General features: G+C 71.1%; 56 protein-coding genes. 32 read left to right on the top strand and 24 right to left on the bottom strand.

Annotation, left to right across the window (positions count from 1 at the left end; translation table 11 throughout):
- Window positions 1-231 precede the first annotated feature (231 nt).
- Window positions 232-1,392, top strand: coding sequence for an alkaline phosphatase PhoX (locus ACFVT5_RS20920; RefSeq protein ID WP_389889763.1), 1,161 nt, complete (start codon window positions 232-234; stop codon window positions 1,390-1,392).
- A 380-nt stretch (window positions 1,393-1,772) separates the two neighbouring features.
- Here ACFVT5_RS20920 and ACFVT5_RS20915 read toward each other — a convergent pair whose 3' ends face one another.
- The 5 genes from ACFVT5_RS20915 to ACFVT5_RS20895 all read right to left on the bottom strand — a co-directional run bounded on the left by ACFVT5_RS20915 (window position 1,773) and on the right by ACFVT5_RS20895 (window position 4,207).
- A complete protein-coding gene (locus ACFVT5_RS20915; protein ID WP_389889760.1) occupies window positions 1,773-2,549 on the bottom strand; it encodes a hypothetical protein in 777 nt (258 codons plus the stop codon).
- A 171-nt stretch (window positions 2,550-2,720) separates the two neighbouring features.
- Window positions 2,721-2,930 (bottom strand): DUF397 domain-containing protein, encoded by a 210-nt coding sequence (locus tag ACFVT5_RS20910; RefSeq protein WP_389889757.1) that lies wholly within the window; start codon window positions 2,928-2,930, stop codon window positions 2,721-2,723.
- Between the two features lie 15 nt (window positions 2,931-2,945).
- The gene (locus tag ACFVT5_RS20905) at window positions 2,946-3,155 is read right to left on the bottom strand and encodes a DUF397 domain-containing protein (protein ID WP_389889754.1); all 210 of its coding nucleotides are present in this window, start codon (window positions 3,153-3,155) and stop codon (window positions 2,946-2,948) included.
- Window positions 3,156-3,170: 15 nt separating this feature from the next.
- Window positions 3,171-3,380, bottom strand: coding sequence for a DUF397 domain-containing protein (locus ACFVT5_RS20900; protein ID WP_389889752.1), 210 nt, complete (start codon window positions 3,378-3,380; stop codon window positions 3,171-3,173).
- Window positions 3,377-4,207, bottom strand: coding sequence for a helix-turn-helix domain-containing protein (locus tag ACFVT5_RS20895; RefSeq protein ID WP_389889749.1), 831 nt, complete (start codon window positions 4,205-4,207; stop codon window positions 3,377-3,379). Before ACFVT5_RS20895 ends, ACFVT5_RS20900 begins: the two co-directional genes overlap by 4 nt.
- 100 nt (window positions 4,208-4,307) lie before the next feature.
- Here ACFVT5_RS20895 and ACFVT5_RS20890 point away from each other — a divergent pair, with 100 nt between their 5' ends.
- From ACFVT5_RS20890 to ACFVT5_RS20875, 4 genes are read left to right on the top strand one after another with little or no spacing between them, the layout of a single operon-like run.
- Window positions 4,308-4,535, top strand: coding sequence for a hypothetical protein (locus ACFVT5_RS20890; RefSeq protein WP_389889746.1), 228 nt, complete (start codon window positions 4,308-4,310; stop codon window positions 4,533-4,535).
- The gene (locus tag ACFVT5_RS20885) at window positions 4,532-4,786 is read left to right on the top strand and encodes a hypothetical protein (protein WP_389889743.1); all 255 of its coding nucleotides are present in this window, start codon (window positions 4,532-4,534) and stop codon (window positions 4,784-4,786) included. The genes ACFVT5_RS20890 and ACFVT5_RS20885 overlap by 4 nt, the downstream gene beginning before the upstream one ends.
- The gene (locus ACFVT5_RS20880; RefSeq protein ID WP_389889740.1) at window positions 4,783-5,565 is read left to right on the top strand and encodes a hypothetical protein; all 783 of its coding nucleotides are present in this window, start codon (window positions 4,783-4,785) and stop codon (window positions 5,563-5,565) included. The genes ACFVT5_RS20885 and ACFVT5_RS20880 overlap by 4 nt, the downstream gene beginning before the upstream one ends.
- A 41-nt stretch (window positions 5,566-5,606) precedes the next feature.
- Complete coding sequence (locus ACFVT5_RS20875; protein WP_389889737.1) at window positions 5,607-6,176, top strand: SMI1/KNR4 family protein; 570 nt, start codon at window positions 5,607-5,609, stop codon at window positions 6,174-6,176.
- 36 nt (window positions 6,177-6,212) lie between these two features.
- On the opposite strand, the gene ACFVT5_RS20870 is transcribed toward ACFVT5_RS20875, so the two are convergent.
- Complete coding sequence (locus ACFVT5_RS20870) at window positions 6,213-7,229, bottom strand: LacI family DNA-binding transcriptional regulator (RefSeq protein ID WP_389889734.1); 1,017 nt, start codon at window positions 7,227-7,229, stop codon at window positions 6,213-6,215.
- Between the two features lie 173 nt (window positions 7,230-7,402).
- Here ACFVT5_RS20870 and ACFVT5_RS20865 point away from each other — a divergent pair, with 173 nt between their 5' ends.
- Both ACFVT5_RS20865 and tal read left to right on the top strand, forming a co-directional pair.
- Entirely contained in the window at window positions 7,403-8,068 is a 666-nt protein-coding gene (locus ACFVT5_RS20865; RefSeq protein WP_389889731.1) for a nucleoside/nucleotide kinase family protein, read from the top strand.
- A complete protein-coding gene (gene tal / locus ACFVT5_RS20860; protein WP_389889728.1) occupies window positions 8,065-9,171 on the top strand; it encodes a transaldolase in 1,107 nt (368 codons plus the stop codon). The genes ACFVT5_RS20865 and tal overlap by 4 nt, the downstream gene beginning before the upstream one ends.
- A gap of 30 nt (window positions 9,172-9,201) precedes the next feature.
- Here tal and ACFVT5_RS20855 read toward each other — a convergent pair whose 3' ends face one another.
- Complete coding sequence (locus ACFVT5_RS20855; protein WP_389889725.1) at window positions 9,202-10,017, bottom strand: inositol monophosphatase family protein; 816 nt, start codon at window positions 10,015-10,017, stop codon at window positions 9,202-9,204.
- 74 nt (window positions 10,018-10,091) lie between these two features.
- On the opposite strand from ACFVT5_RS20855, the gene ACFVT5_RS20850 reads away from it, so the two are divergent.
- Entirely contained in the window at window positions 10,092-10,955 is an 864-nt protein-coding gene (locus tag ACFVT5_RS20850; RefSeq protein ID WP_389889723.1) for a hypothetical protein, read from the top strand.
- A gap of 111 nt (window positions 10,956-11,066) precedes the next feature.
- Here ACFVT5_RS20850 and ACFVT5_RS20845 read toward each other — a convergent pair whose 3' ends face one another.
- The 7 genes from ACFVT5_RS20845 to ACFVT5_RS20815 all read right to left on the bottom strand — a co-directional run bounded on the left by ACFVT5_RS20845 (window position 11,067) and on the right by ACFVT5_RS20815 (window position 16,098).
- Window positions 11,067-12,053, bottom strand: coding sequence for an aldo/keto reductase (locus ACFVT5_RS20845; RefSeq protein WP_389889720.1), 987 nt, complete (start codon window positions 12,051-12,053; stop codon window positions 11,067-11,069).
- 102 nt (window positions 12,054-12,155) lie between these two features.
- A complete protein-coding gene (locus ACFVT5_RS20840; RefSeq protein ID WP_389889717.1) occupies window positions 12,156-13,046 on the bottom strand; it encodes an alpha/beta fold hydrolase in 891 nt (296 codons plus the stop codon).
- A gap of 150 nt (window positions 13,047-13,196) precedes the next feature.
- Entirely contained in the window at window positions 13,197-13,445 is a 249-nt protein-coding gene (locus ACFVT5_RS20835) for a hypothetical protein (protein WP_389889715.1), read from the bottom strand.
- Window positions 13,446-13,469: 24 nt separating this feature from the next.
- Complete coding sequence (locus tag ACFVT5_RS20830) at window positions 13,470-14,135, bottom strand: SDR family NAD(P)-dependent oxidoreductase (RefSeq protein WP_389889712.1); 666 nt, start codon at window positions 14,133-14,135, stop codon at window positions 13,470-13,472.
- 79 nt (window positions 14,136-14,214) lie between these two features.
- Window positions 14,215-14,592: a DUF2255 family protein gene (locus ACFVT5_RS20825; protein ID WP_389889710.1), complete on the bottom strand. Its 378-nt coding sequence runs from the start codon at window positions 14,590-14,592 to the stop codon at window positions 14,215-14,217.
- A gap of 120 nt (window positions 14,593-14,712) precedes the next feature.
- Complete coding sequence (locus ACFVT5_RS20820; protein ID WP_389889707.1) at window positions 14,713-15,513, bottom strand: aminoglycoside N(3)-acetyltransferase; 801 nt, start codon at window positions 15,511-15,513, stop codon at window positions 14,713-14,715.
- 156 nt (window positions 15,514-15,669) lie between these two features.
- Window positions 15,670-16,098: a DUF5959 family protein gene (locus tag ACFVT5_RS20815; RefSeq protein ID WP_389889704.1), complete on the bottom strand. Its 429-nt coding sequence runs from the start codon at window positions 16,096-16,098 to the stop codon at window positions 15,670-15,672.
- A gap of 276 nt (window positions 16,099-16,374) precedes the next feature.
- Between ACFVT5_RS20815 and ftsW the strand changes: the two genes are divergently transcribed.
- Complete coding sequence (gene ftsW, locus ACFVT5_RS20810) at window positions 16,375-17,592, top strand: putative lipid II flippase FtsW (RefSeq protein ID WP_389889701.1); 1,218 nt, start codon at window positions 16,375-16,377, stop codon at window positions 17,590-17,592.
- 19 nt (window positions 17,593-17,611) lie between these two features.
- Here the strand turns inward: ftsW and ACFVT5_RS20805 are convergent, their stop codons facing one another.
- The 4 genes from ACFVT5_RS20805 to ACFVT5_RS20790 all read right to left on the bottom strand — a co-directional run bounded on the left by ACFVT5_RS20805 (window position 17,612) and on the right by ACFVT5_RS20790 (window position 21,006).
- Window positions 17,612-18,580, bottom strand: a complete 969-nt coding sequence (locus ACFVT5_RS20805; RefSeq protein WP_389889698.1) for a hypothetical protein — start codon at window positions 18,578-18,580, stop codon at window positions 17,612-17,614.
- 177 nt (window positions 18,581-18,757) lie between these two features.
- Window positions 18,758-19,381, bottom strand: coding sequence for a fasciclin domain-containing protein (locus ACFVT5_RS20800; protein ID WP_389889695.1), 624 nt, complete (start codon window positions 19,379-19,381; stop codon window positions 18,758-18,760).
- A gap of 348 nt (window positions 19,382-19,729) precedes the next feature.
- Window positions 19,730-20,623, bottom strand: coding sequence for a M48 family metalloprotease (locus tag ACFVT5_RS20795; protein WP_389889692.1), 894 nt, complete (start codon window positions 20,621-20,623; stop codon window positions 19,730-19,732).
- Window positions 20,620-21,006, bottom strand: coding sequence for a BlaI/MecI/CopY family transcriptional regulator (locus tag ACFVT5_RS20790; RefSeq protein ID WP_389889689.1), 387 nt, complete (start codon window positions 21,004-21,006; stop codon window positions 20,620-20,622). Before ACFVT5_RS20790 ends, ACFVT5_RS20795 begins: the two co-directional genes overlap by 4 nt.
- A 157-nt stretch (window positions 21,007-21,163) precedes the next feature.
- Here ACFVT5_RS20790 and ACFVT5_RS20785 point away from each other — a divergent pair, with 157 nt between their 5' ends.
- Window positions 21,164-22,114 carry a YbhN family protein gene (locus ACFVT5_RS20785; RefSeq protein ID WP_389890713.1) on the top strand — a complete coding sequence of 317 codons (951 nt, stop codon included), beginning with the start codon at window positions 21,164-21,166 and terminating at the stop codon, window positions 22,112-22,114.
- Window positions 22,115-22,179: 65 nt separating this feature from the next.
- Here ACFVT5_RS20785 and ACFVT5_RS20780 read toward each other — a convergent pair whose 3' ends face one another.
- Window positions 22,180-22,710 (bottom strand): hypothetical protein, encoded by a 531-nt coding sequence (locus ACFVT5_RS20780; RefSeq protein ID WP_389889686.1) that lies wholly within the window; start codon window positions 22,708-22,710, stop codon window positions 22,180-22,182.
- 216 nt (window positions 22,711-22,926) lie between these two features.
- Between ACFVT5_RS20780 and ACFVT5_RS20775 the strand changes: the two genes are divergently transcribed.
- The 10 genes from ACFVT5_RS20775 (at window position 22,927) to ACFVT5_RS20730 (ending at window position 35,435) form a co-directional block, all read left to right on the top strand.
- On the top strand, window positions 22,927-23,964 hold the full coding sequence (locus ACFVT5_RS20775) for a LacI family DNA-binding transcriptional regulator (protein ID WP_389889684.1): 1,038 nt from the start codon (window positions 22,927-22,929) through the stop codon (window positions 23,962-23,964).
- Between the two features lie 180 nt (window positions 23,965-24,144).
- A complete protein-coding gene (locus tag ACFVT5_RS20770; protein ID WP_389889681.1) occupies window positions 24,145-25,218 on the top strand; it encodes a substrate-binding domain-containing protein in 1,074 nt (357 codons plus the stop codon).
- 74 nt (window positions 25,219-25,292) lie between these two features.
- A complete protein-coding gene (locus ACFVT5_RS20765; protein ID WP_389889679.1) occupies window positions 25,293-26,780 on the top strand; it encodes a sugar ABC transporter ATP-binding protein in 1,488 nt (495 codons plus the stop codon).
- 16 nt (window positions 26,781-26,796) lie between these two features.
- Window positions 26,797-27,795, top strand: coding sequence for an ABC transporter permease (locus tag ACFVT5_RS20760; protein ID WP_389889677.1), 999 nt, complete (start codon window positions 26,797-26,799; stop codon window positions 27,793-27,795).
- Window positions 27,795-28,544, top strand: coding sequence for an enoyl-CoA hydratase/isomerase family protein (locus tag ACFVT5_RS20755; RefSeq protein WP_389889674.1), 750 nt, complete (start codon window positions 27,795-27,797; stop codon window positions 28,542-28,544). The genes ACFVT5_RS20760 and ACFVT5_RS20755 overlap by 1 nt, the downstream gene beginning before the upstream one ends.
- A gap of 7 nt (window positions 28,545-28,551) precedes the next feature.
- Window positions 28,552-30,111, top strand: coding sequence for an aldehyde dehydrogenase family protein (locus ACFVT5_RS20750; RefSeq protein WP_389889671.1), 1,560 nt, complete (start codon window positions 28,552-28,554; stop codon window positions 30,109-30,111).
- Complete coding sequence (locus ACFVT5_RS20745; protein WP_389889668.1) at window positions 30,108-30,920, top strand: SDR family NAD(P)-dependent oxidoreductase; 813 nt, start codon at window positions 30,108-30,110, stop codon at window positions 30,918-30,920. The genes ACFVT5_RS20750 and ACFVT5_RS20745 overlap by 4 nt, the downstream gene beginning before the upstream one ends.
- Window positions 30,920-32,554, top strand: coding sequence for an acyl CoA:acetate/3-ketoacid CoA transferase (locus tag ACFVT5_RS20740; RefSeq protein WP_389889665.1), 1,635 nt, complete (start codon window positions 30,920-30,922; stop codon window positions 32,552-32,554). The genes ACFVT5_RS20745 and ACFVT5_RS20740 overlap by 1 nt, the downstream gene beginning before the upstream one ends.
- A complete protein-coding gene (locus tag ACFVT5_RS20735; protein ID WP_389889662.1) occupies window positions 32,551-33,753 on the top strand; it encodes a DUF993 family protein in 1,203 nt (400 codons plus the stop codon). Before ACFVT5_RS20740 ends, ACFVT5_RS20735 begins: the two co-directional genes overlap by 4 nt.
- A gap of 77 nt (window positions 33,754-33,830) precedes the next feature.
- Window positions 33,831-35,435 carry a GMC family oxidoreductase gene (locus tag ACFVT5_RS20730; protein ID WP_389889659.1) on the top strand — a complete coding sequence of 535 codons (1,605 nt, stop codon included), beginning with the start codon at window positions 33,831-33,833 and terminating at the stop codon, window positions 35,433-35,435.
- 43 nt (window positions 35,436-35,478) lie between these two features.
- Here ACFVT5_RS20730 and ACFVT5_RS20725 read toward each other — a convergent pair whose 3' ends face one another.
- Entirely contained in the window at window positions 35,479-36,240 is a 762-nt protein-coding gene (locus ACFVT5_RS20725; RefSeq protein WP_389889656.1) for a CDP-alcohol phosphatidyltransferase family protein, read from the bottom strand.
- A 148-nt stretch (window positions 36,241-36,388) separates the two neighbouring features.
- On the opposite strand from ACFVT5_RS20725, the gene ACFVT5_RS20720 reads away from it, so the two are divergent.
- The 5 genes from ACFVT5_RS20720 (at window position 36,389) to ACFVT5_RS20700 (ending at window position 40,779) form a co-directional block, all read left to right on the top strand.
- Window positions 36,389-37,369, top strand: coding sequence for a zinc-binding alcohol dehydrogenase (locus ACFVT5_RS20720; RefSeq protein WP_389889653.1), 981 nt, complete (start codon window positions 36,389-36,391; stop codon window positions 37,367-37,369).
- 68 nt (window positions 37,370-37,437) lie between these two features.
- The gene (locus ACFVT5_RS20715; RefSeq protein ID WP_389889650.1) at window positions 37,438-37,836 is read left to right on the top strand and encodes a 6-pyruvoyl tetrahydropterin synthase family protein; all 399 of its coding nucleotides are present in this window, start codon (window positions 37,438-37,440) and stop codon (window positions 37,834-37,836) included.
- Complete coding sequence (locus ACFVT5_RS20710) at window positions 37,833-38,969, top strand: glycosyltransferase family 4 protein (RefSeq protein ID WP_389889647.1); 1,137 nt, start codon at window positions 37,833-37,835, stop codon at window positions 38,967-38,969. Before ACFVT5_RS20715 ends, ACFVT5_RS20710 begins: the two co-directional genes overlap by 4 nt.
- Entirely contained in the window at window positions 38,897-39,805 is a 909-nt protein-coding gene (locus tag ACFVT5_RS20705) for a methyltransferase domain-containing protein (RefSeq protein ID WP_389889644.1), read from the top strand. The genes ACFVT5_RS20710 and ACFVT5_RS20705 overlap by 73 nt, the downstream gene beginning before the upstream one ends.
- Window positions 39,802-40,779 (top strand): lysylphosphatidylglycerol synthase transmembrane domain-containing protein, encoded by a 978-nt coding sequence (locus ACFVT5_RS20700; protein ID WP_389889641.1) that lies wholly within the window; start codon window positions 39,802-39,804, stop codon window positions 40,777-40,779. The genes ACFVT5_RS20705 and ACFVT5_RS20700 overlap by 4 nt, the downstream gene beginning before the upstream one ends.
- Window positions 40,780-40,829: 50 nt before the next feature.
- On the opposite strand, the gene ACFVT5_RS20695 is transcribed toward ACFVT5_RS20700, so the two are convergent.
- Together ACFVT5_RS20695 and ACFVT5_RS20690 are read right to left on the bottom strand one after the other, a co-directional pair.
- Entirely contained in the window at window positions 40,830-41,648 is an 819-nt protein-coding gene (locus ACFVT5_RS20695; protein ID WP_389889638.1) for a RibD family protein, read from the bottom strand.
- Window positions 41,645-42,376 carry a creatininase family protein gene (locus tag ACFVT5_RS20690; protein ID WP_389889635.1) on the bottom strand — a complete coding sequence of 244 codons (732 nt, stop codon included), beginning with the start codon at window positions 42,374-42,376 and terminating at the stop codon, window positions 41,645-41,647. The genes ACFVT5_RS20695 and ACFVT5_RS20690 overlap by 4 nt, the downstream gene beginning before the upstream one ends.
- A gap of 189 nt (window positions 42,377-42,565) precedes the next feature.
- On the opposite strand from ACFVT5_RS20690, the gene ribA reads away from it, so the two are divergent.
- The 3 genes from ribA to ACFVT5_RS20675 all read left to right on the top strand — a co-directional run bounded on the left by ribA (window position 42,566) and on the right by ACFVT5_RS20675 (window position 48,796).
- The gene (ribA, locus tag ACFVT5_RS20685; protein WP_389889632.1) at window positions 42,566-43,327 is read left to right on the top strand and encodes a GTP cyclohydrolase II; all 762 of its coding nucleotides are present in this window, start codon (window positions 42,566-42,568) and stop codon (window positions 43,325-43,327) included.
- 100 nt (window positions 43,328-43,427) lie between these two features.
- Window positions 43,428-47,411 carry a Pls/PosA family non-ribosomal peptide synthetase gene (locus ACFVT5_RS20680; RefSeq protein WP_389889629.1) on the top strand — a complete coding sequence of 1,328 codons (3,984 nt, stop codon included), beginning with the start codon at window positions 43,428-43,430 and terminating at the stop codon, window positions 47,409-47,411.
- A 50-nt stretch (window positions 47,412-47,461) separates the two neighbouring features.
- Window positions 47,462-48,796, top strand: coding sequence for a M1 family metallopeptidase (locus ACFVT5_RS20675; protein ID WP_389889626.1), 1,335 nt, complete (start codon window positions 47,462-47,464; stop codon window positions 48,794-48,796).
- Between the two features lie 7 nt (window positions 48,797-48,803).
- On the opposite strand, the gene ACFVT5_RS20670 is transcribed toward ACFVT5_RS20675, so the two are convergent.
- Window positions 48,804-50,867, bottom strand: a complete 2,064-nt coding sequence (locus tag ACFVT5_RS20670) for an alpha-galactosidase (protein ID WP_389889623.1) — start codon at window positions 50,865-50,867, stop codon at window positions 48,804-48,806.
- Window positions 50,868-51,013: 146 nt separating this feature from the next.
- Here ACFVT5_RS20670 and ACFVT5_RS20665 point away from each other — a divergent pair, with 146 nt between their 5' ends.
- The 4 genes from ACFVT5_RS20665 to ACFVT5_RS20650 all read left to right on the top strand — a co-directional run bounded on the left by ACFVT5_RS20665 (window position 51,014) and on the right by ACFVT5_RS20650 (window position 55,511).
- On the top strand, window positions 51,014-52,174 hold the full coding sequence (locus ACFVT5_RS20665) for an ROK family protein (protein ID WP_389889620.1): 1,161 nt from the start codon (window positions 51,014-51,016) through the stop codon (window positions 52,172-52,174).
- Between the two features lie 184 nt (window positions 52,175-52,358).
- Complete coding sequence (locus ACFVT5_RS20660) at window positions 52,359-53,636, top strand: ABC transporter substrate-binding protein (RefSeq protein ID WP_389889617.1); 1,278 nt, start codon at window positions 52,359-52,361, stop codon at window positions 53,634-53,636.
- Between the two features lie 4 nt (window positions 53,637-53,640).
- Entirely contained in the window at window positions 53,641-54,636 is a 996-nt protein-coding gene (locus ACFVT5_RS20655; RefSeq protein ID WP_389889614.1) for a carbohydrate ABC transporter permease, read from the top strand.
- Complete coding sequence (locus ACFVT5_RS20650) at window positions 54,633-55,511, top strand: carbohydrate ABC transporter permease (protein WP_389889611.1); 879 nt, start codon at window positions 54,633-54,635, stop codon at window positions 55,509-55,511. The genes ACFVT5_RS20655 and ACFVT5_RS20650 overlap by 4 nt, the downstream gene beginning before the upstream one ends.
- Window positions 55,512-55,555: 44 nt before the next feature.
- Here ACFVT5_RS20650 and ACFVT5_RS20645 read toward each other — a convergent pair whose 3' ends face one another.
- Complete coding sequence (locus ACFVT5_RS20645; RefSeq protein ID WP_389889608.1) at window positions 55,556-55,873, bottom strand: DUF6087 family protein; 318 nt, start codon at window positions 55,871-55,873, stop codon at window positions 55,556-55,558.
- Window positions 55,874-55,916 lie beyond the last annotated feature (43 nt).

The following is a 55,916-nucleotide window of genomic DNA, read 5'->3' as shown; positions in this document are numbered from 1 at the left end:
CCGAGGCGAGGGTGTCTTCGATGTGTGTGCGGTCTCACCAGTGAGACCTACCCGGCCGGCGCACGGCTCGGTCCGCTCACCTCGGAGACCGACCGCTCACGCTTTACGTTTCGTTGAATTCCCTTTGCCATTCGTTGAAGGGGTGTACATGCCTCACTCATAACGTGCGGAGCGCGCGACTCCGCTGCCGATCGGCAGCGGAGCAGTCACGAATCATTCGTGGAGTGACCCGTGGAACGTCGCACTTTCCTGCGCGGAGCCGTCATCGGCACCTCGGCCGTCGCCTTCGGCGGTACCCTCATGCCCTCCGCCGTCTACGCGGCCCCGGCCCAGAACGGCCTCGGCCCGTACGGTGCACTGGCCGCGGCCGACGCCAACGGCATCCAGCTGCCCAAGGGGTTCAGCAGCCGGGTCATCGCCCGGTCCGGCCAGAAGGTCTCCGGCACCTCGTACACCTGGCACAACGCTCCCGACGGCGGCGCCTGCTTCGCCGACGGCACGGGCTGGATCTACGTCTCCAACTCGGAGATCAGCCCCGGCGGCGGCGTGAGCGCCGTCAAGTTCAACTCCTCGGGCACCACCACCGGCGCCTACCGCATCCTGTCCAACACCAGGCAGAACTGCGCGGGCGGCGCCACCCCGTGGAACACCTGGCTGTCCTGTGAGGAGGTCAGCCTCGGCTACGTGTACGAGACCGACCCGTGGGGTGTGAACGCCGCCGTCCGCCGCGACGCGATGGGCAAGTTCAAGCACGAGGCCGCCGCCGCCGACCCGGTGCGCAAGGTGATCTACCTGACCGAGGACGAGACCAACGGCTGCCTCTACCGGTTCATTCCGACCACCTGGGGCAACCTGTCCTCCGGCACGTTGCAGGTGCTGGTAGCCGGCACCGCGACCTCCGGGTCGTTCAGCTGGGCGACCGTGCCTGACCCGGACGGCTCGCCGACACTGACCCGCGACCAGGTCTCCGGCGCGAAGCGGTTCAACGGCGGCGAGGGCTGCCACTACGCCAACGACACCGTCTGGTTTACCACCAAGGGCGACAATCGGGTCTGGCGGGTCAACCTGGCGAACAGCACCTACGAACTCGCCTACGACGACAACCTGGTCAACCCGGGCCCAGCCCCGCTCACCGGCGTCGACAACGTCACCGGCTCCTCGTCCGGTGACCTGTACGTCGCCGAGGACGGCGGCAACATGGAGATCTGCATCATCACGCCGGACAGCATCGTCGCGCCATTCCTGCGCATCACGGGCCAGTCGGCCTCGGAGATCACCGGACCCGCCTTCTCCCCCGACGGCAAGCGACTGTACTTCTCCAGCCAGCGGGGTACGACCGGCAGTTCCTCGGGTGGCATCACCTACGAGGTCACCGGCCCGTTCCGCGCGTAGCCACGCACTGATTGGAGGGCCCGGAGACTGACAGCCCCGACAGCTCCGGGCCCTCCCCCGTGCCCACGCCCCTGGAGCGCCACCCGCCAACGTTGCCGCGATGGGAGAGCGGTGACCGCCAGCAGAATGACAGCGACGGTGACGGTCATCGGCCCACGGTGGCGGCGTTGGCCGGATTCACGGCCACAGCCTTGAAAAACGTGTAGGAGAAGGTCCCGTTCGCCTGTGCGGTGCGGTGCGGATCCGTCATCCCGCGATCCCAGTGGGCCGCGGTCGCCGCGGCCGGCGCCGAGGAAGCGGCGGGTCAGCTGCTGTTCCTCGGAGCCGAGTCCGCGGTAGCGGCGCCCCGATGCCCACAGCGGTTGCCGGGGCCGCCCGGGTCAGCGCGGCAGGAGTCGTTCGACTCCTTCGCCGTGCGGCAGCTGGGTGATGTTCTCCACGAGGCCGCCGAGGTCGTCGGCCGGTCCGGTGGCTGCGACGTGGATCGCGTCGTCGCCCAAGGGGTGGAAGACGGCGGCGTCGACTCTGATCTGGTGGGGTTTGTCGGTGTAGTGGGCGTGGACTGAGCAGGCGGTCTGGCAGTTGCCTTTGAGCTGGGCGAGGACGCCGCGCTCGACGCCCAGCAGCCGGGCGGTGGCGGGGTCGTTGATGGCGTCGAGGAGGTGAGCGGCGATGGTGTCGCGGCTGCGCTGCTCGACGACGAGCGTGCCCGCACCGGTGGCCGGGGCCAGCACCGAGGCTGGGATCAGCTGTGTGGCGCGGTCCGCCTGGGACACCGGGCACAGTCCGGCATAGGAGACCACGAGGGCGTCGAGGGGCTTGTCGCCTTCGCCGGCGTCGAGGCGGGCGAGTCTGGGGATCAGGTTGCCGTGCACCGGCTGGATGGTGATGTGGGGGTAGCGGGTGCGGAGTTGGGCGATGCGGCGCGGCGCGCTGGTGCCGAGGATGCTTCCGGGTGGAAGGTCGTCCAGGGTGGCGCCGGACTGTCCGGCGGGAAGGACGAGGGCGTCCCGGGCGTCTTCGCGAGGCAGGACGGCGCCGATGGTGGTGTCGATGCCGCGCTCGTGAGGCCCGGGGAGGTCTTTGGCGCACGAGACGGTGACATCGACGCGTGCGGCGGCCAGCGCCCAGTAGTCATTGACACGGCCCTTGTCCACGCATGTCCGAGGAATGCCAGTACCGCTGTTGGAGTATTTCCGCGTAGGGGCAAATGCCGGCGGATGCGGTCCACCTGGCCAAACCGGCGGGTAGAGCCCACGGCCGGTCCGTCTGTGCCGTCGTGCCCCGCCATGCCTGCCGTTTCGGAGGTGTGGCGGGGGCTTCGGCGGTCAGGCGGGGTCGAACTCTCCCGCTTTGACTCCCGACACGAATGACGTGAACGCGGGGGTAGGGAGGTTCAGGACCGGGCCGGCCGGGTTCTTGGAGTCGCGGACCGGGACCATGCCGTGGGAGGTGGCGAGGTTGGCGGCGACCTCGATGCACTGGCCGCCGTTGTCGCTGTGGGAGGACTTGGACCAGTGGGGGGATTCGGTCGTCATGGGGTGCCCCTTCGGTTAGACGGAGTGGAACTCTCCTGCCTTGATGCCCGATACGAAGGTGGTGAACGCGTCGGCGGGGAGGTTCAGGACGGGGCCGGCCGGGTTCTTGGAGTCGCGGACCGGGACCATGCCGTGGGAGGTGGCGAGGTTGGCGGCGATCTCGACGCAGTTGCCGCCGTTGTCGCTGTGGGAGGACTTGAACCAACGGGGGGATTCGGTCGTCATGGGGTGCCCCTTCGGTCAGGCGGTGTCGAACTCTCCCGCCTTGATGCCCGATACGAAGCAGGTGAACGCATCGGCGGGGACGTTCACGACCGGGCCGGTCGGGTTCTTGGAGTCGCGGAGGGGGACCACGCCGTGGGAGGCGGCGAGGTTGGCGGCGACCTCGATGCACTGACCGCCGTTCTCGCTGTACGAGGACTTGAACCAACGGGGGGATTCGGTCGTCACGGTTTGCCCTTTCGTAACTGGCTAATCATGCCAATGGACGCCGCTCGGGGCAGCGCTTCGGCCTGTAGTTGATGGTAGTCCGTCAGAAGGGACACTACCGATGCGCTGTCCCGTTCAAGGTGGCCTCGGTTGGCGGATTCGGCGTACGACATCAGCGAGCGATCCGGCATCGTGAGCACGGTCACCGGCAGCGTCATCGGACGACGAACCCCGATGTCGAACGGGGCGACTTGAAGCACGGTGTTCGGCAGTTCGGCGAACTCGATGAGCCGCGCGAACTGAGCGTCCATGAGGGCCTGATCCCCGATGGGGCGGCGAAGGCAGCTTTCATCGAGCACGACGAAGACCAGCGGGGGTGGCGTTCGCGTGAGCGACGCCTGACGCTGCGCGACGAGCGCAATCCGCTCGTCAGCTTGCTCCCGCGTTGCAACGCCCCTCTTCACGGCGCTGTCTCCGAGAGCTGATGCGTACTCGTGTGTCTGGAGCAGGCCAGGGATGACGCCGACTTCGTAGAGCCTGATCTCTACCGCGCGCCGCTCATGAGCGAGGTACTCCGGGAACCCCTCAAGCAACACCTTGTACCTGACGGCCTCGCTCTGACGCTTGAACCGATCGCCGGTTCCAAACGCCCTGTCAGCGCTCGCCGAAAAGCGTTGAGTTGGAGTACGCCGACCAGTTTCGACGGCGGAAATATGCGCCCCTGAACACCCTATGCGCTCCGCCAGCTCGTCCTGCGTCCAGCCGCGCTCATCCCTCAAGCTGCGAAGACGTGCCCCGAACGCCGCACTCGGCGAACTCTCGGGCTCCAGGTCCTTTCGATTCACCATCTGGCACCTTACTTGCCTGTCACTCTCAGTAAGTTGAAGACAACCCCACCGTACGTCACGCTGAATGCTCTTGGTAGTGGAACCGCTACGGAGAGGAACAATGGTGTCCGAAAAGAACCCTCCGACCCCCGGCACGCTCATGGTCGACGCGCAGAACCGGATCGGTGAGTTCCGGGGTGAGTGGTGCGGACTATGGTCCCTGCGCCCTGTAACTGGCGGTAGGGAATGGACCGTTGACCCACAGAGTGTGCGGCCGGCAAGTCCCGAACAGCGCTTACGCGCGGAGAACTCCCGGCTGAACGCCCGGAGTCGAGGTGAGTACCTGTGACCACCCTCGGCTTCGTCCGCTGGACATTACGGCCGGATCTTGACCCCGACGCCCCCCAACTCACCTACGCCTACCGGTGTCTCACCCTCAACACCGACGACACCGCATGCAACGACAAGTCACCCACCAGCACCGACCCGACCGAACCCCAGACCTGGGCCTTCACCCACCTCCGTATCCACCCCGACCACACCAGCTACGCCGAAGTCATCGAACGACCGTGGGTGATGTGGCGCGAGGGGCCCGTATGAACTGCCCGTCCGAACAGCCGAGTTACCGGTGCGAGGTACACGCCGAAGGACCCGTCTACGGCACCGGACTCACCGCCCACCACATCCTCGGCACCCACGACACCATCTCCCCGATACTCGCTGTCCGTTGGCTCACCAGTCAGGCGCTGCGGATCGCCGATCGGCTCGACCCCGACCCGAACCGTTCCCCCTGGGTGCGCAAGGCCATGCGCAAGACGTCCGTGCCGGAGCCCGACAGCCCCACCCAACTCCGCGTATGGGTCGGCAACCCCGCCAAACAACAGGCCGCCCGCGACCGCATCAAGTCCGGGTACCCCCTGCTCCTCCTCGTCCCGGACACCGACTGCGCCTACACCCTGTCCATCCGTCCACCCCACCCGCCAGGATCAGCCATGCGCCAATGCGAAGCCACCACCCCTCTACCTCCCCTGGGTCTCCTGTTCGCGATCCTCGCCGGACAGGGCCGCGTACTCGGCAACGACCTCGAATACGCGCCCACCCACGTCCGCTGCGAACTCGGTACCCGGCACCAGGGCGAACACGCCGACCACGTATGGGACTGGGACCACCAACCCACCCACGCCTTATGGGCCCGCTGGGACATCGGGGGCACCCTCCGGTACGAGTCCCTGCACTGGTGCGAAACCCCCGGCGGCCCGGAGGGCGACGCGTGCACCCTCTACCGGGACCACGCCCGCCGCCACTCCTGGGCCGTACACGACCCCGAAACGGACGCCCTGCTCCGGGAGGCCAGGAAGTCACGACCAGACAGCACATGACCGCGCGGGGCGTTGTCGCGGCGGGGTGGTATCCATGCCGCGTGAACATCTACCAGGCTGAACACGCTGACCCCGCTGAACTGGCCGCACTCCGTGAGGCGTTCGGCGTCGATGACGGCGGCGAGTCGGCCCTCGGCTGGGAGGCGGTACACGCCTTCGAGGCAGCGCACGGGGTCGTGCTGCCCGAGCCGTATCGGACCTTCGTCGCCGAGATATCGGACGGTTCGTATTCCGGGCCGCCCGAGTACGGGCTGCTGTCCTTGGCGGAGCTGCCGGACGGCTGGGGTGGCGAGGAGCGGGAGCGCGACCTGAGCAAGCCGTTCCCGCTGGCCGAGGCGTGGATGTGGGAGGAAGACCCGGAACCGGCCGAGGACGCCGACGAGGTCCTTGACCGGGTCTACCACCACGGCTCGATCGTGCTCGGCACCGACGGATGCGCCATGGACTGGCATCTCGTCGTCACCGGCCCCCACCGAGGGCACGTCTGGATGATCACCGACGTCGGCGCTGTCCCCTTCGGCGCGCAGTTCGGGTTCACCACCGCCGAGCCCGGGTTTGCCGGCTGGGTCCGGCACTGGTCTGCGAACAAGCCCTGGTACGACGCCGGGTGACCCCACCTCGCCGAGACGTAGCGCGGTCAAGCGCGGTCAAGTACCGCCAACCCCCACCCCCACGCACCCGCACGACCGCCGATGCATCAAACGCGGCTCCAAGCGCTCGGTACGCGGCGCCGCCCCCGGATCCTCGAAGCGGTCAAGGAGCATCCGGATGGCCCGCTCGCCGAGTTCCGCGCAGGGCTGGGCGAACGCCGTCAGCGGCGGGGCGAACAGGTCGGCGCCCGGCAGGTCGTCGTACGACACCAGGGCCATGTCCTGGGGAATCGACACACCGGCATCGCGAAGCGCCCGCATGCTGCCGATCACCATCGAGTTGTTGCCGATGATGAGGGCGGTCGGCGGTGTGGGCCTGGCGAGCAGGTGCTGCGTCGCCACACGGCCGCCGGCGATGTCGGAGTGCCCGTCCGCGATGAGGGACGTGTCGTACGGCAGCCCGGCACGCTCCAGACCGATGTGGTAACCGATCAAGCGTTCCTCCGTGGTGACGAGTCCCGCAAGGCCGGTGACCATGCCGATACGGCGATGGCCCAGCTCGGCGAGATGCCGTACCAGCGTGGCGGTGCTCTCCTCGTTCTCCGGGCCGATCTGGTCGAAGCGGTCGTCCACCAGGCGGTCCACCAGCACCGTGGGGACCTTGGCGGCTGCCAGGTGCTCCAGTGTGCGCGCGGGGTCGGTCGACGGTGCCAGGACGACTCCGTCGACACGGCGCTGGAGCAGGCTGTGGACCACCTGGAACTCCAGGTCGGGTTCGTCGTGCGAGTCGGCGAACAACAGGGTGCGTCCCGCGCGTCCCGCCGCGCTGTCGACCCCGCCGAGTACCTCCGCGAAGAAGGGGTTGGTGATCGCGGAGACCACCACACCGATGGAGTCCGTACTCGATGTGGCCAGGGAACGGGCGAGCGTGTTGTGTGTGTAGCCGGTCCGCGCGATCGCCTGCTCCACCCGCTCCTTGGTCTCCGCGCGCACCTGCCGCGTGCCGTTCACCACGTAGGAGACGGTGGCGATGGACACGCCCGCGACACGCGCCACCTGCGCCATGGTCGTCATCGGCTGCCTCCTCATGGAATCGGCTGCCTGCCCGTGACATCGGCCGGTCTGCCCGTGCCATCCGCCGCCTCGCCGTGATCGCGGCCGAGCGTACCAATGAGTGAACGTTAACCGCTTAGATTCTGTGCGCCAAGGTCTTGCTAAGCGCTTAACTTCGGCCTAGCGTGACCGGCATGCGGTTCCCCGACATCCTCGAACGCGCCCGGAGCCTCACGCCCCCGGGCCGGCGGTCGATCCTGGGCATCGCCGGGCCGCCGGGTTCCGGGAAGTCCACCCTCGCCGCCCGCGTGGCCACCGCGCTGGGGCCGAGCCTCGCGGTCATGGTGCCCATGGACGGTTTCCACCTGGCGAACGAGGAGCTACGACGCCTCGACCGCCGACACCGGAAGGGCGCGCCCGACACCTTCGACGCACAGGGCTACGTAGCGCTGCTGCGGCGGCTGCGTGACCGGACCGAGAGCTGTGTGTACGCGCCCAAGTTCCACCGCGAGATCGAGGAAGCCGTCGCCGGTGCCATCCCGGTCCCGGCCGAGGTGCCCTTGGTCATCACCGAGGGCAACTACCTCCTGCTGGACGACGGCCCCTGGGGCGAGGTCGCGCCACTGCTCGACGAGTCCTGGTACCTCGCCCCTGCCGAAGAGGCCCGGCTGACCTGGCTCATCCAACGGCACGTGGCGTACGGCAAACCTCCCGCGGAGGCCCGTACCTGGTCCCTCGGCACGGACCAGCGCAACGCCGACCTGGTCGCCGCCACCCGGAACCGGGCCGACCTTGTGTTCCCACCCCCGCCCCTCGACCACGCATCCGCACCGACCGACAGGAGAACCGACCCCTCATGACCGACGCACTCAAGCGCCTCTCCGAGGAAGGCGTCGCGATCTGGCTGGACGACCTGTCGCGCCAGCGGATCACGTCCGGCAACCTCGCCGAACTGATCGACCAGCAGCACGTCGTGGGCGTCACCACCAACCCGACCATCTTCCAGAAGGCGATCTCCGGAGGTGAGGGTTACGGCGAGCAGATCTCCGACCTCGCCACGCGCAAGGTGACCGTCGAGGAAGCGCTGCGCATGATCACCGCGGCGGACGTACGGGACGCCGCCGACATCCTGCGCCCGGTGTTCGACGCGACCGGCGGCCAGGACGGCCGGGTGTCGATCGAGGTCGACCCGCGCCTGGCCCACAACACGGCGGCGACCATCGCCGAGGCCAAGCAGCTCGCCTGGCTGGTCGACCGGCCCAACACCCTCATCAAGATCCCGGCGACCCGGGCGGGCCTGCCCGCGATCACCGAGGTCATCGGGCTGGGCATCAGCGTCAACGTCACGCTGATCTTCTCGCTGGACCGGTACCGCGAGGTCATGGACGCGTATCTGAGGGGCCTGGAGAAGGTGGGGGAGCGCGGCCTTGATCTGTCGGGCATCCACTCGGTGGCGTCCTTCTTCGTGTCCTGCGTGGACGCCGAGATCGACAGCCGGCTCGACACGCTCGGAACCCCCGAGGCCACGACGCTGCGCGGCAGGGCGGGTGTCGCCAACGCGCGGCTCGCCTTCCAGGCGTACGAACAGGTCTTTGGGTCCGACGAACGATGGGCCGCCCTCGACCAGGCGGGCGCCAACAAGCAACGTCCGCTGTGGGCTTCGACCGGCGTGAAGGACCCGGCGTACAAAGACACCCTGTACGTCGAGGAGTTGGTGGCCCCGAACACGGTGAACACCATGCCGGAGGCCACGTTGCACGCCACCGATGACCACGGGGCGATACGCGGCGACACGGTCACCGCTACGTACGAGCAGGCCCGTGCCGACCTCGACGCGCTGGAGAAACTCGGGATCTCCTACGACGACGTGGTGCGGCTTCTGGAGGACGAGGGCGTCGAGAAGTTCGAGGCGTCCTGGAGTGACCTGCTCGTATCGGTCGCCGCCGCACTGCGACACACGTAGGTCAGCGGGCACTGGTGCCGGTTCGCTTTTCTATCCCCCGGCCACCCGGACCGGCCCGTTCTGGATCATCGACATCAGCAATCCGTGGGTTTCGGGGTCGGCTGAGGCGATCAGGCCGTGGGTCGTGGGGCCGAGGGGGGCGCCGTTGATTCCGGTGAGGACGCAGCCGGCGGCTCGGCAGAGGGCGATGCCCGCGGCGAAGTGCACGTTGCCGGACAGGTCGCCGCCGTCGGTGACGTACGCGGCGCGTTTGCCCGCCGCCACCCAGGCCAGCGCCAGCGTCGTGGACACGACCCGTGGCCGGAACCGCGCGACGAACCTGGGGTCGGCCAGCAGGTCGACGGCCCGGAAGCCGGGTGCGTTCGGGAACGGTGGGTCCAGGTTGACGTCGACCAGGTGGGTGGCGGACGTCGGCGCCAACCGGAGGTCGGCCCCCTCGTTCCGTACCCAGGCGGTCTCGCCGTCCGTGTGGAAGACCTCGCCGCTGAACGGGTCGGCCACCGCCGCCGCCCCGTCGCGCAGCGCCACATTGACGGCCACCAGCATGTTGCCGACGGCGTAGTTCAACGTGCCGCACAGGGGATCCACCAGCCACTGGCGTGCGGCATCGGCGGCTCCCCGCTGCCCGCCCTCCTCACCGAGCACCGCGTCATCGGGCCGAGCCGCGCGGATGACGTCGAGGATCGCCTTCTCGGCCGCGACATCGGCGGCGGTGGCGAAGTCCCCGCCCCCCTTGTCGATACGGGTGAGCCGCCGCCCGTACATCTCGCGGACCACATCGGCGCCGGCGAGTGCCGCGGCTGTCGCCACTTGGGCATCGTCATGGTTCGCGTATGAGTTGATCACGCGGTGCAGGATACGGGCCGCACGGTTCTCAGGAGTTCCTCAGGGCCCGACGCCCAGACGGACAGCGTCCTCACATGAACGACCGGAAGGCTCTGCGTAGCTACCCGAGCGAGAGGATCGCCATCATGAACGACTACGACCCGACGCAGGTACACCGGCCCAGCGCACGGCGGTTGTTGAGGAAGCGAAAGGCCGGATGGATCGTGGCCACCGGGGTGACGCTCGCGGTGGCCGGGGTCACCACGGGCGGCACGTCATCGGCGGCGGATCGCTCGGCCACGACCACGACCGTAGCCGCCGCGACGACCAAGACCACGGGCACACCCGCGCCCACATCTACGGCCACACCCACCACCTCACCGACCGCGACCCCCACCGGCCCCGCCGGCGGCGGACCCGTGGCCGAGCCGTCGGAGGGCGGAGCCACCGGCATCGTCCAGACCACGTCCACGTCGGGCTTCACCTTGACGACGGCGACGGGTGTGCTGTTGACCGTCGACAAGTCCGCCACCACGACCTACCTGAAGGGAACCCACCGCGCCTCGGCGAGCGCCGTGAAGAAGGGCGCGAGCGTCCTTGTCCTGGGCACGGTCGACGGACCCACCATCGCGGCCACGCGGGTCGTCGTCCAACCCGGCGGCGACGGCGGAGCCGCGGCCGCCGAGGCGGCCGGGGTGATCCCCTTCCAGCAGGGGACGCCGTCACCGGCGAAGTCCGTCGGTCAGATCCCGGCGGACTACACCGAGGGCGAGGGGACGATCGTCAGCGGGACGGCGGCGGACAAGGCGACGAAGGCCGCGCAGGCCCGCGTCCCCGGCGGCGTCGTGAACCGTGTGGTGCGGCTGAGCAGCGGCGTGTACGAGGTCCACAACGTCAGCGTCAACTGGCCCCACCACGTCTTCGTCAGCAAGGACTTCAAGGTCCTCGGCTACGAGTAGCCCTTACGCGTAGCCCTCGCCGCGAAACTCGACGGAACGCCGGTGCCGGTCCCCGTGCCGGTCCCGGTGTTCCGTGGGGCGGATGCCAAGACACACGCCCCCTGGACACGCTCAGCTCGCGGCGTTCAGCCGGGCGTGCTGGTCCTCCGTCAGTTCCAGGTCGACCGCCGCCAGGCTCTCCTTCAGTTGGGGTAGCGATGAGGCGCCGACCAGGGGGATCACGGGGCGTCGGCCGCCGATCTGCCAGGCCAGTACCACCTGGTTCACGCTCGCGCCGGTCTCCCCGGCGATATCGCGGAGCACCGCCAGGCGCGCGGGCGTTCCCGGGTGGTCGTAGTCGTCCGGCACGCGTTTGTCCGGGTTGGAGTAGGCGCCCTGGAGCAGCGGGGAGTACGCGACGAGGGTGAGGCCGGGCTCCTCGCGCAGATAGCTGAACAGTTCGGCTCCGGCGTGGCCCAGGCTGCCTTCCTGGAAGAGCGGCGAGGGAACGTCGGTACGCGGGCGCAGCAGGCTGTGCTGGTACTGAAGGACCTCGTAGCCGGGAAGTCCGGCCGCCGCGGCCAGGGCACGGGCCCGCTCCACCCGCCAGGTCGCGTGGTTGCTCACCCCGAGCAGCCCCACCGTGCGCTCCGCGACGAGTTCCGCGAAGCCCTCGACGGTCTCGCGCAGCGGCACGGTGCGGTCCTCGATGTGCGCGTACAGCACGTCCAGGCGGTCCGTACCGAGGCGCTCCCGGCTGCGTTCGGCGGCCTCGCGGATCACCTTCGCCGACAGGCCCTCGGGGTTGTCGACGTAGCCGGTGCCCGGTGCGAGCGGTCGCGCCCCCAGCTTGGTGGCGATGACGATCTCGTCGCCGACACCGCGGCTGCGCCGCCAGCGGCCGAGCAGTTCCTCGCTCTGTCCGCCCTGCCCGCCGTCCGTCCAGAACGCGTAGTTGTCGGAGGTGTCGATGAAGGTGCCGCCCTCCTCGACGTAGTGGTCGAGGAGGGCGAACGAGGTCCGCTCGTCCGTCGTGGAGCCGAACAGCATGGCGCCGAGCGACAGCACGCTGACCTCGCGTCGGGTACGGGGGTCGGTGCCGATGGTGCGGTACTTCATGGTGCTCCCTCTGTCACGGCCCGGCTCTTCCGGGGCGGTGAAGGGTGAGTATGGAACCTCGCGTGCGCTCGAACGCAAGGCGTCATCAGGGTTGGTGCCGACTCACAACCCCGTGTCCCGCGCCGGGAGTTGCCCCAGGAACGTGGCCAGGGTCGCCGAGAACCACACCGCGTCATCGAGCCACGGGTAGTGTCCGGCCCCGGGCTGGACGACGACTTCGGCAGCGGCGAACAGGGCCGCGAACTCGGCCGCCGTACGCGGCGGCGCACCCGGGTCGACCTCTCCGGCGAGCAGCAGCACCGGCGAGGTGAACCCGGCGAGGGCGGCGCGGGTTGCGTCCGGTGCGAACGCGCCGTCCGCGCAGAAGCCGGCCACCACGTCCATGTTCATCCGCGCGTCCCCCTCGGCCTGGTGAGCCTGGGCCGCCTCGTCCCAACGCCCGTACGAGAAGGGTGAGATGGCCTTCCAGTCGTCGTCGGTGGCCCGGCCCGCGACGATCGTCTCCAGGGCCGCGTACGCCGCCGGGAACCACGGTTCGCCCTCGCGCGACCGGGCCGTTTCGCACCGTAGGTCGCCGCTGATCGAGAGACCGACCGCGCGGACGCTCGGCGTGATCAGCGCCAGTCCGCTAACGCGTTCCGGGTGGCGTACCGCGTACTGCGTGGCCAGATTCGCCCCGGCACAGTGCGCGACCAGGTCCATCCGGTCGAGGCCGAGGTGCGCGCGGAGTGCCTCCACGTCGTCCACGAGTCGGTCGCAGCGGTAGGACGCGGGGTCCGATGGGGTCGCGGAACCGCCGGTGCCCCGGAGGTCGAGCCTGACCAACTGCCGGTGTTCGGACAGACCGCCGAGGTCGCCGAGATACGCGGAGTCGGTCGGGCCCCCGGGCAGACACACCACGGGCGCGCCCTCGCCGAGCAGGTGGTACGCGAGTTGGGTTCCGTCAGGGGCGAAGAACGTGTGCGTGGACGTCTTCACTGAGTCGAAGTGCATGAGTACATGGCCTTTCGCGGGATGCCTGAGGGCACTCCCGGGGCCATCTACGTCAGATGAACCGCACAACCAAGGGGGAGGAGAGCACCCAGCCTGATACAGCGTTGATGGGTCTCACCTCCTAGGTCGGTCACCGGCACGGCGACGCTATCAGGTCTGGAGGAACACGTCGAAGGTGCGCGGTGCGCGACCCGTCAACTCCCTTACCGCAGGCGTCACATGGGACATGGTGCCGGACGCCATGTCCGCGTAGAGCCAGAGCAGGTCGGCCACGAACCAGTCGGGCAGTCCCTGTGCCCGTAGGCCATCGGCCGCCTCCTGGGGAGGGACATCGCGGAAGGGGACACCGAGCTTCTCGGCGATCTCCGCGTGCGTCAGTGCCTCAGGACCGGTGACCACTGAAACCCGGACCCATGCCGGGGCTCACCCGTCCAGGTCGTCCGCGAAGTGGCGGAAGTCGGATCGGTCCCGGTGGAGGGTCCACAGGGTCTCGGCGAGTACGGTCGGGTCCTTCCTCGGATGGCCGGGGACGATGGCGCCCGGGATGATGAGCTGGGCGACGTGGACGTCGTCGTCCGCCAGGGCGTCGTGCAGCATCCGGGCGTAGGCGCTCTCGGCGGCGAACGCGACCGATGTGCCCGCGCGGTCGGGGTGCGGCTGGACCGCGGAGCCGCCGTTGACGAACAGGAACGTACCGCGGCCAAGGGACCGCATGCCCGGCAGCACCTGGTCAACGGCCGTCACAGGACCGTAGAGCGAGAACTCGATCGGTCCCCGGAGATCGTCCGCCGTGGTCCGCAGCACCGGCTTCATGAAGTCCGGGTGCGGGACGGGGCTGTACTGAAGGACCTCGATCGGGCCCAGCGCCGCGGTCGCGGCGTTCAGGGCCCAGGAGAGGGCCGCCGGGTCGCGTACGTCGGCGGCGAACCCGCGCGCGCTCAACCCCTCCTCGTCGAGGGCGGTGGCGAGCGCGTCGACGTGTGCCTGGGTGCGGGAGATGAGGGCGACATCGAAGCCCTCGCTGCCGAACCGCCGTGCCACGGCGGCCCCGAGTCCGCCGCCCGCTCCGATGATGGCGATGGTCGTCACTGGCGGTCCGTCCCTCTGCTCTCGTGGCCGGCTGTTCTCGTCGTCAGCCCGTACTCGGCGTCGGCCTGTCCTTGTCCGGTCAGCGCGGTACGAGCTTCAGGGTCGCGGACCGCGCGGTGTCCGCCACGACGGGGTCGACGTACGCGTTGCTGTAGCCGCGGTACTTGGCACGGTAGGCGGTGTCGAGACGATCGTTGAGGTTCGTGTCGCCCTCCTCGACCAGGGACACGTCCTTGGTCACCCCGCCCGAGCGGATCTGCCCCTCGTGCCGCGCCGTGGCGTGACGGAACCAGGCACCGCCGCGCCCCCGGACCGCGCGCACGTACAGATCGTCACCGTCCCGTACCACCCAGATCGTCGTCGGGTCGTGCCGCGTGCCGTCTTCGCGCAGGGGAACGATGTCCAACTCGTCCGTGCTCTCGATCCGGCTCAGTTCGTCGGGTGTCCATGTCGTCATCGACGCGTCTCCTTCGTGGTAGCGACCGTACGGCTCGGATGAAGGCTCCTTACCGTGCTCGGCGGCTTCCGTATCGGCCCGGAGCGGCGGAGGGGCCATACGGACGCGGGTCCGGCACCGTCATGTGGGTGGCCGGTGTTCCGGTAGCCAGGTCTCGGCGTACGCGACGGCCTCGGGGAGCGAGAAGAGGCGGGATGCCGCCGCGCCCACCGTGCCCCGTACCACGGGGCGTTCGGCCTGGAAGGCGGCGCCCAGGTCGTCGAAGCGGTCCGCGGAGATCGCGGTGTCGCGCACCGTGCTCCAGCGGCGGCCCGTCGGGGTCATGAGCGCGAAGGAGTTGTCGACCCGGGGTGCGGGGATCCGGTACTCGGCCAGATGGAACGCCGTGCAGGAGTCGAACCCCGCGCCCAGCAGCAGGACGCGCGCACCGGCCTCCTCCAGACGGGCGAGCGGGCTGCGCTCGCCGAGCCGGCAGTCCGGCGCGTGGCCGTCCACGATCGCGGTGGCGCGCGCGCCGACGGCCGTGAAGGAGGTCTGCGGATGGGCGCTGCGGACGGCGCCCGGCCAGGTGCGGACGGTCTCCGGGACCACGCCGACTCCGAAGGCGGGGGTGGTCCGCGCGTCGTAGGCGGGCATCGACGCGCGGATGTCCGCCCACCATGCCTCGGGTACGGGCGGGTTGCCCCAGTGCGCCGGATCGGAGTTGTCGCCGGAGTGCGTCGGCACCACCAGCGTGCCGTCGTCGCCCAGGACATCGAGCAGCGCCCTGACGACGACGCCCGCGCCACCGCACACCCAGCCGAGTGAGCTGAGCGAGGTGTGTACGAGAAGGGTCTCGCCGGTGCGTAGACCCAGCGCACGGAGGTCGGAGACGAGTGATTCGTGTGTGCACAGGGGTCCGGTCGGAGGCGTGATCGACATACCGGCCGAGTCTGTACGGGCCGGGCCCCCGCACACCACCGGATTTCGCCGGCCGCCCCGGGGCTGGCCACCCAGAGCCCAGAGCCCAGAGCGCAGAGCGCAGAGCCCAGAGCCCAGAGCCGGGCGCCCAGAGCCCGGCGCCCGACCCTCACGGTCTCAATCGTCCGCCGGTGGCCGCGCGGCGCCGCGGACCTGGTCCAGGAAGGCGCGGTGTTCCTCGATCCAGCCCGTTGCCAGGTCGAGCGTGACCTCGACCGTGGTCAGCGAACTCATCCGGTCGGCGACCGACACCCGCAACCGGTCCTCGCTGTCGGTGCGTTCCAGCAGCCGCACATGGATCTCGGTGGCCCGCTGGTCCTTCCGCCAGGACGCGTCCCGGCCCTGTTCCACCGCGTCCAGGACCTCGGCCCAGGCGTCCAGGTCCTCGGAGAAGACGTACGTGCCCTGCCGACCGGAGACAAAGCCCGTCTCCAGCTCGATCCGGCCCGGCAGGGTCGCCCCTCGCGTCAGCGGCCCCAGCTCCTCCACCCGGACCCTGACCCCGCCGCCGTCGTACCGGCTCTCCAGCCGTATCAAGTCGTGCATGTTCCCCGCCCCCGTGCGTCCGTCACCGGGCCCACCGGTGCGAGCCCACGCGGCACGCTATCTCCCCGCCCTGACAATCCGACGCGGCAGGCGGCAGGCGGCAGGCGGCAGGCGGCAGGCGGTAGGCGGAGGCACAGGGCGACAGGGCGCGTCGCGATAGTTGTTCATGTGCGCAATTATTAAAGTGTCGATGTGGAGACACGAGAACGTGAACGTGCACAGACACGAGAGCGCGTACGGCGGCCCCGACACCAGGTACGAGACCTTCGGCTCCGTGTGCGGCGCGGGATCGCCGACGGGCGAGGGGTGTGGGACCGGCCGCTCAGCGCGTACTACCTCATCGCCGGAAGCTGTCTGCTGATCACCGGGCTCGGTCTGGTCATGGTGTACTCCGCGTCGCAGGTCCAGGCACTCCGCCACGGTCTCCCGTCGACGTTCTACCTGCGCAAACAACTCCTCGCGGCCGGCATCGGCGGATTCCTGCTCCTGTGCGCGTCCCGCGTCCCGGTGCGGCTGCACCGCAGGCTCGCGTATCCGCTGCTCGCCGGAACCATGGCGCTGCTGGTGCTCACCCAGGTGCCGGGGCTCGGGCGGACCGTCAACGGCAGCACCAACTGGCTGTCACTCGGCGGGCCGTTCCTGCTCCAGCCCAGCGAGTTCGGCAAACTCGCGCTCCTCGTGTGGGGCGCGGACCTGCTGGCCCGCAAGGAACGGCACCGGCTGCTCGGCCAGTGGAAACACCTGCTGGTCCCGCTGGTACCGGGCGCGCTGCTGCTGCTCGGACTGGTGCTGCTCGGTGGCGACATGGGCACCGCGATGATCCTCACGGCCGTCCTGTTCGGTCTGCTGTGGCTCGCCGGGGCGCCGCCGAGGCTGTTCGGGGCGACCCTGGTCGCGGCCGGTCTGCTCAGTGCGGTACTGATCGCGACCAGCGCCCACCGGATGTCCCGGCTCGCCTGTCTCGGCGCGACGGATCCCGGCCCGGGGGACCGCTGTTGGCAGGGCGTGCACAGTCTGTACGCGCTGTCCACGGGCGGGATCTTCGGCAACGGCATCGGCACCAGCGTGGAGAAATGGGGTCAACTCCCCGAGCCGCACACCGACTTCATCTTCGCGGTCACCGGCGAGGAACTCGGCCTGGTGGGCGCGGTGTCGGTGCTCGGCCTGATCGCCGGGCTGATCGCGGCGGGCCTGCGCGTGGCGACCCGTACCGAGGACACCTTCGTCCGGCTCGCGGCGGGCGGGATCGTCACCTGGATCGCCGCCCAGGCCACCATCAACATCGGCGGCGTCCTCGGTCTGCTCCCCATCGCGGGCGTCCCGCTGCCGATGTTCTCGTACGGCGGCTCGTCGCTGTTGCCCACGCTGTACGCGATCGGGCTGCTGCTCGCCCTGGCCAAGGACGAGCCAGGGGCGCGGGCGGCGGTCGCGGCACGCAGGCGTGAACGCCGGCGCCGGGGGCCCTTTCGGCGCACCCGCCGAGCGGCGCGATGACGCTCGTACGGACCGTCGCCTACGGCTTGCTCTCGGACGGGTTGCTCTCGGCGGCGACGAGCGTCACCGTCACCCGCTCCCCGCCCCCCTTGGCGTCCGCCCCATCCGCGCTCCCGCCGTCCGTGCCGCCCGGTTCCGGCTTGTGCCAGCCACGGTCGGAGCCGTCCGCCGCCCAGCTCCGGTCGGCGTAGGAGACCGACGCGATGGGCAGTGTCGCGGCGCGGGTCACCAGCCACTGGGCCAGCGCCCAGCCGGTCCGTGCGTCGGGTACGCGGTACGCGAGTGCCTGGCCCGGGGCCGGTGCGGTGGCGACCGGGCCCTTGCCGAAGCCGGTGCGCACCGCGTCCGCCACCGCCGTGCGGCCCGCCTTCGCCGAGGCCGGGGGATCGCCCGCGCGTACGGTGCAGTTCAGCGCCGCGCCCTTGCCGCCGCCGAGCGCCGATGCCAGCGCGGCCGACGCGTCCTCGTGCTGCGCGTAGGCGTCGGGGAAGCCACTGCGCTGGACCTCCTGCGCTGCGACCGTCAACGGCATCCGCTCATATCCGGACACCTTCACCAACTTGTCGTAGAACTTGTTCGCCGCGTACACCGGGTCCTGCACCTGCTTCGCCGTACCCCAGCCCTGCGAGGGCCGCTGCTGGAACAGGCCGAGCGAGTCCCGGTCGCCGTAGTCGAGGTTCTCCAGGCCGGACTCCTGGTACGCGGTCGCCAGGGCGATGGTCACCGCGCGCTCGGGCAGCCGGCGTGAGCGCGCGGTGGCGCTGATCGTCGCGGCGTGCTCGGCCTGCTCCAGGGAGAGCGGCACCGGGGGAGCGCCGCGTCCGCCGGGCACCGCGCAGCCCACGGCCGGAGGGGCGGGCGCGGGACGGCCGCGGCCCAGGTAGTGGCCGACCAGTGCGGCCACGGCGCATATGCCGACGAGCAGCACCAGGGCGCGCAGCCCGCGGCGGCCGGTCCCCTTGCCGGAGCTATTTGCATGGTTGCGCAACTGTATGCTCCGGAATTCTGTGAACGCGCTGGGCGGGCGGTGTGAAGAACATGAGTGGGCGGGGCAACGGTGGACGGCCTCCCGAGGTCGGTTTCACGCCACCGAGTGCAGGCTGCCACACGGTGTCGCGCTTCCGTTCCTCGGGATGGCCGCGTTGCCCCGGGCCGCGCGCTGTGTCTACGACGGTGACGGCGTCGCCGTGGCCGTCGGCGGGATCAGGATGCCGTCGACGATGTAGACCGTCGCGTTCTTGGTGGTGATGTCGCCGCAGGTGATCGGGGCGGAGCCGTTGACCTTGAACGACGTGCCGGAGCCCGACGTGGTGATCTTGCTGCCTTCGAGCGTGGTGAAGTCGCCGTTGGGCAGGTCCGCCTTGGTGATCGTCTTGTGCTCGACCACGTGGTACCTGAGCACCTTCTTGAGCTGGGTCGGGTTGTTGAGGAGCGCGTCCTTCTTCGCCGTACCCAGTTTGTTGAACGCGTCGTTGGTGGGCGCGAACACGGTGCTGCCCTTGAGGTCGTCGAGGGTGGTGGTGAGGTTGGCCTTCTTGATGGCGTCGTTCAGCTCGGAGAGTTCCGGGTTGTTGGCGATCGCCGTCGCCACCCGCTCCTTGGCCATCTCCACGGCACTTCCGCTACCGTTCTGCGGCAGCGAGGAACATCCGGGCCCGAAGGGGCTCACGCTGGGACTCGGTGACGGGCTCGCGGCGGACGCCTGTGATGCCAGCACGCCCAGGGACAGCGGGAGGGTGAGCGCCGCCGCTGCGGCCAGGGCGCTGGTACGGATTCGAGCGGACTTCATACCGATTCCTCGTTCCTTTGACAGGGGAGGAGGGCCGAATTCAGGCCCCGGGAGGCTTCGACTGACGGCCGCGGGAGCCGGGTGGGGGTGGGAAGGGGCTCCGCATACCGGCTGGGCGTGTACACCGGACCGGTCGGCCCATCGATTCCGTTGTCGATCGAGCCACCCACTATTGAAGCGCGGAACGCCCAACTCGGCATCCTGAGCCCGACACCGGGCCCACCGCCCCATGGACGTGGGCGAGTGCGCTTAGCCTTTACCAGGGTTACTGACCCCTGTCAATTGATCCCCGGCCGCAGCTCCTCAGTCGCCGCAGCTCCTCGGCCGCGAGTCCCCGGCCGCAACTCCTCAGTCCAGGGCCTGGTTCACCAGGTGCCAGATGTCGCCGGTCGCGTCGGCGGCGCCGATCGCCGGGAGGATTCCGAGCGCGAGGACCGCGAGGCCGATGACGCGTAGGTGCGGCGGCGGGGTCGCCCGCAGTGCCGCGAGGCGCCGGGTGACCGCATGGTCGGAGAACGCGAGGGCGCACCCGGGCCGTGACCGGTGCGCGACGAGGGCGGCACGGGCCAAAGCGCGGGCCGCGGTGGCGCGGTCCCCGACAGCACCCGCCGCCTCCTCGTCGGCCCACCGTTCCAGCAGATACGTCACGGTCGTCCGTACGGGCGTGAGCAGCGGGTTGGCCGCGGCCGCGACGGCGACCGCGGTGGCCAACGACGCGTGACGGTGTGTCAGATGAGCCCGTTCATGCGCCAGCAGGACCCGGCGCTCGGCGGGTGCGAGGGCGCTGAACATGGCGGCCGTGACGAGGATGCGGCCCGGGGAGCCCGGCACCGCGAACGCCCGGGGCACTTCGGAGTCCGCGACGATCAACTCCGTGTCCGGCGGGTGCCCTTCGCCCAGGCGGCGCAGCATACGGCGGGTGGCGCGCTCGGCGCGGGCCACCCGGCACAGCCGGTGGACGATGACACCGAGGCCGGCCATCGCCGCGAGCGCGACGGCCTCCGGGACGGGTTCGGGCAGGTGCCGCCCGTCCGCCAGGGCGTCGGCGGCGACCGGTGGTGCCTCGCCGACGAGCGTGGCGATCAGCAGGAACAGGACCCATACCGTGGCGGCCGAGCTGAGTACGGCCGCCGTGGTCAGTACGCGGGCGGCGAGCGCCGGCGCCACCCGCCGACCCACCAGTGGGCTGACCGCGGACAGCACGACGGGCAGCGCGAGCGGGAGGTAGACGTCGGCCGTCATGCCGTGTCCCGGTCGGCCAGCAACTCGCGCAGCGCCTGCTCCTCGTCGGGGCTGAGGCCGCTGACGAACTGCTGGAGCGCGCCGATCGGGTCCGGTCCGCGTTCCAGCGCCTGGCGCATGGCCTCGGCGGTCATCTCGGCGGCGTTCTTGGCAGGTTGGTAGGCGCCGCGTCGGCCGCCCGGGTCGTGCAGCACCAATCCCTTGTCGTACAGCCGCTTGAGGATGGTGTGCACGGTGTTGTACGCCAGATCGCCGCCTATCTCGGTCTGGATCTCGGCCGCGGTCAGGGCATGGTCCGAGGCCCACAGTGAGGCGAGTACCTCACTCTCCAACTCGCCCGCGCTGCGCCGTTCAGCTCTGCCGTGGGGCCTCGTACCAACCATGCGGTCACCTTAGGGCCTGGGGGGTTCCGGGGGCCGGGCGTCCTGTCGGTCTCCCGTATTCGACCCTACGCCTTGTAGGGTGGTGGGAAACCTTACAGCTTGTAGGGGTGCGGCTTGCAGGGGTGAGGGGGTGGCGGACGTCGAAGGCCCCGCGCGGATGACTCAGGTGTCCGGCGCCTCGGTGGACCGGCGCGCGTACTGGCGTACCGCCCTGACGCTGCTCGTCGTCGGGCTCGCCGTGGTGTTCGCGGTCCGGCACCGGACGGTGATCGGCGCCGGCGCGAGCCAACTCGCCGGGGGCCACCAGGGTTGGCTGCTGCTCGCCGCCGTGGCGACCCTGTCGACCTGGGTGTGCGCCTCTGTCGTCCAGCAGGGCGCGGTGGCCGAACCCCTGCCCGTCGGGCGGCTGGTGGCGACGCAGTTCGCGGCATCGGCCGCCAACCATGTGCTGCCCGCCGGTCTCGGCGCGGGCGCGGTCAACCTGCGCTTCCTGATGCGCTGCGGGCTCTCGCTGCCCCGCGCGGCCACGGCACTGGGCGTCAAGGCCGTCGCCTCGGCCGTCTCGCGCGCCACGCTCATCGCGGTGCTCGCACTGTTCTGGCCCGCCGTGCTGCGTCCCCCGGCCGGATTCCCCCTCCGGTCCGCCGTGGCGGTGGCCGCACTGCCGGTGGCCGGCGTGATCGCGGCGCTGCTCCTTTCCGACGCGCTGCGCACCCGGGTACGGGGTCTGGTGTGCGGGATCCGTTCGGACATCCGGACGGTGCACCGGCTGCCGGCGCGGGCGGCGGCCCTGTGGGGCGGCTCGTTCGCCTTCGCCTCGCTGCACGCCCTCGTGGTCGTCGCGGTCAGCCGGGCGATCGGTCTGCCGCTGCCCGCCGCCCAGGTGGCGCTGGTGTACTTCGCGGCGAGCAGCGCGGCGGTACTGCTGCCGACCCCCGGCGGCATCGGCTCCCTCGACGCGGCCCTCGCCCTGGCCCTGGTCGTCACCGGAACCCCCGCGACCCTGGCGGCCTCGGTGGTACTCGGCTACCGCCTGCTCACGGTCTGGTTGCCGCTGCTGCCGGGTCTGGTGACGCTGGTCGTGCTGGTACGGCGCCGCGTGCTCTGACCTGCCCTCGCCGGACGAGAAGCGCCGTCCAGGGACAACAGGCGCGGCCCAGGTCGCGTACGGCGCTACCGCGATCTGCGGCGCCACGGTTGGGTGCGGCGGAGTTCTCCCGTGGCGAGGGAGCGGTACGCGATGCCCGCGTAGAAGGCGCCCCCGGTGGCGAGCATCAAGCGTTCCTCGCGCATCAGCACCGTCTCGTAGTCGGCGTACGACACCTCGACCTTCGGGCCGTTGGTGGGTTTGAGGTCGTAGACGTAGTAGTGGTCGCCCACGGTCGTCGTGCTCTGGAGCTTTCCGCCCCCGAGGAACGAGCCGACCGCCACCAGGACGCAGATCGCGATCAGCGCCCGGACGGTCCACCGGGTGGGCTCGGGAAGGCGCCGGAAAGCCGTTTGGATCGCTTCGCGGTCCGTCCGTGTCCGTTGGTGCCACACCTCGGATATGGCGAACAGCACCACCAGGAGGACGAACGCCAGCAGGCTCAGGGCATACGGCGCACCGATCCGTATGCCCCCCGTGGTGAGCACGGCGAGTGTCAGCGCCGCGACGCTCAGACAGGCGGCGACCACTCCGGTCACTTCGAAACTCCGCTCCATCCCCGGAGCCTCGCACCGCCGTGGCCTCGTGCTCATTGCCCGATTCCGGCAGGGAATCCCAGGTCCTGACGGCGGAAAGCGGCCCCCGCGCCTTACGCGCCGAGGGCTGATTCGGGGTATCCGGGGATCTCGCGCCGCAAGAAGGGGAAGGCGAAATTTCGGAAACACGTAGGAAACACATTGACCTGCCGTGTGGCCCAGCGCACGATCTGGCACATGGTAAACCGGTTTCCCGTCACCCCGCGCACGACGATCAACGACGTCGCGTCGCTCGCCGGTGTGTCCAAGGCGACCGTGTCGAAGTATCTGAGCGCGACCGACTACTACGTCTCGCAGCAGACGCGGGCGAAGATCGAGAGCGCCATCAAGGAACTCAACTACTACCCGAACGCCCTGGCCCAGGGCCTGTCCAGCCGCCGGTCGTACGCGATCGGCGTCGTCGTCGCCAGCATCACCAACCCGTTCTATCCGGAGCTGGTCGCCGGGGTCGAGGAAGTCATCGATCCGGCCGGCTACACCCTCCTGCTCGGCGCCAGCGCCGAGAACAGCGACAAGGAGGCCGATGTCGTCCGCACCATGATCCAACGCCGTGTGGACGGCGCGATCGTGGCATCGGCGACCATGCGGGACGGCAGCGTCCAGCAGCTCGTGAACGCGGGGATCAACGTGGTCGTCGCCAGCCGTGAACTGGCCAGGCCCCTCGTCGACACCGTTGTGATCGACAACCGCATGGGCGGTCGCATGGCCGCCGAACACCTGAAACGGCACGGGCACGTCCGGGCCGCCTTCCTCACCGGACCCCTCGACGTCCTCGCGTTCCGGCAGCGCTTCGAAGGCTTCCGCAGCGTCTACCGCGAGACCGAGAGCACCGTCCACCTGGCCCGTACCAGCGAACTCGCCGAGGCCACCCATGCCGCGGCCGACCTGCTGCGCGACCTGCGCGGTCCCACCGCCGTCTTCGCGGCGAACGACACCCTGGCACTCGGACTGATGACGGCCGCCCACGAGGCGGGCCTCAGCGTCCCCGAGGACATCGCCCTGATCGGCTTCGACGACATCTGGGTCGGCCGCGTACCGGGCGTCTCCCTGACGACCGTGAACAGCAAGGCCCGGCAGGTCGGCGCCGTCGCGGCCGGCATGCTCGCCGAGCGCATCGGCCGGCACCCGGGCGAGAACCGGGACGCCCGCACCTCGCCCCAGCGGCGCGTCCTCGCCCCCGAACTCGTCGTGCGCGGCTCCTGCGGCTGCCCGTAACGGCGGCAGAGCAGCAACGGCGTATCACCTCCGCCCCGCTCAGCGGAGAAACGTTTCCTCGCAGCACAACTTCACCGCGTCACAACTCCACCTCCGCGCACCCCAGTTCACCTCCTTCGGTTTCGCGCTGTCAGAAACCGGTTTCCGCCCGGTCATCACCCACGCAGAAAGTGTCCTGCCATGAGAAAGCACGCAATCACCGCGCTGGCCTGCTCGACGCTCGTCGCGCTGGGACTCGGCGCCTGCAGCCCGGCGAACTCCACCAGTGGGGACGAGTCCACGGCATCGAAAGCCGCGTACACCTACACCAGCGACAAGGAAGACGTGACCTCGCTGCCCGGCGTGGAACTCGCCTCCTCGCTCGGTGACGTCAAGCCCACCCAGAAGTACCGGGTCGCCGTGATCCTCAAGGCGCTCACCAACCAGTACTGGCAGGGCATCGAGAAGGGCGCCAAGGCGGCGGCCACCAAGTACGGCGTGGACGTGACCATCCAGGCGGCGAGCAGCGAGAAGGCGCAGACCGAGCAGCTCACCATCGCCCAGACCCTCATCGGGCAGAAGTTCGACGCCTATGTGGTCGCGCCCGAGAGCACGTCGAACCTCTCCCCGGCGCTCGCCCAGATGCGTTCGCAGAAGGCGCCCATCGTCAACGTCGACGACGCCCGTATCCCGGCGACCGTCTACGTCGGCCCCGATCACGCGCTCGACGGCTCCCAGGCCGCCGATGAACTCGCCAAGCTCTTCCCGGGCGGTGGGCAGGTCGCACAGATCGAGGGCCAGTCCGGCTCCAGCGCCGCCATCCTCCGTATCAAGGGCTTCAAGGAGGGCGTCGCCAAGCACCCGGACCTCAAGCTGGTCGCCAGCGTGCCCGGCAACTGGGACGCCAACACCTCGTACTCGGCGGCGCAGCAGGTCATCCGGCAGAACCCGGACCTCAAGGGGATCTACGCCAACAACGACACCATGGCGATCGGCGTGGCCAAGGCGGTCAAGGAGTCGGGCAAGAAGATCGCCGTGATCGGCACCGACGGTGTCCCGGAGGCCGTGTCCGCCGTCCGCGGCGGCTCGATGGCCGCGACCGTCAGCCCGCTGCCGTACTACGAGGGCTACTGGGCCGTCGAGTCGGCGATCGGACTCCTGGAGGGCAAGAAGATCGCCCCCTGGGTCGTCGCCCCCGCCCAGCTGATCACCAAGGACAACGTCAGCCGGTTCTACGACTCGTCCGGCCAGGTCATCACCAACCTCTACAAGTGACCACCTCCACAAGTGACCACCTGTACAGGTGACCACCGCGTCCGCCGCCCCCGCACCCGCATCGAGGTGACGAGATGAGTACCGACCAGCCCATGCTGGAGATCAAGAAGCTGAGCAAGTCCTTCCCCGGCGTCCGGGCCCTGCACGAGGTCGACCTCACCGCCTACCCCGGGGAGATCCACGCCCTGCTCGGCGAGAACGGCGCCGGGAAGTCGACGCTGCTGAAGACCCTGTTCGCGGTGCAGCGGCCGGACAGCGGCGAGGTGTGGTTCGACGGGCGGCGGCGGGAGTTCACCCGGCCGAGCGACGCGCTCGGCGCCGGACTCGCGATGGTGCACCAGGAACTCAGCCTCGTCCCGCAGCTCACCGCCGTCCAGAACATCGTTCTCGGCCGGGAGAAGTCCCGCGCCGGATTCGTCGACTGGAAGGAGGCGCGGCAGCGGGCGGCCCGGTCCCTGGCGCGGCTCGGCTTCGACGCCCGCACCGATGTGCCGGTGCACCGGCTCAGCGTCGCGCAGCAGCAACTCGTGGAGATCGCACGGGCCTTGGCGGTCGGCGCCCGGCTGATCATCCTGGACGAGCCGACCGCGTCCCTGACGACACAGGAGAGCGAGCGCCTCTTCGACCTCCTGCGCCGGCTGCGCGCCGAGGGTCGCGCCATCATCTATGTCTCGCACCGCCTCGCCGAGGTCATGGACCTGTCCGACCGGGTCACCGTCCTGCGCGACGGCGAACTCGTCGGCACCCGCACCCGCCGGGAGATCGCCGACGAGTCCGACCTGGTCAAGCTGATGGTCGGCCGGAACCTCGCCGCGATCGGCGTACCGGGCGATCCGGACGCGATCGGCGAGGAGATCCTGCGGGTCGAGGGCCTGTCCAGCGCCGAAGGCGTCACCGACTGCTCCCTGTCGGTGCGGCGCGGCGAGGTCGTCGGGCTCGCCGGCATGGTCGGCGCGGGCCGCACCGAGTTGGTACGGGCCCTCATCGGGGCGGACCGGGCGACGAGCGGCGCCGTCTGGATCCGCGGCGAACGCATCCACCTCGCCTCGCCCGCCGACGCGGTCAGGGCGGGCATCGCCTTCCTCCCCGAGGACCGCAAACACCAGGGCCTGGTCCTGCACATGAGCGCCGCGTCCAACGCGACCCTGATCAGGCCGCCGCGGCGGCGCGGTCTCCTGGACCGGCGCGAACAGCGCGAGCAGACCCGGGCGTTGCTGGCCCGGCTCAACGCCGACATCAGCCCCGACCACCCGGCGGGCAAGCTGAGCGGCGGCACCCAGCAGAAGGTCGTCCTGGCCCGCTGGCTGAAGACCTCCAGCGACATCTTCATCTTCGACGAGCCGACCCGCGGTATCGACGTCGGCGCGAAGGGCGAGATCCATTCCCTCATGCGGGAGTTGGCGGCCGAGGGCAAGGCCATCGTGATGATCTCGTCCGACCTGCCCGAAGTGCTCGGCATGAGCGACCGGGTGCTGGTCATGCGCCGGGGCCGGGTCGTCGCCGAACTCGACAGGGCCGCCCTCTCGGAAGAAGCCATCGTCCACCATGCCGCCGCGAGCTGAGGACCCAAGGAGAGCCATGAGCAACCACACCACTCTTGAGCGCGAGACACCCTCCGAGGCCACCCTCGCGATCCCGGGCCGGCGCCTCGATGTCGCGGCCCTCGCCCGGCAGGCCGGACTCGTCGGCGTCATCGTCGTCCTCGTCCTCGGCTTCGGGCTCGCCCGGCCGCTGTTCCTCGACGGCGGCAACCTGATCAACGTCCTGCTCCAGGCGTCGGTGGTCGGCGTCCTCGCCCTCGGTCAGACCTTCGTCCTGATCACCGGCGGCATCGACCTGTCCATCGGCTCGACCGTCGCGATGTCCGCCGTCGTCAGCGGCCTGTTGTCGCACTCGCTGCCCGCGCCCGTCGCGATCCTCGGCGGAATCGCCGTCGGCGCGCTCGCCGGACTCGCCAACGGGCTCCTCATCACGCTGACCAGGATCACCCCGTTCATCATCACGCTCGGCACCATGAGCATCTTCGCCGGACTCGCCCTGATCATCGCGGGCGGCCAGGCGGTGTACGACATCCCGACCAACTTCCAGGACCTGCTCGCCGGACGGATCGCCGGAATCCCCATCCCCGTCTACCTGTTCGTGCTGCTCACCGTCGTCGCCGCGATATGTCTGCGCCGCACGGTGTTCGGTGAACATCTGACGGCGGTCGGCGGCAACGCCGAGGTGGCCCGGCTCGCCGGGATCAACGTCAAGAAGTTCACCGCGTCCGCGTACGTCCTGTCCGGCGCCACCGCCGGGCTCGCCGGAACCGTGCTCGTCGCCCGGCTCGGCGCGGCCGACCCGACACTCGGCGCCGATCTGCTGCTCACCGCCATCGCCGCGACCGTCATGGGCGGCACCAAGCTCGCGGGCGGCGAGGGCAGCATGTCCGGGGCCGCGTTCGGCGCGGTCATCATCGCCACCCTCACCGCGGGCCTGACCACCCTCAACGTCCAGGCGTTCTACCAGCAGGTCGCGGTCGGCGCCGCGATCATCATCGCGCTCCTCGTGGACCAGCTCGCCCGGGGACGGCACTGATGCCCGTACTCCTCGACGTCGACAAACGGGGCCTGGCGACCCTGACCCTCGACCGGTACGCGAAACGCAACTCCCTCGACGAGGCCATGCTCGTCTCGCTCGGCGAGGCACTCGGGGCCGTCGAGTCGGACCCCGCCGTCCGCTGTGTCGTCCTGCGCGGCAGCCACGGCTTCTTCTGCGCGGGCGCCGACATCGCCGACTGGACCGACCCCGGACCCGAACGGGCCGATTGGCTGTCCCGGCTCGGCACCGCCGTCCTCGCCCGGCTCGCCGCCCTCGGCGTCCCCACCATCGCCCTGATCGAACGCAGTGCGCTCGGCGGCGGCCTGGAACTCGCGCTCGCCTGCGACCTGCGGGTCACCACCGACGACGCGACACTCGGCTACCCCGAGGCCCGGCTCGGGAACCTGACCTCCTGGGGCGGCATCGCCCGCCTGGTCGACACCGTCGGAACGGCCCACGCGCGCCGCCTGTTCCTCACCGCGACCCCGGTCACCGGGACCGAGGCCGCCCGGATCGGCCTGGTCACCGAGGCCGTCACCGCCGACCGGCTCACCGCCGTCACCGAGGGCCTGGTCGACGCGGTCACCGCCTGCGACCCGCTCGCCCTGCGCGTCGTCAAGGACACCCTCGCCGGATACGCGACCCGGGTGCCGGCCGAGCCGACGTTCGCCGCCTTCTTCAGCCTGTCCGAGGCGTCACGCGCCCGCAAACAGGACTTCTTCCAGCGCAAGCCGACCACGAAGTGAGGGTCACGTGACCACCGCCGAACTCCACGAGGACACCGCCCACCGCGGCCTCACCCCCCTCCTGGACCGCGCCCGCGTGCCCGCCGGGGACGAAGGGCCGCCCGTACTCGGCTCGCTCGTCGGCGGGAACGCCGTCGCCCCCGAGGGCGAGGGCACCGTCCGGATCAGCCCCGCCACCGGTCAGCCCGCGTTCCGCGCCGGCGACGGCAGCGTCACGGCCGTCGACACCGCCGTCGCACGGGCCCGTACCGCCTTCGACACCGGCGCCTGGGGCCGCGCCACCGCACGGGACCGCGCCCGCGTCCTGGCCAGGACCGCCCACCTGATCGAGGCGCACGCCGGTGAACTCGCCGACCTGCTCGTCCTGGAGACCGGCAAGCCGATCCGGGAAGCGCGCGGCGAGGTCGCCGCCACCGCCAACGCCTTCGAGTACTTCGGCGGCCTCGCCCGCGACCTCGGCGGCCGGACCGTCCGCGACATCGACGCGTCGGTGTTCGCGTTCACCGTCCGCGAGCCCGCCGGGGTCGCCGCGCTGATCGTGCCGTGGAACTTTCCCCTCGGCATCCTCGGGCAGAAACTGCCGCCCGCGCTGGCCGCCGGCTGCACGGTCGTCGTCAAACCGAGCCCGCTCACGCCCCTCACCTCGCTCGCCGTCGTCTCCCTCCTCCTGGAGGCCGGGCTCGACCCCGACGCGCTGTCCGTCGTCCTCGGCGAAGGCCCGGCGGGCGCCGCGCTCGTCGCCCACCGCGACGTGGACGTGGTCAGCTTCACCGGCTCCACCGCTACCGGCCGGCACATCGCCGCCCACGCCGGGTCCCAGCGGCTCAAGCGGGTCGCCCTGGAGGCCGGCGGCAAGACCCCCGTCCTGGTCACCGCGCACGCCGACCTCGACGAGGTGGTGGAGGGCCTCACCTTCGCCGCCTTCTTCAACCAAGGACAGGTCTGCGTCGCCGGCTCCCGCATCCTCGCCGACGCGACCGTCGCCGACGAACTCGCCGAACGGCTCGCCGCGCGCGCCGACGAACTCGTCCTCGGCGACCCCTGGTCCGAGTCCACGCAGATGGGACCCCTCATCTCCCAGCAGCACTTCGACGGTGTGCGCGCCGCGCTCGACACCTCCCGCGCCCAGGGCGTACGGGTCCTCGCCGGCGCCCGCACCCCCGAGCCCGACGGCACCCGCGCGCGGCCCTTCCTCGACCCGACCGTGCTGTGGACGGACGACGACGAATCCACCGCCGCCCGCGACGAACTGTTCGGCCCGGTCACCGTCGTCCAGCCCTACGCGACCCTGGACGAGGCCGTCACGCGCGCCAACGCCTCCGCGTACGGGCTAGCCGCCTCCGTGTGGAGCAACGACATCCGCGAGGCGATGGACCTCACCCTGCGGCTGCGCACCGGGACCGTGTGGATCAACGGGTCCACCGACGCGTACCCCGAACTCCCGCTCGGCGGGCGCCGTGACAGCGGACACCACGCCGAATTCGGCCGCGAGGGGATGGAGTTCTTCACCGAGAGCAAGACGGTGCAGATCAATCGCGGCGGACGAAAGGACTGGTACACCGCGTGAACGAGCCGGCCACCACCCCCACACCCCCGTTCCCTGTAGCGCCGCCCACCACCACCGTCCACCCGTCCCTGCGCGGCCGGACCGTGCTCGTGACCGGCGCGCTCGGCGGGCTCGGTGCCGCGATCGTGGACGCCTTCGCGGTCAGCGGAGCCTCCGTCGTCGTCCACCACATCGGCCAGCGGACCGAGGCCGAGGCCCGGGTCGCGCACCTGCGCGCGGCGGGCACGAGCGCGTACGCCGTCGAGGCCGACGTCACCGACTGGGACTCCGTCGCCGCGATGACCGACGAGATACGCGAGGCGGTCGGACCGGTCGACGTCCTGGTCAACAACGCCGGATTCATGGCGCCCGGACGCCTCGCCGATCTCTCCCTCGCCGAGTGGCGCAGAACCCTGAGCGTCGACCTCGACGGAGTCTTCCTCTGCTGCCGCCATGTCCTCGGCCCGATGCTGGCCCGCGGTACGGGAGCCATCGTCAACGTCTCCTCGCAGCTCGCGTTCAAGGGCGCCCGGGACTACACCAGTTACTGCGCCGCCAAGGCGGGTGTCGCCGGGCTGACCCGTGCGCTCGCCCGCGAGGTCGGCCCCGCGATCCGCGTCAACGCCATCGCGCCCGGCCCGGTCGACACCCCGTTCATCACGCCGTGGGCCACGGAGGAATGGAAGCGCGAACGCACCGGTGACCTCGTCATCGGACGCCTCGCGACCCCCGAGGAGATCGCGCCGACCGTGGCGTTCCTCGCCTCCGACGACGGCGCCCTCTTCCAGGGTCAGGTGCTGCATCTCAACGGTGGGGGAGTGATGGCCTGATGACGACCACTCAGGACCCGTACCGCACCCGCCGGGGACGCCCCGTCTTCCGTACCGCCGCCGAAGCCGTCGCGCTGATCGGCAGCGGTGACACGGTCGCGATCGGCGGCTCCGGCGGCGGTCTCCTCGAACCCGACACGCTGATCGCCGCCCTGGGACACCGGTTCCGTACGGAGGGCGACCCGGCCGGGCTGACCCTCGTACACACCACCGGCATCGGTGACCGCGAGGGCGGCGGCATGGACCATCTCGCCCAGCGCGGACTCGCCCGCCGGGTCGTCGCGGGCAACTGGGGCATGGCCCCGGCGATGAGCGCGATGGCCGCCGCCGGGGAGTTCGAGGCGTACAACTTCCCGCAGGGCGTGATGAGTCAGCTGTTCCGTGACATCGCGGCGGGCCGCCCCGGCGTCCTCACCCATGTCGGCATCGGCACGTTCTGCGACCCGCGCGTCGAGGGCGGCCGGCTCAACGACCGGACCACCGAGGAACTCGTGGAGGTCGTCCGGGTCCGTGGCCGCGAGTGGCTGCTGTATCCGGCGCTGCCGATCGACGTCTGCTTCATCCGGGGCACCACCGCCGACGAGGACGGCAACATCACCTGCGAACAGGAGGCCGCCCGCCTGGAGATGCTCGCCGTCGCGCAGGCCACCCGTAACAGCGGCGGCATCGTCATCGCCCAGGTGAAGTACGCGGCGCAGCGCGGTTCCCTCGACCCGCGTGACGTCGTCGTCCCCGGCCTGTGCGTGGACGTCGTGGTCGTCAACCCGGCGCAGAAGCAGGTGGTGACGCACGAGTACAACCCGGCGTTCGCGGGCGCCGCGAAGGCCGCCCTGTCGTCGCTGCCGCCCTTCCCGCTGGACCAGCGCAAGGTCGTCGCGCGGCGCGCGCTGAGCGAGATCGTGGACGGTGATGTCGTCAACCTCGGTGTCGGGATCGCCGACGGGGTCGCGGCCGTCGCCGCCGAGGAGGGCTGGGTGGACGACTTCACCCTCACCATCGAGCAGGGACTCGTCGGCGGCGTCCCGGCGCGCGGGGTCATCTTCGGTGTCGCCACCAATCCTGTCGCGATCCTCGAACAGCCCGCGCAGTTCGACTTCTACGACGGCGGCGGCCTCGACATCTGCTTCCTCGGATTCGCCGAGATCGACCGGGAAGGCAATGTCAACGTGTCCAAGTTCGGCGGCCGGATCATCGGCACCGGAGGCTTTGTGAACATCTCCCAGAACGCCTCCACGGTCGTGTTCTGCGGCACCTTCACGGCGGGCGGACTGCGTGCCGTGCCCGGTGACGGCCGACTCGACCTGCGGACCGAGGGACGGCACCATAAGTTCGTCGACCGGGTCGAACAGATCACCTTCAGCGCCGCCGAGGCCCGCCGCCGGGGCCAACGCGTCCTGTACGTCACCGAGCGCGCCGTCTTCGAGCTGGGCCACGAAGGGCTGGTCCTCACCGAGATCGCCCCCGGCGTGGACCTGCACAAGGACGTCCTGGACCTGCTCGGCGACCGTGTCCCGGTGCCCGTCGCGCCGCGCCTCATGGATCCGACGATCTTCACGGACCGCCCCCTGGGTGCCGACTGGCGCGGCCGGGACACCGACGCGACTGCGGTGCGGGCGGCGGCGGTGACCTCATGACCGGCCCCCGCATCGTGCTCCCCACGGACGGCGGCACCCGCACCCACGTCCTGGCCGAGCGCTCCCCGGTCCACGACCTCACCGGCGACGCCCCCGTGACCCGTACCGCCTACGCCGCCGCGCATGTTGTCGCCGACCCGCTCACCGAAAGGCCGGGCACCGAAACGCCGTGCACCGACGGGCCCGGCATCGACGGACCTGGCATCGACTGGGACGCCACGCTGGGCTTCCGGCGGCACCTCTGGTCCCTGGGTCTCGGTGTCGCCGACGCCATGGACACCGCGCAGCGCGGCGCCGGACTCGACTGGGCCGCCGCCCGCGAACTGATCGCCCGCTCCGGTGCGGAGGCCCGCGCGGTCGGCGGCGCCCTGGTCTGCGGCGCGATGACCGACCAACTCGCCCCCGGCCGCCACTGGACGCTCCACGACATAGCCGACGCCTATGTCGAACAGGCGGGCTGGATAAGGGAGTCCGGCGGAACCCCGGTCCTCATGGCGAGCCGCCAGCTCGCCGCCGCAGCACGGGACGCCGACGACTACCACGAGGTGTACGGAGCCGTCCTGCGGCAGCTCGAAGGCCCGGTCCTGCTGCACTGGCTCGGCGACGCCTTCGACCCGGCCATGACGGCGTACTGGGGCGACGCCGACCTCGACCGGGCCGCCGCGACCGTCCTCGGCATCGTCACCGAGCACGCCGACCGGATCAGCGGCATCAAGATCTCCCTGCTCGACGCGGACCGCGAGGTGGCCCTGCGGCGCCAACTCCCGCCCGGCGTACGCATGCTCACCGGCGACGACTTCCACTACCCCGAACTGATCCGGGGCGACGAGCAAGGCCACAGCGGTGCGCTGCTCGGTGTGTTCGACGCGATCGCCGCACCGGCCCGCGCCGCGCTCGCCCGGCTCGACGCCGGCGACACCGACGGCTACACGGCGCTGCTCGCACCGACCGTGCCGCTCGCCCGGCACCTGTTCGCCGCGCCGACCTCCGCGTACAAGACCGGCGTGGTGTTCCTGGCCTGGCTCAACGGGCACCAGGACCACTTCCATCTGCTCGGCGGCGCCCAGACGTTCCGGTCGGTGATTCATCTGAGCACGCTCTTCGCCCTCGCCGACGAGGCCGGCGCACTCGCCGATCCGCCGCTCGCGGCGCACCGGATGCGGGCGTTCCTCGCGGTGGCCGGATTCGACGCGACCTGACCGGCCGCCCCCGGATCGCGGATCCCCGACCCCGGATCCCGGCAACAGCCCCCCACTTCTTGAGAGGACCGAGCACCATGTCACCCACCACCTACACCTACGTCATCGTGGGCGCCGGCGCGGCCGGCTGCGTCCTGGCCAACCGGCTCAGCGCCGACCCCGGTACCCGGGTTCTCCTCCTGGAAGCGGGCGGCGGCGACCGGTCACCCCTGCTGCGCATCCCTGCGGGCTTCTCCAAGCTGATGGGCACCAAGGTCAACTGGCTGTTCGACACCGTCCCGCAGCGACACCTCGACAACCGGCGGATCTTCCTCCCGCAGGGCCGGGTCCTGGGCGGCAGCACCTCCATCAACGCGATGCTCTACGTCCGGGGCAACCGCGAGGACTACGACACCTGGCGCGACCTCGGCAACAAGGGCTGGGGGTACGACGACGTCCTGCCGTACTTCACCCGGCACGAGGACAACGAACGGCTCGCCGACGCCTATCACGGCACCGGCGGCGAACTCCACGTCAGCGACCAGGTCCAGCACAACACGCTGTCGGCCGCCTTCCTGCGGGCCGCGCAGCAGACCGGTATCCCCTACACCGCCGATCCCAACGGGGCACGCCAGGAAGGGGTGTTCTTCCACCAGGTCACCCAGCGCAGGGCGGTGCGCGAGAGCGCGTCGACGGCGTTCCTGCGGCCCGTACAGGACCGGCCGAACCTCACCGTCCTGACCGGCGCGCACGCCGACCGCCTGATCGTGGAGAACGGCCGCGCCGTCGGGCTCACCTACGAGCGCGGCGGCCGGACGGAGACGGTACGCGCCGATGCCGAGGTCATCCTCAGCGCCGGAGCCGTCAACTCGCCCTGGCTGCTGCTCCGTTCCGGCATCGGACCCGCCGACGAACTGCGCGCCCTCGGCGTCGACGTCGTCCACGACCTGCCCGGCGTCGGCAAGAACCTCCACGACCAGCTGGAGGTCTACATCACCCGGGCCTGCGCCCAGCCGCTGAGTTACAGCGGCGAGGACCGCTGGGACCGGGCGCTGCGGCACGCCCTTCAGTACGGGCTCTACCGGACCGGGCCCGCGACCGCGACGATCACCGAGGCCGGCGCCTTCATCAGCAGCGCGGACGAGGTGCCGTCGCCGGACCTGCAACTGCACTTCCTGCCCGCGTACGTCGTCTGGAAGGACGGCTCGCACACCGCCGAGAAGATCCCCGGGCACGGCGTGACGCTCCTCGCGTGCAACGTCCGCCCGCGCAGCCGGGGTTCGGTCACCCTCGTGTCGAAGGACCGCTCGGTGCTCCCGGCCGTCGACCCGAACTATCTGGCCGACCCGCACGACCGGGAGATCGCGGTGGAGGGTTTCCGGCGGATGCGGGAGGTGCTCGCCGCGCCGGCCTTCGCCGGACTGCTCAAGGAGGAGCGGCTGCCGGGGGCATCCGTGGAGACCGACGAGGAGATCCGGGCGTACATCCGGCGCTGGGCCAAGACGGACTACCACCCGGTCGGCACCTGCAAGATGGGCGTCGACGACCTAGCCGTCGTGGACCCCGAACTCCGGGTCCACGGTCTCGCCGGACTACGGGTCATCGACTCCTCGATCATGCCGAACATCATCAGCGGCAACACACAGGCGCCGTCGATGATGATCGGGGAGAAGGGGGCGACGCTGATCCTTGCGGGGGCGTGAGCCGGGGGACCAGGGCAGGAGGACGGGGTCCGGGGCACGGGGGTCACTGGGCGGCGGCGCGCCCGTCACCGACTCGGCGGGCGCATCGCGCCGCCCGTCCCGTCCGCCACAGCCACCGCACATCCCGCCCGAAGGACCAGACGAGCGCCGCCAGGGCCAGGACCACCAGCCCGGTCGCCGGTCCCCGCCCGAGGACGCCGGCGCCCGTCACCAGCAGGACGACGCCCTGGAGCGCGGCCACCGTCTTGCGGGCCGTGCTCGGGGGCAGCGGCGACCGCAGCCAGGGCAGCACCCGGGCCGCCGCGACGAACGCGTACCGCATCGCGCCGATCAGTACCACCCACGCGCCCAGGGACGCCCCGACGTAGACGCTGAGCACCAGGATGAGGAACGCGTCCACCTCCATGTCGAAGCGGGCGCCCAGCGGTGACGACGTTCCGGTGCGGCGCGCGACATGCCCGTCCACCGCGTCCAGGACCAGGGCCACCGCCGTCAGCGCCACCAGGACCGTCACCGGCGGCGGGCTCTCGAAGGAGTCCGCGACCAGCGCGGTCACACCCCCGACGAGCGTCGCGCGCGCCAGCGTGACCCGGTTCGCCGGGCCGAACGGGCGCGGCCATGTCCGGTGCACCGCCCGCGTCAGGACCGCCCAGGTCACCGCCGTGAACGCCAGACCCGTCAGCCATCCCGCCGGACCCAGACCTAGCGCCCCGCCGAGCAGGACCAGGACCAGGACCTGCGCGCCCGCTCCCACGGACGTCTCGTGCCGTATCAAGTTCGTGCCGTACATGTGGTTGAGGGCCACCGCGCACCTTTCCGACCAGGTGACAGAGTCGATCGACGCCGCGTACCGTGCTCGCGGCTTGGCAGTGATCTGTACGTCGTGCGCCGCCCGGATGTTCACGGACGCCGGGCACGGACGATGTGTCACCTCGATGTGCGGGAGGGTGTCGATGGAGCGCGCGGCGCGGGCCTTCTGGCTCGCAACCCCGGGGCACGGCGAGATCCGCGACGTCACCCTGCCGCCCCTCGGCGCGGGAGACGTGCTGGTACGCGCCCTGTGGTCCGGCATCAGCAGAGGCACCGAAAGCCTCGTCTTCCGGGGCGGTGTGCCGGTGAGTCAACACACCGTCATGCGCGCGCCGTTCCAGGACGGCGACTTCCCCGCGCCCGTCAAGTACGGCTATCTCGGCGTCGGAACCGTCGAGGAGGGCCCCGCCGACCTGCTCGGCCGTACCGTGTTCTGCCTCCACCCGCACCAGACCCGGTACGTGGTCCCGGCGGACGCGGTCACCCCGGTGCCCGACACGGTGCCCGCCGCACGCGCGATCCTCGCCGGGACCGTGGAGACCGCCGTCAACGCGCTCTGGGACGCCGCGCCCCTCGTCGGTGACCGGATCGCCGTGGTCGGAGCGGGCATGGTCGGCTCGTCCGTCGCCGTCCTCGCGGGGCGCTTCCCCGGTGTCCGCGTCCAGTTGGTCGACGCCGACCCCGCCCGCGCCACCGTCGCGGCGGCGCTCGGGGTCGACTTCGCGCTGCCCGGGGACGCGCTCGGTGACTGCGACCTCGTCGTGCACGCCAGCGCCACCGAGGCCGGACTGACCCGCTCCCTCGAACTCCTCGCGCCCGAGGGCACGGTGATCGAGATGAGCTGGTACGGCGACCGGAAGGTCAGCCTTCCGCTGGGCGAGGCGTTCCACTCCCGGCGCCTGGTCGTACGGGCCAGCCAGGTCGGCGCCCTCTCCCCGGCCCGCCGATCCCGCCGGACCTTCGGCCACCGGCTCGCCCTCGCCCTCGATCTGCTCACCGACCCCGCGTTCGACGCCCTGATCACCGGCGAATGCGCCTTCGAAGACCTCCCGGGAACCCTCGCCGCCATCGCCGCGGGGAACCTCCCGGGGCTGTGCCACCGGGTCCGGTACGAGAGGGCCTGAACAACCGGAACCCACCGGCCGTACTCAACGGCGAGCCCCGGCCGCCGCCGCACCTGGAGGGTCATCCGTTGTTCAGCATCACCGTCCGCGACCACCTCATGGTCGCCCACAGCTTCCACGGCGAGGTCTTCGGGCCCGCACAGCGCCTGCACGGCGCGACGTTCCTGGTGGACGCCACGTTCCGCCGCCCCGAACTCGACGCCGACAACATCGTTGTCGACATCGGTCTCGCCACCCGGCAGCTCGGCGAGGTGGTCGGCGACCTCACGTACCGCAACCTCGATGACGAACCCGCCTTCGCCGGCGTCAACACCTCCACGGAATTCCTCGCCAAGGTCATCGCCGACCGGCTCGCCGAGCGCGTGCGTGCCGGGGCGCTCGGCGCGGGCGCCCAGGGACTCACCGGTCTCACCGTCACCCTCCACGAGTCGCATGTGGCCTGGGCGAGTTATGAGCGTGATCTGTGAGGGCCCACCCCGTGCACCCCGCCGACATCATCCCGATGTCCGCGCGCTCCCTGCACTTCGTGCTCCCCGGACGCGTGGACGACCCCACCGCGCCGAGCGGCGGCAACACCTACGACCGCCGGGTCGGCCTGGACCTTTCCGGCTTCGGCTGGCACGTCCACGACCACGCCGTCCCGGGCACCTGGCCCCGTCCCGCCCCGGCCGCGCGCCGTGAACTCGCCCGCACGCTCGCCGCGTTGGCGGACGGCAGCGTCGTCCTCCTGGACGGGCTCGTCGCCTGCGGGGTCCCCGACATCGTGGTGCCCGAGGCCGCGCGTCTGCGCCTCGCCGTCCTCGTCCATCTGCCGCTCGCCGACGAGATGGGACTCGCGCCCGCGCGCGCGGCCGACCTCGACGCCCGGGAACGTACGACCCTGCGGGCCGTGTCCGCCACCGTCGCGACCAGCGGCTGGGCCGCCCGCCGGCTGGTCGAGCACCACGGACTCGCCCCCGCGCGCGTGCACGTCGCCGCCCCCGGCACCGACATCGCGCCCCTCGCCCCCGGCACCGACGGGATCTCCCGGCTGCTGTGCGTCGCGTCCGTCACCCCGCGCAAGGGACAGCACCGGCTCGTGGAAGCGCTCGCGTCCGTCGCCGACCTGCCGTGGAGCTGTGTCTGCGTCGGCGGACTCGACCACGACCCCGGATACGTCGCCGGACTGCGCACCCTCATCGCCGCGCACGGACTCGGTGACCGGGTCCGGCTCGCCGGACCCCAGAACGGGCCCGCACTCGGCGCCAGTTACGCCGCCGCCGACCTGATGGTCCTCAGCTCGTCCGCCGAGACCTACGGCATGGCCGTGACCGAGGCACTCGCGCGCGGCATCCCCGTCCTCGCGACGGACGTCGGCGGACTGCCCGAAGCGGTCGGCCGCGCACCCGACGGCGGGGTACCGGGCATGCTGCTCCCGCCCGGCGACCCGACAGCCCTCGCGAGGGCCCTGCGCCGCTGGTTCGGCGAGCACGAGACACGGCGCCGCCTCAAGCAGGCGGCCCGCGGACGGCGTACCGCACTCGACGGATGGGCGACCACCGCGCTCAGCCTCTCCGGCGTCCTGGAACAGCTCCGGCGCGACACCCGGAGGGCCGCGTGACGACCACCGACGCGTCCCGCTACCCCCCGGCCTGGCTGGCGCTCCGCGAGTCCGCCGACGCCACCGCCCGCGCACCCGAACTCCTCGAACCGCTCCGCACCCGCCTGGCCACGACCACCCCGAAAGCACCCCGCCTGACCATCCGTGACCTGGGCTGCGGCACCGGTTCCATGGGCCGCTGGCTCGCCCCCCGGCTGCCGGGACCGCAGCACTGGATCCTGCACGACCACGACCCCGACCTGCTCGTACGGGCCACCGCGCACGCCCCACGCGTTGCCGTCGACGGCAGCCGGGTGACCGTCGCCGCCGACCACGGCGACCTCGACCGGCTCACCGCCGACACCCTCGCCACCACATCGCTCGTCACGGCGTCCGCGCTGCTCGACGTGCTCACCCGCGACCAGGTCGAACGGCTCGCCACGGCCTGCGCGGACGCGGGCTGCCCGGCACTCCTCGCGCTCTCCGTCGCGGGCCGCGTCGACCTCACCCCCGCCGACCCGCTCGACGGTGAGATCACCGACGCCTTCAACGCCCACCAGCGCCGCACCGGACTGCTCGGCCCGGACGCCGTCACCACGGCGTACGACGCCTTCGCGGCACACGGCGCGACCGTACGGGTCCAGCCCAGCCCCTGGCGGCTCGGTCCCGACGACTCCGCGCTGATCTCCGAGTGGCTACAGGGCTGGACCGGCGCGGCCCGCGACCAACGACCGGACCTCGCCCCGCACATCGACCGCTACCTGATGCGACGTCAGGAGCAGTGCGCGGCAGGCCAGTTGAGAGTGGTGGTGCATCACAACGACCTGCTGGCACTGCCCCGGCCCGGTGGAGCATGACGGCGACGACGCGGGCGATCAGGTCCCGGCTCCCGTCGGTCGTCGGCGCCGGCATCCTCGCCGTACTGATCTGGCGGCTCGGTACGGGCCCGTTCCTGGACGGCGTGGGCAGGATCGACACCGTCACGTTCCTCGGGGCCGTCGGAATCGGCGTGTTCACCACCGTGTGCAGCGCATGGCGCTGGTGCCTGGTGTCCCGCGCCCTGGGCCTCCCACTGCCCCTCGGCCGGGCCGTCGCCGACTACTACCGTGCCCTGTTCCTCAACGCCACCCTCCCCGGCGGGGTACTCGGCGACGTACACCGCGCGGTCCGGCACGGGCGCGGCGCGGGAGACCTCGGCCGGAGCGTCCGCGCGGTCGTCCTGGAACGAACCGCCGGCCAAGTAGCCCTGTTGGCGGTCGGTACGGCGATCCTGCTCACCCTGCCGTCCCCGGCACTCACGGCCACCCGACACCTGGCCATCGCGGCACTCGCTCTGCCGATCGTGGTCGGCGCACTGGTCGCCTGGGCACCGCGCTGGTGTAGGGCACTCACCACGACCCTGAGGGAGGCCCGCCCAAGCTGGCCAGGCGTACTCGTCACATCTCTGGCAACCCTGGCCGGCCACCTCGCCCTCTTCCTCCTCGCCGCCCGAGCAGCTGGCACCACCGCCCCGGCCACGGTCCTGCTCCCCCTGATGATCCTCGCGCTCCTGTCGATGTCCCTCCCCCTGAACATCGCGGGCTGGGGCCCCAGAGAAGGCGTCACGGCCTGGTCCTTCGCCACCGCGGGCCTGGGAGCGACCCAGGGCCTGACGGTAGCGGTGGTGTACGGAGTGCTGAGCATGGCGGCAAGCCTGCCGGGCCTGGCCGCACTGATGATCCCTGCGGGCCGCCAGGGAAGTGCCCCGAAAGGGGCGCGGGGAACTGCGCGACCAGCCACGAACGACGCGCACTTTTCGCACCGGGCCGGGCGGGCGCGCAGCGCCCTTTAAAGGGGCGCGGGGCCGTGACATTGTGCGGCTCCGCCGCGTGGGCGCAACGCTCACGGCAACTCCAGTTCGAACAAGGTGTCCTCGCCCAACAAGAATCGCCGCACCGTCGGCCGCAGGGCATCCCGCATCACAGGCTCACCGGCAAACCGAAGCCCAGGAACACCATCACCGAGAAGCACCGGCGCGACCGTCACGTACAACCGCCGCAGAACCCCTTCGTGCAGGAAGCGCGAAACAGTTACCCCGCCCCCCTCCACCAGCACCCGCCCAAGCCCGCGCAGCGCAAGCGTGCGGATCAACCGTCGCGGAGCGAACCCGTCGGCGTCCGGCACCGACACCACCTCGACACCCACCGGTACCGGCCCCCGGGGCTCATGTCCCGCCCCCACGAACCACAGCGTCGGCGCCGACCCGTCCGTGAACAGTCGCAACCCTTGCGGCACCCGACCTCGCGGATCAAGGACAACTCGCACCGGATGCGCCCCCGCGCAGGCCCGTACCGTCAGCCGGGGGTCGTCCGCCGCCGCCGTGCCCGCGCCGACGACGACCGCGTCCGCCAGCGCCCGCAGCCGGTGCAGATGGAGCCGGTCCTCCGTACCGGTGACATAGTCCGCGTCGCCGGTACGCGTCGCTATGAACCCGTCGATGCTCTGCCCGAGTTGGGCGAAGGTGAAGTCCGCACCCGCCAGGCACAGCGGCAGATACCGGTCGGCCAGTACCTCCGCCTCGGGCGACGCGTCCAGTCCCCAGCGGAGGGCGCCGCCCTCCCCGCGTACCAGCCCCGCGGCCTCCGCGTCCGCGAGGGACCGTACGCCGAGCAGCCGCTCCCAGGCGTCCGCCGCCGTGAGCGTGCCCACCGGCCGGTTCACGCTTCGTCACCGGTGAGGAGGGCCACGTAGGCGCCGAAGGACTCCACCAGACCGGCCAGGAGTTCCCGGCCCTTCGCCGCCGTCGCCAGGGAAGGGCGGCCTATGACACCGGAGTCGGTGTAGGCGTCCATGCCGAGCGTGAGGAGATGTCTGCGGCCGTCGGCGGTCACATCGGCGGACTCGTGGCCGGGGCGCAGCAGTTCGGGGTGGGTGTGCAGCAGGATCGACGTCTCCAGTTCGCCCGCGTGCATGTCGCTGTGCGCCGAGGTCTCCACCCCGGCCCTGGCGCGTGCCGCGTCCCAGTCCGCCGACCCCGGGAACAGCGCCATCCGGTGGCCCTCGCCGTGGGATTCCTGAACGACGTTGCGCAGGACGTAGTTTCCGCCGTGCCCGTTCACCAGGATCAGCGCGCCGACACCGGACCGGCGCAGCGACTCCGCGATGTCCCGGACGACCGCGTACAGCGTCGCCGCCGAGATGCTGACCGTCCCGGGCCAGGCGGCGTGTTCGTGCGAGCAGGAGATCGTCAGCGGCGGCAGCAGCAGCACCGGATACGCGGCGGCGGCCTCCCGCGCGACGGCACAGGCGATGACGGTGTCCGTGACCAGCGGCAGATGGGGACCGTGCTGCTCGAAACTGCCGACCGGCAGCACGGCGACGCGAGCGCCCCGCGCCCGTACGTCCTCCGTGGTGTCCGCCGGCAGGACTCCGCCCACCGCGCCACTCATGGGTGCCCCCTGTCCCTGAAGTCCCTTGAAGTCCACTGCCGTCCCGTGCGCCTCAGCGTACGCGGCGGGGTGGTGCCCCGGGGGCCGTCGCCGTACCCCTCCCGAACAGGGCGAAAGGGAGAGCCAGTTGTCGATTCGTGGCGGTTTCTCCCCCGCCGGAACAGGTGAGTTGACGGCTAGGGTCGGGCCATGACAGGAGCCAGGACAGGAAGTGACGGCGCGATCGACGGCGGAACCGGCGCGCGGACACCCCCGGCGGGTGTCGAGCGCGTGGTGACGGTCCGGCTGTCCACCGCGCACGGGGAGTTCCTCGCGTACGGCTATCTGGACCATGACCGCGGCGAAGAGCAAATGGCACTGGTGCACGGCGAAGCCGCGGGCGAGGGGACGCTGACCCGGGTGCACTCCGAATGCCTGACCGGAGACGCCTTCGGCTCACGGCACTGCGAATGCGGCGACCAGCTTTCCGCCGCGCTCGCCGCGATCGCCGCCGAAGGGCGCGGCGTCCTCGTCTATGTCAGAGGTCACGAAGGCCGCGGGATAGGACTGCTCGCCAAACTCCGGGCCATGAAACTCCAGGCGGAGGGCCTGGACACGGTCGACGCGAACCTGGCACTCGGCCTCCCGGTCGACGCCCGTGACTACGGGGTCGCGGCGGCCATCCTGCACGACCTCGGCGTGTCCTCCGTACGGCTGCTCTCGAACAACCCGCGCAAACGCGAGGCGCTCCGGCGGCACGGCATCACGGTCGCCGAGCAGGTGCCGCTGCTCATCCCGCCCGGCGTCGAGAACCTGCCGTATCTGCGGGCCAAACGGGAACGTCTCGACCACCACCTCCCGCATCTGGAGCACCACCTGCCCCACCAGGACGCCTCAGCCGCCCCGCCGGGTGGTGAACGCCACCCCCTGCCCGGCCCCCTTCACAGAGAGGGATCTTTCGGTCCTCATTAGACTGGGCCGGGTTGTTTGGTGCTGGAACGGAACGACCCCAGGCAGACCTGCGGGACCGCCAGCGACCCGGAATCCTCCGGGAACGAGACGCGAGGACCCGATGGCAGCCACCACACCGGCCACCACGCCGGAGAACAAGGAACTCGTCCTCCTGGACGAGGAGATGAGCGCGCGGTTCGGTGCGACCGCCCGCTTCTCCGCGTCCGCCGCCGCCTCACCCCGCACACTTGTCGACATCCTCGACGCGTCGGTGCGCCAGTACCCCGACGAGCCCGCCCTGGACGACGGCACCACCCGACTGACGTATCGGACCCTCGCCATCGCGGTGGAAATGCTCCGGCGCCGGCTCGCGGACGCCGGGGTCGGACTCGGCGACCGGGTCGGCGTGCGCGTTCCGTCCGGCACCAATGACCTGTACGTGGCGATCCTCGCCGTCGTCGCGGCCGGCGCCGCCTATGTGCCGGTCGACGCCGAGGACCCCGACGAGCGCGCCGAGCTGGTGTTCGGCGAGGCGGGGGTACGGGCCGTCATCGGAGCCGGCGAAAGCATCGACACCGAGCGTGCGATCCACGTCGCATCCGGTGACGTTGCGGACCGCGCCCCGGCAGGTCGGCCCGGTCCCGAGCACGACGCGTGGATCATCTTCACCTCCGGCTCCACGGGCAAGCCCAAGGGCGTCGCCGTGAGCCACCGCAGCGCCGCCGCGTTCGTGGACGCCGAGGCCGCGCTCTTCCTCGCCGACGACCCGATCGGCCCCGGTGACCGGGTCATGGCCGGGCTCTCCGTCGCCTTCGACGCCTCCTGCGAGGAGATGTGGCTCGCCTGGCGGCACGGCGCCTGTCTGGTGCCGGTGCCCCGCTCCCAGGTCCGCAGCGGCGCCGACCTGGGGCCCTGGCTGGTCGAGCAGGACATCACCGTCGTGTCGACCGTGCCGACCCTGGCCGCCCTCTGGGAGCCGGACACCCTGAGCGACGTACGGCTGCTGATCTTCGGTGGCGAGGCGTGCCCGCCCGAGCTGGCGCAGCGCCTGGTCACCGAGGGCCGCGAGGTGTGGAACACGTACGGGCCGACCGAGGCCACCGTCGTCGCCTGCGCCTCGCTCCTCACCGGCGCGGAGCCCATCAGAATCGGGCTGCCGCTCAACGGCTGGGAACTGGCCGTCGTGGACGAGGCCGGGGAACCCGTACCGATGGGCGGCAGCGGACAGCTCGTGATCGGCGGCGTCGGCCTCGCCCGCTACCTCGACCCGGAGAAGGACGCCGAGAAGTACGCCCCGTTGGACTCCCTCGGCTGGGAGCGCGCCTACCGCAGCGGCGACCTCGTCAAGGCCGAACCCGAGGGGCTGATCTTCCTCGGCCGCGGGGACGAACAGATCAAACTCGGCGGACGCCGGATCGAACTCGGCGAGGTCGACGCGGCCCTCCAGGCCCTGCCCGGCGTCGCGGGCGCCGCCGCTGCCGTCCGCACCGCCCGCAGCGGAAATCAGCTCCTCGTCGGCTATCTCGTCACCCAGGACGGCTGGGACCACGCCACCGCCGTGAAGCAGCTCCGCGCCGAGCTGCCCGCCGCGCTCGTCCCGCTGCTCGCCCCCGTCGCCGACCTGCCGACCCGCACCTCCGGCAAGGTCGACCGGGACGCCCTGCCCTGGCCCCTGCCCGACGTGGAGACCGGGGGCGCCGCCGAGCAGCTCTACGGCACCGAGGCATGGCTCGCCGAGCAGTGGACCGAGACCCTCGGCGTCCCCGTCACCAGCGCCACCGACGACTTCTTCGCCATAGGGGGCAGCAGCCTCGGCGCCGCCCAGCTCACCACCCGGCTGCGCACCCGCTACCCCGGCGCCGCCGTCCTCGACATCTACCAGCAGCCCACCCTCCGCAAGCTGGCCCGACGCCTGGAGAAGTCCGCGCGCGACGACGGCACGGCCCGCACCGTCGCGCCCGTACCCACCCGCGCCAAGGTCGCCCAGCTGCTCCTGCTGGTGCCGCTGTACACCGTGAAGGGCCTGCGCTGGACCGTGGCGCTGCTCGCCCTCGGCAATGTGCTGGCTCTCCTCGGCCCCTACCCGTGGGCGCCCACCGCCTCCTGGTGGCTCGTCGCCGCCGGTGCCGCGCTGTTCTTCAGCCCGCCCGGACGCCTCGCCATCGCGGCGGGCGGCGCGCGGCTGCTGCTGCGCGGAGTGACACCCGGCCGCCATCCACGCGGCGGATCCGTGCATCTGCGGCTCTGGACGGCCGAGCGGCTCGCCGAGTACTGCGGCGCCACCTCACTCACCGGCTCCTGGCTCCAGCGGTACGCCCGCGCGCTCGGCGCCCGCGTCGGCCCCGATGTCGACCTGCACTCGCTGCCCCCGGTGACCGGCATGCTCAAGCTCGGCCGTGGCTGCGCCGTCGAGTCGGAGGTCGACCTGTCCGGGTACTGGCTCGACGGGGACCGGCTGGAGATCGGCCCGGTCAAGATCGGCGCGGGAGCCGTCGTCGGCACCCGCAGCCTGCTGTTCCCCGGCGCCCGGGTCGGCAAGCGGTCCGAGGTCGCCCCCGGCTCGGCCGTCGTTGGGCAGATCCCCACCGGACAGCGCTGGGCGGGCGCCCCGGCCGTCAAGCTCGGCAAGGCCAAACGTGACTGGCCGAAGCAGCGCCCGCCGCGCTCGACGGGCTGGCGCACCATGTACGGCGTGATCGGCATCGGCCTGCTCGCCCTGCCGCTGCTCGCCGCCCTGCCCGCGCTGCTCGTCGTGGGCCGCTTCGTCGCACCGGCCGCCGGATTCGGCGACGCCCTGCGCGGCGCCCTCGTCGCGGTGGTCCCGGCGGCACTCGCCTTCGGCCTCGCCTACGCCCTGCTCCTGCTGATCGCCGTACGCCTCCTGAGCATCGGGCTGCGCCCCGGCACCCATCCCGCGCACAGCAGGACCGGCTGGCAGGCGTGGACCGTCAGCCAGCTGATGGACCTGTCCCGCGAGACCCTGTTCCCGCTGTACGCGGGGCTGATCACACCGGTGTGGCTGCGGCTGCTCGGAATGAAGATCGGGCGCCGCGCCGAGGTATCCACGGTGCTCGCGCTGCCCAGCCTCACCACGGTCGGCGAGGGCGCGTTCCTCGCCGACGACACCCTCACCGCGCCCTTCGAGCTGGGCGGCGGCTGGATGCGCATCGGGCGGGCCGAGATCGGTCGCCGGGCCTTCCTCGGCAACTCCGGGATGACCGCGCCGGGCCGCAGCGTGCCGGACGGCGGTCTCGTCGGCGTGCTGTCGGCCACCCCGAAGAAGGCCAAGAAGGGCAGCTCGTACCTGGGTCTCCCCCCGGTACGGCTGCCCCGGTCCTCGGCGGACGGCGACCAGAGCCGCACCTATGAGCCGCCCCGGCGGCTGCTGTGGGCGCGCGGGCTGGTGGAGCTGTGCCGGTTGCTTCCGGTGTTCTGCTCGGCCGCGCTCGGTGCACTGACGCTGGCGGCGCTGTGCGCCCTGGCCACGGCGGGCGGCTCCGGCGCGAGTGGTCCCGACACGGGTGGGCTCGGGATCGGCGGGCTCGGGATCTGGGGTGTCGCCCTGCTGTCCGGCGTGACCCTGCTCGCCGCAGGCGCCGCCGCCGCGCTCGTCGCGATCCTCGCGAAATGGCTCCTGGTGGGCCGGCACCGGACCGGCGAGCACCCGCTGTGGAGCGGCTTCGTGTGGCGCAACGAACTCGCCGACACCTTCGTCGAGGTCCTCGCCGTGCCCTGGCTGATCGGATCGGTCCCCGGCACCCCGCTGATGCCGCTCTGGCTGCGCGCGCTCGGTGGCCGGATCGGTCGGGGCGTGTGGTGCGAGAGTTACTGGCTGCCCGAGACGGACCTCGTGACGCTCGGTGACGCGGCCACCGTGAACCGGGGCTGTGTCCTGCAGACTCACCTCTTCCATGACCGGATCTTGCGGACGGATACTGTGGTCCTCCGTGAGGGTGCCACCTTGGGACCCGGCGGCATCGTCCTGCCCGGCAGCACCGTCGGGGCGCGTTCGACTCTGGGCCCCGCGTCGCTCGTGATGGCCGGGGAGTCCGTGCCCGCCGACACCCGCTGGCTGGGCAACCCGATCGAGGCGTGGCGCCTCTGAGCGGCACACCGGCACGTCGTGCGAGCACAGCGCAGGGAGCGTACACAGCAGTGAGCGGCCAGCGGACCCCCGCAGCGGACCCGTACTTCCCGGCCAACGGCGACGCCCGGTACCGGGTGCACCGGTACGAACTCGGCCTGGACTACCGGCCGGGGCCCAACCGGCTCGCGGGCACCGCACGCCTCGGCGCGATAGTGGGCCGCGCCCCGCTCACCGAGTTCCAGCTCAACCTCGCCGACTTCCGGATCAGCCGGATCCGCGTGGACGGCCGGGCCCCGCACTACACGCACCGGGGCGGCCGGCTCCGGGTCCGGCCCGCCAAGCCGCTGCGCGCCGGTGCCGCCTTCACCGTCGAGGTGCACTGGTCGGGCAATCCGGCGCCGGTCCGCAGCCCCTTCGGCGAGGTCGGCTGGGAGGAACTGACCGACGGCGCCCTGGTCGCCAGCCAGCCGACCGGCGCGCCCTCCTGGTATCCGTGCAACGACCGGCCCGCCGACAAGGCCGCGTACCAGATCGCCGTCACCACGCCGTCCGTGTACACGGTCGTCACCGGCGGCCGGCTGCTCACCCGCACCACCAAGGCGTCCACCACCACCTGGCTGTACGAGCAGTCCGCGCCGACCTCCAGCTATCTGGTGGGCCTGTCCATCGGCAAGTACCAGACCGTGCTGCTCGGCGACCCCGGGCCCGGCGGAGTCCCGCAGACCGCGTATCTGCCCGCGCATCTGCTCACCGAGTTCTCCCGCGACTTCGCCCGGCAGCCCGCGATGATGGACCTGTTCCAGGAACTCTTCGGCCCCTACCCGTTCGGTGAGTACGCGGTCGTCGTCGCCGACGAGGAGCTGGACGTCCCGGTGGAGGCACAGGGGCTCTCGCAGTTCGGCACCAACCATGTGGACGGCACGCGGAGTTCGGAGCGGCTCGTCGCCCATGAGCTGGCGCACCAGTGGTTCGGCAACAGTGTCAGCATCGCCGACTGGCGGCACATCTGGCTCAACGAGGGCTTCGCCAAGTATGCCGAGTGGCTGTGGTCGGAGCGCTCCGGCGGACGCACCGCGCACGAACTGGCCACCGCCGCCTACCGGTTGCTCGCCTCGCGGCCCCGCGATCTGCGGCTCGCGGACCCGGGCCGCAAGCTGATGTTCGACGACCGGCTTTACGAGCGCGGCGGACTCGTCCTGCACGCCGTCCGGGCCGCACTCGGGGACCCGGCCTTCTTCCGGATGCTGCGCGACTGGGCGAGGGCGCACCGGGGTGGTTCCGTCACCACGACCGCCTTCACCACGCACGCCGCGCGGTACGCGGACGGGCCGCTGGACGACCTGTTCGCGGCATGGGTCCACGGGACGGCACTCCCCCCGCTCCCGGCACGCCCGGTCGGCTGACGACCCGTCAATTGACCTCGCCGTCGACTCGCTCAAGCCGTACCAGCACACTCGGCAGGTCACCGGTCGGCAGATCGAGCGGCAGGCCCGTGCCGCGCAGTACCGCCCCGTCGTACACCGTGCCGCTCACGTCGTCCCGGTAGCGGGCCCCGGCGTCGACGGCCGCCAGACGCAGCCGCCGGGGTGTGCCCCAGGCGATCACGACATGTTCGTCGGCGGTGGCGTACTGCACCGCGTCCGGGTGCCGGTACTGCGCCCCGAACTGCACCACCGGGCGGATCTCCTTGTACCGGGCGACCAGGGCACGGGCCTCGGTGCGCTCGGCCGGGGACCAGCGCAGCAGATCGCCGCCGATACCGAGCGCCCCCGCCATCGCCGAGTGGAAACGGAACCGCAGCGGGGCGGTGCGGGCGGTGTTGGTGTTGGGGCTGTCGGTGACCCAGGCGGACATCGTGCGCGCCGGATACAGCTGGCTGTAGCCGTGCTGGATCGTCAGCCGGTCGAGGGCGTCGGTGTTGTCGGAGATCCAGATCTGGTCGCTGCGGGCCATCATGCCGAGGTCCGCCCGGCCGCCGCCGCCCGCGCACGCCTCGATCCGCAGCCCCGGATGATCGGCGCGCAGCCGGTCCATGAGCCCGTACACGGCGTGCACATGGTCGTGCCAGAGCCGGTCCGGATCCGGGTGACCCGGCCAGCCCGCCTCCGTGAACGCCCGGTTCATGTCCCACTTCAGAAAGTCGATCGCGTGCTCGGTCAGCAGCCGGTCGAGCCATTTGTGCGCCCAGTCGGCGACGTCCTCACGGGCGAAGTTGAGGACGAGTTGATGGCGCAGCAGGGTACGGGTGCGGTGCGGCATGTGCAGGACCCAGTCGGGGTGTTCGCGGTACAGGTCGCTGTCCGGGTTCACCATTTCCGGCTCCACCCAGAGCCCGAACCGCATCCCGAGCCGGTGCACCTCGTCGGCCAGCGGTGCGAGGCCCTCGGGGAACCGTGCCGGGTTGGGCCGCCAGTCGCCGAGTCCCGCGCGGTCGCTGGTACGTGACCCGAACCAGCCGTCGTCCATGACGAACAGTTCCACACCGAGGTCGGCGGCGGCTCGCGCGAGCCCGAACTGCCCCTGTTCGGTGAGGTCCCAGCCGGTGGCTTCCCAGGAGTTGTAGACGACCGGCCGCAACTCGTCGGGCAGGGGCAGCACATGGGCCGCGATGTGCGTGTGCCAGGCCCGGCTCGTCCCGCCGAAGCCGTCGGGTGAGTACACCCCGCTGAACGCCGGGGTCCGCCAGGTCTCGCCCGACCGCAGCGTGACCCGGGTGCCCTCGTGTCCGGCGCCGCCCGTCCAGCTCAGCAGCCCGTCCGGGGTCCGCTGCGCCGTGATGCGCCAACTCCCGCTCCAGGAAAGGGCCGTGGACCACACCTCGCCGTGCGTCTCGTCGGCGTCGCCCGCGTCGGCCATCAGCCAGGGGTTGGCGTGATGGCTGGAGACCCCGCGCCGGCTGGTGAACACGGTCTCGGCGACCGGCGCCGTCACCCTGCGCAGTCGGGTCTCCCCGCACCATTCGCCCACCGTGTGGCTGAGCCGGTAGTCGGCGCGCGGCGGCAGGGACCAGGCCGCCGAGTCGGCGCGCAGCAGCTCCACAGGGCCGCCGGTGCCGGTGTGGCGTACGGTCACCCGGCGCTCGATCACCTCGCTGTCGCCGAACACCCGGTAGTGCAGGGTGACTTCGACGGGATAGTGCCGGTCGGCGAGCCGGATGTCGAGGGTGCCGTCACCGACACCGTGGCCCAGATGGCGCCACTCGGTGCCGCCCGTGCCGTCCGCGTACCGCAGTTGTAGCGAGGGGACACCGAACCGGGCGCCGCCCTCGACGCCCAGTTCGTCGCCGCCGCGTGAGCCGAAACTGCTGCTCTCGCCGGGGGTGAGCGGCAGCGACGCGGCCTGCGCGAGGGTGAGCCGGGGGCCCCAGTGCAGGGTGCGCGGGGTGTCGTCCTCGTCGATGCGCAGCGCGTAGGCGGTGGTGGGGGTGGTGAGCAGATAGGTGCGGGAGGGCGCGTCGAAGGTCACCGCGGGCACACAAGCTCCTTGGGGTGGGAGGGCGTCGGGCACCGTGGTGACCGGCGCCGTGCGGCGACCGGATGACGGTGCCGCGCCGAGCGTACGACCGAACCGGGGTCAATTTAAATATTGACGCAGGAAATTATTGGGCCTACGTTTCCGCCATGTTGCCGACCCCGAGGCGGCCCGGCGTCAACGCGACACCGGCAGCCGGCGCAGTCTTCACGACCGTCCTGACCCGAGGCCCGCTCTCCCGGCCGGAGTTGGCGCGGCTCACTGGGCTCTCCCCGGCCGCCGTCACCAAGGCCGTCAAGCCGATCCTGGCCGCCGGATACCTGGAGGAGGTCCCGCAGGAGGAGCGCACCGCCGTGGGCGCCGGACGTCCCGCGCACCCGCTGATGATCCGCCCCGAGCGGGAGTTCTTCGCCGGGATCAAGGTCACCGGGACCGAACTCATCGGTGTCGTCACCGACTTGCGGGCCGGCATCCGCACCGCCGCCCGGCAGTCCATCGAGCGACCGGCCGATGTCGCACACGTCGTCGCCGCCATCGCGGGACTCGCCCGGGAGATGCTCGTCGGCTATGCGGACCGCACCCAGTGCCTGGGCCTGTCGATCTCCGGCGACGTGGACAGCGCGAACGGCACCGTCCGCTACACACCGTTCCTCGGCTGGCGCGATGTCGACCTCGGCGCCCTCGTGCAGCGCGCCACGGGACTCACCGTCACCGTCGAGAACGACGTCAAGGCCCTCACCGTCGCCGAGCACTGGTTCGGCGAGGGAGTCGGCGCCGACAACTTCGCGCTGGCCACCGTCGGCGCGGGTATCGGCTGCGGTCTGGTCGTCAACGGCCGTCTGGTGGCGGGCGGTTATGGCGTCGCAGGCGAGCTGGGACACATCCCGGTCGACCGGAACGGGCCCGACTGCCCGTGCGGGGGCCGGGGTTGCGTCGAGGCCATCGCATCGGAACGCGCCATCGTCGCCAAGGCCCGCGCCGTCACCGGCGAACCCGCGCTGGACATGGCGGGTGCGGTGGACCGCGCACACGCCCACGACCCGGCGCTGCGCGCGGTGTTCGCCGAGGCCGGACACGCCATCGGACTCGGCATCGCCGCCCTGGTCAACCTCACAGGACCCGAGCGGGTCGTGGTCTCCGGCGAGGGCGTCGCCGCGTACGACCTCTTCGAGGAACACCTCCGCGCGGCCTTCGGGGCGCAGGTCTTCGGCGCCGCGTCGGCCTGTCCGCTCGTGGTACGTCCGCTGCCCTTCGAGGAGTGGGCGCGGGGGGCGGCGGCCGTGAGCATACAGCGCCTCTTCGCCACCTGACCCGCCCCGGAACCTGACCCGACCCTGAACCTGGCCTGACCCGGACGCCGAACCCGTACCGGGGCCGCACCACCCGCACGTCGACCCACCCGCACGCCGTACCACCCCGCACCAGGAGCACGAGCAGCAGCACACGACCCGTTCGATCACGCTGACGAGACACAGCCCGAGAGGACATCCCCTGATGAACACGCACCCCACCCGGCGCGGCTTCCTAGGCATGTCGATGCTCTTCGTCGCCGGCACCGCAGTGGCCTGTTCCTCCGATCCGCAGGGCGGGTCGGGATCGGCGGGCGGAAAGGCCAAGGTGACACTGACGCAGTGGTACCACCAGTACGGCGAGGCGGGCACGCAGGAGGCCGCCAAGCGGTACGCGGCCGAGTACACCAAGGAGAACCCGGATGTCGCGGTGCAGGTGGTCTGGGCCGCCGACACCTCGCAGTACGAGGCCAAACTGAACGCCGCGATGCTCGGCGACGACGGCCCCGACATCTTCGAGATCGGCGACTTCCGCTACGACATGGTGAAGAAGGGCCAGTTGGCGCCCCTGGACGACATCTACGGTGACGCCAAGTCCGACTTCAACCCGGCCGACATCGAGTACGTCACCGTCGACGGCAAGCTCTACGGCGTCAAGATGATCGACGACGTGATGACGCTCTACTACCGCAAGAGCGTCCTCCAGAAGGCGGGCATCGAACCACCGCAGACCTTCGATGCCCTCGCCCAGGCCGCCAAGTCCCTGACCACGAAGGACATGAAGGGCCTGTTCGTCGGCAACGACGGTCTCGGTGACGCGCCGTACCTGCTGCTGTGGTCCAACGGCGGCGAACTGATCGAGGGCGAGAAGGTCACCTACGCGTCCGCCGCCGGCGCCGAGGCGATCGGCGGGCTGCGCCGGCTGCACCAGGACAAGTCGCTGCTGCTCGGCTTCACCACCGACTGGTACGACCCCGGCGCGATCAGCCAGAACGCCACCGCCATGCAGTGGTGCGGCCTCTGGGCGCTGCCCGGCATCAAGAAGGCGCTCGGCGACGACTTCGGTGTGGTGCCGTGGCCCGCGTTCAAGGCGGGCGGCAAGCCCGTCGCGCGGCTCGGCGGCTGGACCGAACTCGTCAACGCCAAGTCGAAGCAGCTCGACGAGGCGAAGAAGTTCGTGCAGTGGCTGTGGATCAAGAAGGCGGCACTCCAGACGGACTGGGCCGTCAAGTACGGCTTCCATGTGCCGCCGCAGCGGAGTGTGGCCGCCGCCACGGAGGCGCTGTCGAGCGGGCCCGCGAAGGACGCGGTCGCGATATCCCAGCAGTACAGCAAGACCTTCCCGATCACCTGGAGCCAGTCGATGGGTGTCGATCTCGTCGCCGCGACCACCAAGGTCGTCCGCGAGAACGCCGACCCGGCGAAGGTGCTCGGCGACGCGGCGGAGAAGTCCCAGGCCGCCCTCACCAAGTCGCTGGGCTGAGCCCATGTCCGTACTGCACAAGACCCGCGAGCCGGCGCCGGCCGTACGCCGAAGCACGGCGGCTCCCCGTCGGCCGAGGGCGTGGGGCGCCCAACGCCGGTCCGCGGTACTGGCGTTCGTCGTCCTGACCGCGCCGATGGTGCTCGGCCTGCTGCTGTTCCGGTACGTCGCCATCGGCTGGTCCTTCCTGCTCAGCTTCAACGACGCCCGCCGCACCATCGAGCTGGGCCACTGGGTCGGCCTCGACAACTACCGCTTCCTCCTGGAGGACGAGCGGTTCCGTGGCTCGCTCACCACGATCGTGCTGTTCACGGCCTTCATCGTGCCGGTGACCTTCGCGCTGTCGCTGGGGCTCGCGGTGCTCGTCAACCGGGTCGGCAGGGGCCGCGCGTTCTTCCGTACGACCTTCCTGCTGCCCGCCGCCGTGTCGTACGTCGCTGCCTCGCTGCTGTGGAAGATGTCGCTGTTCAGCGGGGTTCCGTCGGGGGTCGCCAACACGCTCACCGCGCTCTTCGGCGACGAGGCGACGCCCTGGATCCAGACCACGGATCCGCCGCTGTACTGGATCGTCCTGATCACCCTGCGACTCTGGCTCCAGGTCGGCCTGTACATGATCCTCTTCCTGGCCGGACTCCAGGCCGTACCACGCCAGTTGTACGAGGCCGCCGCGCTGGACGGTGCCAATGCCTGGCAGACCTTCCGGCACATCACGCTGCCGATGCTCCGTAACACCTCGGTGGCGATCCTGCTGCTGATGATGATCGCCGCGCTCCAGGCGTTCGACGAGTTCTTCAACATCTTCGCCACCGGCGCCACGCTCGGCAGCGAACCGGTCCGTACGCCGCTGATCTCCCTGTACGAGATCGCGCTCAACGATCAGGACTACGGCGTCGGTTCGGCCGGTGCCTTTCTGCTCACGCTGATCATCGTGCTGGTCACAGTGGTGCAGAGCCGGGTGCTCGGCTTCGGGCGGAACAAGGCCGAGGAGGGGGCGGCATGAGCGCGGTGACGGAGGAGCGGGCGGTGGGTCGGCCGGTGCCGGGTGCGGGGCGGCCGGTGATCGGAGCGGTCGTGAAATACGTCGTCCTCTGCCTCCTGGCGATCGTCTTCCTGGCGCCCTTCTACATCCTCCTGCGCAACTCCTTCATGACCACGGCCGAGGTCACCTCACCCGACTGGAAGTGGCTGCCCGGCAGCCTGAACCTGTCCAACTTCCGCGATCTGTTCTCGGACACCGAGCGGCCGTTCGCGCGCTCGCTCGGCAACTCCCTGCTGATCGCGTCGATCACGGCGCCCGTGTCGACCCTGTTCGCGTCGATGGCGGGGTACGCGCTGGCCCGTATCGACGTACGGGGACGGGGACTTGTCCTCGGGATGGTCGTCGGCACACTGATGATTCCGCACGCCGTGACCTTCCTGCCGATGTTCGTGGTCGTCGGCTCCTTCGGCGGCGTGAACACCCTGTGGGGTCTGATCGTGCCGGGCCTGTTCAACGCCTTCGCGGTGATCCTCTTCCGCAGCTTCTACCTCGGATTCCCCGCCGAGATCGAGGAGGCGGGCCGCGTGGACGGCCTGACCCACCTGGGCGTCTACTGGCGGCTGATCCTCCCCAACTCGGCCACCATGATGGCGTCCCTGGGCGCCCTCGCCTTCATCGAGGCGTGGAACTCCTTCCTCTGGCCCCTGATGATCGGCCAGGACCCGTCGAAGTGGACGGCACAGGTGGCTTTGTCGTCCTTCCTCACCTCCCAGACCATCAACCTCCCCGTCCTCTTCGCCGGAACGGTCGTCGCGATCTTCCCCCTGGTGGTGATGTTCCTGGTGGCCCAGCGCTACATCGTGGAGGGCATCACGGCATCGGGACTGAAGTCGTGACCGTCACCGAGATCGACGCGGAGACGGCCAGGCCATCCCGGTCGTCAGCGCTCGTTCGGACCCGGCGGCTTGGGCTTGCGGTGTCGGCCAGTGCCCGTGCGGAGCGGGGTGGGCGTCGGCACCGGTATCTGGGTGGGGGGCTCCTGGGAGGCGGGATACAGAATGCGCTTCGCCTCTGCGAGGTTGGCGGCGAATCCGTAGGGCTCCCACGCATGCCCGTTCCACCGCTGGATGACGCGGGGCGCGTCCGGGTTCAGGTGCGAGCCCTGGGGACCGTTCCCGGAGATGAGGAGTACAGCGCGAAGGCGCCCGATTTTCGCGTCACGCCGCTCCGCCCATTCCGACAGAGATTCGTCGTCCATCGCAGTTCCCTACGGTTCGGCGCCCACTCCCAAGGAGGGTAGC

The sequence above is a fragment of the Streptomyces sp. NPDC058001 genome, from assembly GCF_042886315.1.
Classification (GTDB): Bacteria; Actinomycetota; Actinomycetes; order Streptomycetales; family Streptomycetaceae; genus Streptomyces.
Note: the sequence above shows the minus strand (reverse complement) of the source record. Positions and strands in the feature narration are given on the sequence as shown.

Bases quoted from the DNA above. Each gene is read 5' to 3' on its own strand.
- ACFVT5_RS20910 (WP_389889757.1), bottom strand. From the start codon at position 2,930: ATGACGACCGAATCCCCCCACTGGTCCAAGTCCTCCCACAGCGACAAC.
- ACFVT5_RS20905 (WP_389889754.1), bottom strand. From the start codon at position 3,155: ATGACGACCGAATCCCCCCGTTGGTTCAAGTCCTCCCACAGCGACAAC.
- ACFVT5_RS20895 (WP_389889749.1), bottom strand. From the start codon at position 4,207: ATGGTGAATCGAAAGGACCTGGAGCCCGAGAGTTCGCCGAGTGCGGCG.
- ACFVT5_RS20890 (WP_389889746.1), top strand. From the start codon at position 4,308: ATGGTGTCCGAAAAGAACCCTCCGACCCCCGGCACGCTCATGGTCGAC.
- ACFVT5_RS20880 (WP_389889740.1), top strand. From the start codon at position 4,783: ATGAACTGCCCGTCCGAACAGCCGAGTTACCGGTGCGAGGTACACGCC.
- ACFVT5_RS20870 (WP_389889734.1), bottom strand. From the start codon at position 7,229: ATGACGACCATGGCGCAGGTGGCGCGTGTCGCGGGCGTGTCCATCGCC.
- ACFVT5_RS20865 (WP_389889731.1), top strand. From the start codon at position 7,403: ATGCGGTTCCCCGACATCCTCGAACGCGCCCGGAGCCTCACGCCCCCG.
- tal (WP_389889728.1), top strand. From the start codon at position 8,065: ATGACCGACGCACTCAAGCGCCTCTCCGAGGAAGGCGTCGCGATCTGG.
- ACFVT5_RS20850 (WP_389889723.1), top strand. From the start codon at position 10,092: ATGAACGACCGGAAGGCTCTGCGTAGCTACCCGAGCGAGAGGATCGCC.
- ACFVT5_RS20845 (WP_389889720.1), bottom strand. From the start codon at position 12,053: ATGAAGTACCGCACCATCGGCACCGACCCCCGTACCCGACGCGAGGTC.
- ACFVT5_RS20840 (WP_389889717.1), bottom strand. From the start codon at position 13,046: ATGCACTTCGACTCAGTGAAGACGTCCACGCACACGTTCTTCGCCCCT.
- ACFVT5_RS20825 (WP_389889710.1), bottom strand. From the start codon at position 14,592: ATGACGACATGGACACCCGACGAACTGAGCCGGATCGAGAGCACGGAC.
- ACFVT5_RS20820 (WP_389889707.1), bottom strand. From the start codon at position 15,513: ATGTCGATCACGCCTCCGACCGGACCCCTGTGCACACACGAATCACTC.
- ACFVT5_RS20815 (WP_389889704.1), bottom strand. From the start codon at position 16,098: ATGCACGACTTGATACGGCTGGAGAGCCGGTACGACGGCGGCGGGGTC.
- ACFVT5_RS20800 (WP_389889695.1), bottom strand. From the start codon at position 19,381: ATGAAGTCCGCTCGAATCCGTACCAGCGCCCTGGCCGCAGCGGCGGCG.
- ACFVT5_RS20795 (WP_389889692.1), bottom strand. From the start codon at position 20,623: ATGACGGCCGACGTCTACCTCCCGCTCGCGCTGCCCGTCGTGCTGTCC.
- ACFVT5_RS20790 (WP_389889689.1), bottom strand. From the start codon at position 21,006: ATGGTTGGTACGAGGCCCCACGGCAGAGCTGAACGGCGCAGCGCGGGC.
- ACFVT5_RS20785 (WP_389890713.1), top strand. From the start codon at position 21,164: ATGACTCAGGTGTCCGGCGCCTCGGTGGACCGGCGCGCGTACTGGCGT.
- ACFVT5_RS20780 (WP_389889686.1), bottom strand. From the start codon at position 22,710: ATGGAGCGGAGTTTCGAAGTGACCGGAGTGGTCGCCGCCTGTCTGAGC.
- ACFVT5_RS20775 (WP_389889684.1), top strand. From the start codon at position 22,927: ATGGTAAACCGGTTTCCCGTCACCCCGCGCACGACGATCAACGACGTC.
- ACFVT5_RS20770 (WP_389889681.1), top strand. From the start codon at position 24,145: ATGAGAAAGCACGCAATCACCGCGCTGGCCTGCTCGACGCTCGTCGCG.
- ACFVT5_RS20765 (WP_389889679.1), top strand. From the start codon at position 25,293: ATGAGTACCGACCAGCCCATGCTGGAGATCAAGAAGCTGAGCAAGTCC.
- ACFVT5_RS20760 (WP_389889677.1), top strand. From the start codon at position 26,797: ATGAGCAACCACACCACTCTTGAGCGCGAGACACCCTCCGAGGCCACC.
- ACFVT5_RS20755 (WP_389889674.1), top strand. From the start codon at position 27,795: ATGCCCGTACTCCTCGACGTCGACAAACGGGGCCTGGCGACCCTGACC.
- ACFVT5_RS20740 (WP_389889665.1), top strand. From the start codon at position 30,920: ATGACGACCACTCAGGACCCGTACCGCACCCGCCGGGGACGCCCCGTC.
- ACFVT5_RS20735 (WP_389889662.1), top strand. From the start codon at position 32,551: ATGACCGGCCCCCGCATCGTGCTCCCCACGGACGGCGGCACCCGCACC.
- ACFVT5_RS20730 (WP_389889659.1), top strand. From the start codon at position 33,831: ATGTCACCCACCACCTACACCTACGTCATCGTGGGCGCCGGCGCGGCC.
- ACFVT5_RS20720 (WP_389889653.1), top strand. From the start codon at position 36,389: ATGGAGCGCGCGGCGCGGGCCTTCTGGCTCGCAACCCCGGGGCACGGC.
- ACFVT5_RS20705 (WP_389889644.1), top strand. From the start codon at position 38,897: ATGGGCGACCACCGCGCTCAGCCTCTCCGGCGTCCTGGAACAGCTCCG.
- ACFVT5_RS20700 (WP_389889641.1), top strand. From the start codon at position 39,802: ATGACGGCGACGACGCGGGCGATCAGGTCCCGGCTCCCGTCGGTCGTC.
- ACFVT5_RS20690 (WP_389889635.1), bottom strand. From the start codon at position 42,376: ATGAGTGGCGCGGTGGGCGGAGTCCTGCCGGCGGACACCACGGAGGAC.
- ribA (WP_389889632.1), top strand. From the start codon at position 42,566: ATGACAGGAGCCAGGACAGGAAGTGACGGCGCGATCGACGGCGGAACC.
- ACFVT5_RS20680 (WP_389889629.1), top strand. From the start codon at position 43,428: ATGGCAGCCACCACACCGGCCACCACGCCGGAGAACAAGGAACTCGTC.
- ACFVT5_RS20665 (WP_389889620.1), top strand. From the start codon at position 51,014: ATGTTGCCGACCCCGAGGCGGCCCGGCGTCAACGCGACACCGGCAGCC.
- ACFVT5_RS20660 (WP_389889617.1), top strand. From the start codon at position 52,359: ATGAACACGCACCCCACCCGGCGCGGCTTCCTAGGCATGTCGATGCTC.
- ACFVT5_RS20655 (WP_389889614.1), top strand. From the start codon at position 53,641: ATGTCCGTACTGCACAAGACCCGCGAGCCGGCGCCGGCCGTACGCCGA.
- ACFVT5_RS20650 (WP_389889611.1), top strand. From the start codon at position 54,633: ATGAGCGCGGTGACGGAGGAGCGGGCGGTGGGTCGGCCGGTGCCGGGT.
- ACFVT5_RS20645 (WP_389889608.1), bottom strand. From the start codon at position 55,873: ATGGACGACGAATCTCTGTCGGAATGGGCGGAGCGGCGTGACGCGAAA.